Annotated in this window: 56 protein-coding genes and 4 pseudogenes (1 of these 60 only partly in view); 31 read left to right on the top strand and 29 right to left on the bottom strand. The window is 64.6% G+C overall.

Translation table 11 applies throughout. The features are described from left to right. From J7I92_RS17595 to J7I92_RS17585, 3 genes are all read left to right on the top strand, one after another. Positions 1 to 467, top strand: the end of a protein-coding gene (locus J7I92_RS17595) for a SulP family inorganic anion transporter (protein WP_214842615.1). It extends 1036 nt beyond the left edge of the window; only the last 467 of its 1503 coding nucleotides appear in the window; the start codon falls outside the window, past its left edge; it ends in the stop codon at positions 465 to 467. A gap of 123 nt (positions 468 to 590) precedes the next feature. Beyond that, positions 591 to 785, top strand: coding sequence for a YegP family protein (locus tag J7I92_RS17590; protein WP_214842613.1), 195 nt, complete (start codon positions 591 to 593; stop codon positions 783 to 785). Positions 786 to 886: 101 nt separating this feature from the next. Beyond that, on the top strand, positions 887 to 1891 hold the full coding sequence (locus J7I92_RS17585; protein ID WP_214842611.1) for a bile acid:sodium symporter family protein: 1005 nt from the start codon (positions 887 to 889) through the stop codon (positions 1889 to 1891). Between the two features lie 23 nt (positions 1892 to 1914). On the opposite strand, the gene J7I92_RS17580 is transcribed toward J7I92_RS17585, so the two are convergent. Continuing rightward, complete coding sequence (locus J7I92_RS17580) at positions 1915 to 2529, bottom strand: TetR/AcrR family transcriptional regulator (RefSeq protein WP_251040097.1); 615 nt, start codon at positions 2527 to 2529, stop codon at positions 1915 to 1917. Between the two features lie 178 nt (positions 2530 to 2707). Here J7I92_RS17580 and J7I92_RS17575 point away from each other — a divergent pair, with 178 nt between their 5' ends. Next, positions 2708 to 3646: a multidrug effflux MFS transporter gene (locus J7I92_RS17575; RefSeq protein WP_251040095.1), complete on the top strand. Its 939-nt coding sequence runs from the start codon at positions 2708 to 2710 to the stop codon at positions 3644 to 3646. 106 nt (positions 3647 to 3752) lie between these two features. Here the strand turns inward: J7I92_RS17575 and J7I92_RS17570 are convergent, their stop codons facing one another. Both J7I92_RS17570 and J7I92_RS24010 read right to left on the bottom strand, forming a co-directional pair. Beyond that, positions 3753 to 4454 (bottom strand): PAS and ANTAR domain-containing protein, encoded by a 702-nt coding sequence (locus tag J7I92_RS17570; protein ID WP_214842608.1) that lies wholly within the window; start codon positions 4452 to 4454, stop codon positions 3753 to 3755. A 5-nt stretch (positions 4455 to 4459) separates the two neighbouring features. After that, on the bottom strand, positions 4460 to 4816 hold the full coding sequence (locus tag J7I92_RS24010; RefSeq protein WP_251040094.1) for a hypothetical protein: 357 nt from the start codon (positions 4814 to 4816) through the stop codon (positions 4460 to 4462). A gap of 413 nt (positions 4817 to 5229) precedes the next feature. On the opposite strand from J7I92_RS24010, the gene J7I92_RS17560 reads away from it, so the two are divergent. Beyond that, entirely contained in the window at positions 5230 to 5595 is a 366-nt protein-coding gene (locus J7I92_RS17560) for a helix-turn-helix transcriptional regulator (protein WP_214842606.1), read from the top strand. A gap of 4 nt (positions 5596 to 5599) precedes the next feature. Here J7I92_RS17560 and J7I92_RS17555 read toward each other — a convergent pair whose 3' ends face one another. Together J7I92_RS17555 and J7I92_RS17550 are read right to left on the bottom strand one after the other, a co-directional pair. Further along, positions 5600 to 6355, bottom strand: coding sequence for a lytic transglycosylase domain-containing protein (locus J7I92_RS17555; RefSeq protein WP_214842604.1), 756 nt, complete (start codon positions 6353 to 6355; stop codon positions 5600 to 5602). Between the two features lie 50 nt (positions 6356 to 6405). Continuing rightward, positions 6406 to 7512, bottom strand: a complete 1107-nt coding sequence (locus tag J7I92_RS17550) for a TRAP transporter substrate-binding protein (RefSeq protein WP_214842602.1) — start codon at positions 7510 to 7512, stop codon at positions 6406 to 6408. Positions 7513 to 7807: 295 nt separating this feature from the next. Between J7I92_RS17550 and J7I92_RS17545 the strand changes: the two genes are divergently transcribed. The 4 genes from J7I92_RS17545 to J7I92_RS17530 all read left to right on the top strand — a co-directional run bounded on the left by J7I92_RS17545 (position 7808) and on the right by J7I92_RS17530 (position 9963). Next, positions 7808 to 8617, top strand: coding sequence for an SDR family oxidoreductase (locus J7I92_RS17545; protein ID WP_214842600.1), 810 nt, complete (start codon positions 7808 to 7810; stop codon positions 8615 to 8617). A gap of 19 nt (positions 8618 to 8636) precedes the next feature. Further along, the gene (locus J7I92_RS17540) at positions 8637 to 8810 is read left to right on the top strand and encodes a hypothetical protein (protein WP_214842598.1); all 174 of its coding nucleotides are present in this window, start codon (positions 8637 to 8639) and stop codon (positions 8808 to 8810) included. 207 nt (positions 8811 to 9017) lie between these two features. Beyond that, positions 9018 to 9767 (top strand): glycosyltransferase family 2 protein, encoded by a 750-nt coding sequence (locus tag J7I92_RS17535; RefSeq protein ID WP_251040093.1) that lies wholly within the window; start codon positions 9018 to 9020, stop codon positions 9765 to 9767. Between the two features lies 1 nt (position 9768). Next, a complete protein-coding gene (locus J7I92_RS17530; protein WP_214842596.1) occupies positions 9769 to 9963 on the top strand; it encodes a DUF2795 domain-containing protein in 195 nt (64 codons plus the stop codon). Positions 9964 to 10028: 65 nt separating this feature from the next. Here the strand turns inward: J7I92_RS17530 and J7I92_RS17525 are convergent, their stop codons facing one another. From J7I92_RS17525 to J7I92_RS17510, 4 genes are all read right to left on the bottom strand, one after another. Continuing rightward, complete coding sequence (locus J7I92_RS17525) at positions 10029 to 11828, bottom strand: biotin carboxylase N-terminal domain-containing protein (protein WP_214842594.1); 1800 nt, start codon at positions 11826 to 11828, stop codon at positions 10029 to 10031. Beyond that, complete coding sequence (locus J7I92_RS17520) at positions 11828 to 13561, bottom strand: carboxyltransferase domain-containing protein (protein ID WP_214842592.1); 1734 nt, start codon at positions 13559 to 13561, stop codon at positions 11828 to 11830. The genes J7I92_RS17525 and J7I92_RS17520 overlap by 1 nt, the downstream gene beginning before the upstream one ends. A gap of 38 nt (positions 13562 to 13599) precedes the next feature. Further along, positions 13600 to 14931, bottom strand: coding sequence for an MFS transporter (locus J7I92_RS17515; RefSeq protein WP_214842590.1), 1332 nt, complete (start codon positions 14929 to 14931; stop codon positions 13600 to 13602). 65 nt (positions 14932 to 14996) lie between these two features. Next, entirely contained in the window at positions 14997 to 15755 is a 759-nt protein-coding gene (locus J7I92_RS17510) for a LamB/YcsF family protein (protein ID WP_214842588.1), read from the bottom strand. Positions 15756 to 15861: 106 nt separating this feature from the next. On the opposite strand from J7I92_RS17510, the gene J7I92_RS17505 reads away from it, so the two are divergent. Next, a complete protein-coding gene (locus J7I92_RS17505) occupies positions 15862 to 16563 on the top strand; it encodes a GntR family transcriptional regulator (protein ID WP_214842586.1) in 702 nt (233 codons plus the stop codon). A 63-nt stretch (positions 16564 to 16626) separates the two neighbouring features. Here J7I92_RS17505 and J7I92_RS17500 read toward each other — a convergent pair whose 3' ends face one another. From J7I92_RS17500 to J7I92_RS17490, 3 genes are read right to left on the bottom strand one after another with little or no spacing between them, the layout of a single operon-like run. Continuing rightward, the gene (locus tag J7I92_RS17500; RefSeq protein WP_214842584.1) at positions 16627 to 17592 is read right to left on the bottom strand and encodes a ribokinase; all 966 of its coding nucleotides are present in this window, start codon (positions 17590 to 17592) and stop codon (positions 16627 to 16629) included. Beyond that, a complete protein-coding gene (locus tag J7I92_RS17495) occupies positions 17589 to 19016 on the bottom strand; it encodes an MFS transporter (RefSeq protein WP_214842582.1) in 1428 nt (475 codons plus the stop codon). The genes J7I92_RS17500 and J7I92_RS17495 overlap by 4 nt, the downstream gene beginning before the upstream one ends. After that, positions 19017 to 20063 (bottom strand): nucleoside hydrolase, encoded by a 1047-nt coding sequence (locus J7I92_RS17490; RefSeq protein ID WP_214842579.1) that lies wholly within the window; start codon positions 20061 to 20063, stop codon positions 19017 to 19019. It abuts the gene before it with no gap. 247 nt (positions 20064 to 20310) lie between these two features. Between J7I92_RS17490 and J7I92_RS17485 the strand changes: the two genes are divergently transcribed. Next, positions 20311 to 21288 carry a LacI family DNA-binding transcriptional regulator gene (locus tag J7I92_RS17485; RefSeq protein WP_214842728.1) on the top strand — a complete coding sequence of 326 codons (978 nt, stop codon included), beginning with the start codon at positions 20311 to 20313 and terminating at the stop codon, positions 21286 to 21288. Between the two features lie 5 nt (positions 21289 to 21293). Here J7I92_RS17485 and J7I92_RS17480 read toward each other — a convergent pair whose 3' ends face one another. Continuing rightward, the gene (locus J7I92_RS17480) at positions 21294 to 21845 is read right to left on the bottom strand and encodes a hypothetical protein (RefSeq protein WP_214842577.1); all 552 of its coding nucleotides are present in this window, start codon (positions 21843 to 21845) and stop codon (positions 21294 to 21296) included. Positions 21846 to 22518: 673 nt separating this feature from the next. Then, positions 22519 to 22992 (bottom strand): annotated as a pseudogene (locus J7I92_RS24700) (DUF222 domain-containing protein); the annotation flags it as partial. 552 nt (positions 22993 to 23544) lie between these two features. Here J7I92_RS24700 and J7I92_RS17470 point away from each other — a divergent pair. The 4 genes and pseudogenes from J7I92_RS17470 (at position 23545) to J7I92_RS17455 (ending at position 26875) form a co-directional block, all read left to right on the top strand. After that, positions 23545 to 24045, top strand: coding sequence for a metallophosphoesterase (locus tag J7I92_RS17470; protein WP_214842575.1), 501 nt, complete (start codon positions 23545 to 23547; stop codon positions 24043 to 24045). A gap of 325 nt (positions 24046 to 24370) precedes the next feature. Next, complete coding sequence (locus tag J7I92_RS17465; RefSeq protein WP_214842573.1) at positions 24371 to 24796, top strand: YciI family protein; 426 nt, start codon at positions 24371 to 24373, stop codon at positions 24794 to 24796. Positions 24797 to 24867: 71 nt separating this feature from the next. Beyond that, positions 24868 to 25750 (top strand): annotated as a pseudogene (locus J7I92_RS17460) (RNA polymerase sigma factor); the annotation flags it as partial. A gap of 138 nt (positions 25751 to 25888) precedes the next feature. Then, positions 25889 to 26875: an SDR family oxidoreductase gene (locus J7I92_RS17455; protein ID WP_214842571.1), complete on the top strand. Its 987-nt coding sequence runs from the start codon at positions 25889 to 25891 to the stop codon at positions 26873 to 26875. Between the two features lie 11 nt (positions 26876 to 26886). Here the strand turns inward: J7I92_RS17455 and J7I92_RS17450 are convergent, their stop codons facing one another. From J7I92_RS17450 to J7I92_RS17425, 6 genes are read right to left on the bottom strand one after another with little or no spacing between them, the layout of a single operon-like run. Then, positions 26887 to 27930, bottom strand: coding sequence for an NAD(P)-dependent alcohol dehydrogenase (locus tag J7I92_RS17450; RefSeq protein ID WP_214842569.1), 1044 nt, complete (start codon positions 27928 to 27930; stop codon positions 26887 to 26889). Positions 27931 to 27955: 25 nt separating this feature from the next. Beyond that, entirely contained in the window at positions 27956 to 28972 is a 1017-nt protein-coding gene (locus J7I92_RS17445; RefSeq protein WP_214842567.1) for a D-2-hydroxyacid dehydrogenase, read from the bottom strand. Next, complete coding sequence (locus tag J7I92_RS17440) at positions 28969 to 30081, bottom strand: tartrate dehydrogenase (RefSeq protein WP_214842565.1); 1113 nt, start codon at positions 30079 to 30081, stop codon at positions 28969 to 28971. The genes J7I92_RS17445 and J7I92_RS17440 overlap by 4 nt, the downstream gene beginning before the upstream one ends. Continuing rightward, the gene (locus J7I92_RS17435; RefSeq protein WP_214842563.1) at positions 30078 to 31595 is read right to left on the bottom strand and encodes an aldehyde dehydrogenase family protein; all 1518 of its coding nucleotides are present in this window, start codon (positions 31593 to 31595) and stop codon (positions 30078 to 30080) included. Before J7I92_RS17435 ends, J7I92_RS17440 begins: the two co-directional genes overlap by 4 nt. A 12-nt stretch (positions 31596 to 31607) precedes the next feature. Then, positions 31608 to 32885, bottom strand: coding sequence for an FAD-binding oxidoreductase (locus J7I92_RS17430; RefSeq protein ID WP_214842561.1), 1278 nt, complete (start codon positions 32883 to 32885; stop codon positions 31608 to 31610). A gap of 27 nt (positions 32886 to 32912) precedes the next feature. Beyond that, the gene (locus tag J7I92_RS17425; RefSeq protein WP_214842559.1) at positions 32913 to 33587 is read right to left on the bottom strand and encodes a haloacid dehalogenase type II; all 675 of its coding nucleotides are present in this window, start codon (positions 33585 to 33587) and stop codon (positions 32913 to 32915) included. Positions 33588 to 33990: 403 nt separating this feature from the next. Here J7I92_RS17425 and J7I92_RS17420 point away from each other — a divergent pair, with 403 nt between their 5' ends. From J7I92_RS17420 to J7I92_RS17375, 10 genes are all read left to right on the top strand, one after another. Next, positions 33991 to 34923 (top strand): ABC transporter substrate-binding protein, encoded by a 933-nt coding sequence (locus tag J7I92_RS17420; RefSeq protein WP_214842557.1) that lies wholly within the window; start codon positions 33991 to 33993, stop codon positions 34921 to 34923. A gap of 56 nt (positions 34924 to 34979) precedes the next feature. Next, complete coding sequence (locus J7I92_RS17415; RefSeq protein ID WP_251040092.1) at positions 34980 to 35867, top strand: amino acid ABC transporter permease; 888 nt, start codon at positions 34980 to 34982, stop codon at positions 35865 to 35867. Beyond that, the gene (locus J7I92_RS17410) at positions 35864 to 36631 is read left to right on the top strand and encodes an amino acid ABC transporter ATP-binding protein (protein ID WP_214842553.1); all 768 of its coding nucleotides are present in this window, start codon (positions 35864 to 35866) and stop codon (positions 36629 to 36631) included. The genes J7I92_RS17415 and J7I92_RS17410 overlap by 4 nt, the downstream gene beginning before the upstream one ends. 3 nt (positions 36632 to 36634) lie before the next feature. After that, positions 36635 to 37768 carry an N-methyl-L-tryptophan oxidase gene (gene solA / locus J7I92_RS17405; protein ID WP_214842551.1) on the top strand — a complete coding sequence of 378 codons (1134 nt, stop codon included), beginning with the start codon at positions 36635 to 36637 and terminating at the stop codon, positions 37766 to 37768. Positions 37769 to 37847: 79 nt separating this feature from the next. Beyond that, positions 37848 to 39101, top strand: a complete 1254-nt coding sequence (locus J7I92_RS17400; RefSeq protein WP_214842550.1) for an aspartate aminotransferase family protein — start codon at positions 37848 to 37850, stop codon at positions 39099 to 39101. Between the two features lie 32 nt (positions 39102 to 39133). Continuing rightward, positions 39134 to 40588 (top strand): NAD-dependent succinate-semialdehyde dehydrogenase, encoded by a 1455-nt coding sequence (locus J7I92_RS17395; protein ID WP_214842548.1) that lies wholly within the window; start codon positions 39134 to 39136, stop codon positions 40586 to 40588. Between the two features lie 39 nt (positions 40589 to 40627). Continuing rightward, on the top strand, positions 40628 to 41320 hold the full coding sequence (locus J7I92_RS17390) for a GntR family transcriptional regulator (protein WP_214842542.1): 693 nt from the start codon (positions 40628 to 40630) through the stop codon (positions 41318 to 41320). Between the two features lie 254 nt (positions 41321 to 41574). Continuing rightward, positions 41575 to 42501: an ABC transporter substrate-binding protein gene (locus J7I92_RS17385; RefSeq protein WP_214842541.1), complete on the top strand. Its 927-nt coding sequence runs from the start codon at positions 41575 to 41577 to the stop codon at positions 42499 to 42501. A gap of 47 nt (positions 42502 to 42548) precedes the next feature. Continuing rightward, positions 42549 to 43439 (top strand): amino acid ABC transporter permease, encoded by an 891-nt coding sequence (locus J7I92_RS17380; protein WP_214842540.1) that lies wholly within the window; start codon positions 42549 to 42551, stop codon positions 43437 to 43439. A 128-nt stretch (positions 43440 to 43567) separates the two neighbouring features. Next, entirely contained in the window at positions 43568 to 44242 is a 675-nt protein-coding gene (locus J7I92_RS17375) for a GntR family transcriptional regulator (RefSeq protein WP_214842539.1), read from the top strand. A gap of 187 nt (positions 44243 to 44429) precedes the next feature. Here the strand turns inward: J7I92_RS17375 and J7I92_RS17370 are convergent, their stop codons facing one another. Beyond that, on the bottom strand, positions 44430 to 44774 hold the full coding sequence (locus tag J7I92_RS17370) for a cupin domain-containing protein (RefSeq protein ID WP_251040091.1): 345 nt from the start codon (positions 44772 to 44774) through the stop codon (positions 44430 to 44432). Positions 44775 to 45633: 859 nt separating this feature from the next. On the opposite strand from J7I92_RS17370, the pseudogene J7I92_RS24695 reads away from it, so the two are divergent. Both J7I92_RS24695 and J7I92_RS24690 read left to right on the top strand, forming a co-directional pair. Beyond that, positions 45634 to 46177, top strand: a pseudogene (locus J7I92_RS24695) (glycogen debranching N-terminal domain-containing protein); the annotation flags it as partial. A gap of 910 nt (positions 46178 to 47087) precedes the next feature. Then, a complete protein-coding gene (locus tag J7I92_RS24690) occupies positions 47088 to 47825 on the top strand; it encodes an amylo-alpha-1,6-glucosidase (RefSeq protein WP_396020414.1) in 738 nt (245 codons plus the stop codon). Positions 47826 to 47874: 49 nt separating this feature from the next. On the opposite strand, the gene J7I92_RS17360 is transcribed toward J7I92_RS24690, so the two are convergent. The 3 genes and pseudogenes from J7I92_RS17360 to J7I92_RS24680 all read right to left on the bottom strand — a co-directional run. Continuing rightward, positions 47875 to 48993 carry an FAD-dependent oxidoreductase gene (locus tag J7I92_RS17360; RefSeq protein WP_214842724.1) on the bottom strand — a complete coding sequence of 373 codons (1119 nt, stop codon included), beginning with the start codon at positions 48991 to 48993 and terminating at the stop codon, positions 47875 to 47877. A gap of 108 nt (positions 48994 to 49101) precedes the next feature. Further along, positions 49102 to 49311, bottom strand: a complete 210-nt coding sequence (locus J7I92_RS24685; protein ID WP_396020415.1) for a hypothetical protein — start codon at positions 49309 to 49311, stop codon at positions 49102 to 49104. 41 nt (positions 49312 to 49352) lie between these two features. Next, a pseudogene (locus J7I92_RS24680) lies at positions 49353 to 49493 on the bottom strand (hypothetical protein); the annotation flags it as partial. A 188-nt stretch (positions 49494 to 49681) separates the two neighbouring features. Between J7I92_RS24680 and J7I92_RS17350 the strand changes: the two are divergent. Continuing rightward, the gene (locus J7I92_RS17350; RefSeq protein ID WP_214842536.1) at positions 49682 to 50020 is read left to right on the top strand and encodes a DUF1508 domain-containing protein; all 339 of its coding nucleotides are present in this window, start codon (positions 49682 to 49684) and stop codon (positions 50018 to 50020) included. On the opposite strand, the gene J7I92_RS17345 is transcribed toward J7I92_RS17350, so the two are convergent. Continuing rightward, positions 50017 to 50610 (bottom strand): hypothetical protein, encoded by a 594-nt coding sequence (locus J7I92_RS17345; protein WP_214842534.1) that lies wholly within the window; start codon positions 50608 to 50610, stop codon positions 50017 to 50019. The genes J7I92_RS17350 and J7I92_RS17345 overlap by 4 nt on opposite strands. A gap of 150 nt (positions 50611 to 50760) precedes the next feature. On the opposite strand from J7I92_RS17345, the gene J7I92_RS17340 reads away from it, so the two are divergent. Together J7I92_RS17340 and J7I92_RS17335 are read left to right on the top strand one after the other, a co-directional pair. Then, positions 50761 to 51162 carry a YidH family protein gene (locus J7I92_RS17340; protein ID WP_251040090.1) on the top strand — a complete coding sequence of 134 codons (402 nt, stop codon included), beginning with the start codon at positions 50761 to 50763 and terminating at the stop codon, positions 51160 to 51162. Between the two features lie 2 nt (positions 51163 to 51164). After that, complete coding sequence (locus J7I92_RS17335) at positions 51165 to 51512, top strand: DUF202 domain-containing protein (protein WP_214842530.1); 348 nt, start codon at positions 51165 to 51167, stop codon at positions 51510 to 51512. Positions 51513 to 51528: 16 nt separating this feature from the next. Here J7I92_RS17335 and J7I92_RS17330 read toward each other — a convergent pair whose 3' ends face one another. Further along, on the bottom strand, positions 51529 to 51705 hold the full coding sequence (locus tag J7I92_RS17330) for a hypothetical protein (protein ID WP_214842528.1): 177 nt from the start codon (positions 51703 to 51705) through the stop codon (positions 51529 to 51531). Between the two features lie 149 nt (positions 51706 to 51854). Between J7I92_RS17330 and J7I92_RS17325 the strand changes: the two genes are divergently transcribed. Beyond that, on the top strand, positions 51855 to 52286 hold the full coding sequence (locus J7I92_RS17325; RefSeq protein ID WP_214842526.1) for a DapH/DapD/GlmU-related protein: 432 nt from the start codon (positions 51855 to 51857) through the stop codon (positions 52284 to 52286). A 201-nt stretch (positions 52287 to 52487) separates the two neighbouring features. On the opposite strand, the gene purU is transcribed toward J7I92_RS17325, so the two are convergent. From purU to J7I92_RS17310, 3 genes are read right to left on the bottom strand one after another with little or no spacing between them, the layout of a single operon-like run. Continuing rightward, the gene (gene purU, locus J7I92_RS17320; RefSeq protein ID WP_214842525.1) at positions 52488 to 53354 is read right to left on the bottom strand and encodes a formyltetrahydrofolate deformylase; all 867 of its coding nucleotides are present in this window, start codon (positions 53352 to 53354) and stop codon (positions 52488 to 52490) included. After that, positions 53351 to 54820 (bottom strand): D-serine/D-alanine/glycine transporter, encoded by a 1470-nt coding sequence (cycA, locus tag J7I92_RS17315; protein ID WP_214842524.1) that lies wholly within the window; start codon positions 54818 to 54820, stop codon positions 53351 to 53353. Before cycA ends, purU begins: the two co-directional genes overlap by 4 nt. Further along, positions 54810 to 55643: a methylenetetrahydrofolate reductase gene (locus J7I92_RS17310; protein ID WP_214842523.1), complete on the bottom strand. Its 834-nt coding sequence runs from the start codon at positions 55641 to 55643 to the stop codon at positions 54810 to 54812. The genes cycA and J7I92_RS17310 overlap by 11 nt, the downstream gene beginning before the upstream one ends. Positions 55644 to 55695 lie beyond the last annotated feature (52 nt).

The raw sequence follows: 55695 nt of genomic DNA, 5'->3' as shown, positions 1-55695 counted from the left end.
CCAAGACCCTCAAGCGGATGCCCAAGTCCGAGACGGCCGTCATGCTCATCACCGTCGGCACGGTGGTGCTCACGCACAACCTGGCCATCGGAGTCGGCGTCGGCGTCCTGGCGGCCATGGCGATGTTCGCCCGCCGGGTGGCGCATTTCGCCACAGTTGAACGAACTGAAATCGAGCTCAACGGCGAAACCGTGGCAACCTACACCGTGGACGGCGAGCTGTTCTTCGCGTCCTCCAACGACCTTTATACCCAGTTCGAGTATGCCCGCGATTCCGCCCCGGCCGTGGACCGCGTGATCATCGACCTGCATGCCTCGCACCTCTGGGATGCCTCCACCATCGCCGTCCTGGATGCCGTCACCGAGAAGTACCGCAGGCACGGGCGGGAAGTGGAACTCATCGGTTTGAATTCCGCAAGCAGGCAGATGCGTGAGCGGTTGGCCGGGAAGCTCAACGCCGGACACTGAGCATGCCTCGGCTACGGGGACACAAAACGTTGTGAAATTCATGTGACAAGAATTGTCATCTATGATCACTGAAGGAGAAACGCGCAGCCGGACGGCTGCGCACAACCTCGGGGGAGATCCACCATGGCAGGCAAATTTGAACTCGTCGCTGCGGAGCAAGGCGGTGTCCGCATCCGGCTCGTGAACGGCGCGGGCGCCATCCTGGCCGTTTCGGGAATCTACCGGGACAGCGCAGCGGCCGCTTCCGGCGTCACGGAGATCCGTGAGCACGCCGCAACGGCACACATCGCCGATTACAGCAGCGGCCCCCAGCCCTAGCCGCCCCGCTCAGGGGCCCCTCCGACCATGGTCGCGACACAAATGTCAGACGTCTGTTCACGAACTGGCCGAATTAGGCGCCCGAATGTGAGCATTATTGGATGCTTGAGGCAACAAAACCCCACGAAAGCTCCACGGCCAGTACCGAAACCAATGCCGCACCGCTGAACCCGGCGCTAGCGGCAGAGGCCAAGATCGCCCGGATCGCGGTCACGGTCTTCCCGCTCCTGGTAGTGGTCGCAGGCATTGCCGGCTTCCTCCTGCCCGGCGCCTTCAAACCGATGGGCCCCAGCGTCCCCTACCTCCTGGGCGTCATCATGTTCTGCATGGGCCTGACGCTCACCCCTCCGGACTTCGCCTCCGTGGTCAAACGGCCCTGGGCCGTGGTGCTGGGCATCGTGGCACACTACGTGATCATGCCCGGTGCCGGCTGGCTGATTGCCGTTGCGCTCAACCTGCCGCCGGAGCTGGCAGTGGGACTGATCCTCGTGGGCTGCGCACCGTCCGGAACTGCGTCCAACGTGATGGCCTTCCTGGCCAAGGGCGACGTTGCCCTCTCGGTGGCCGTCGCATCCGTCTCCACGCTGATCGCTCCAATCGTCACGCCCCTCCTGGTCCTTTTCCTGGCCGGATCCTTCCTCCACATCGATGCCGGGGCGATGGTCCTGGACATCGTCAAGACCGTCCTGCTGCCGGTGGTCGCGGGCCTGGTGGCGCGCCTGTTCCTCAAGAAGCTCGTTGCGAAGGTTCTGCCGGCGCTCCCCTGGGCTTCCGCCGTCGTTATTTCCCTCATCGTCGCGATCGTGGTGGCGGGCAGTGCCAGCAAGATCGTCGCTGCTGGCGGCATCGTCTTCCTCGCGGTTGTCCTGCACAACGGCTTTGGCCTGGGTCTGGGATATTTGGCCGGGAAGCTCGGCCGCCTGGACGACAAGGCCCGGCGCGCCCTGGCATTCGAGGTGGGAATGCAGAACTCCGGACTGGCAGCCACGCTGGCGACTGCGCACTTCAGCCCGCTGGCTGCGTTGCCCTCCGCTGTGTTCTCGCTCTGGCACAACATCTCAGGTGCGATCGTGGCAGCCTGGCTGGCCCGGCGGCCGCTGCGCTAACCCGTTGAGCTGCGCTGGGCAGTTCAGCTGCGGTGGTGTTCGATGAGCCAGCCGGCCATCTGCTGCGCCCGCTTGGAAGCCAGGAAGTCGCCTTCAGTGGCCGAAATAATCGACCCCTTCATCAGGATGTGCCAGGACCTGGCGAACTCCTCCGTGCGGGTCAGCCCGGCTTCCTCGGCCAAGGCCTCGATGTGGCCGCGGATCCTGCTCAGGTAGCCGATGCTCGCCTTCCCCAGCGTATGTTCGGGCCCCATCTCCAGCAGGACGTTGATGAATGTGCAGGCCTCGAAGTCATCGCGGTGGAACCAGTCCCCAAACACGTCGAAAACGGCCAGCAGGCGCCCTTCGGGAGTGTTTCCGCGCCGGCGCGCTTCGGAGACAATGAGGTCCACGGTCCACACCTGGTCGCGAAGCGCCAGGAAAGCCAGGACAAGGGCATCCTTTGACGGGAAGTGCCGGTAGAACGTTGCCTTGGCAACGCCGGAACGGCTGATGAGCTCGTTGGTGCCCACATCGCGGATCCCGCGGCGCGAGAAGAGCTCATAAGCGGTGGCAAGAATGCGGTCCACAGGGTTGTCGCGGCCCGCCATTGCCTGCGGAGGCAACAACGTGGAAGGTTTGGCGTCTTCGGCTGTCATCGTAGAAGAAACTTTACATGCGGCCGGAGTGACCCTTGATGCTCGTTGATCCCAGATGACGCAGCTGTTAATCGGTCAGGGTGGGGGAGGTACTGCCAGAACCGGGATAGGGAGGGCACTGGCTACGGCTGGCGGGGCCCGGTGTCATTGACTGTGACCCCTTACGAACGGAGCCAGTATGACCGCCGTCGATAATGCGATGCCCACCCGCGAACGTGCCGTGAGCCGGCCGCTGGCCATTGTCCTTAGCCTGCTGACCATCTTCGGCCCGATTTCCATGGACCTCTACCTGCCGGTTCTTCCGGCCCTCACTGCAGAGCTGCAGAGCGTGACGTCGGTTGCCCAGCTGACCATCACCGCGTGCCTGCTCGGCCTGGCGCTCGGCCAGGTCATCGCCGGCCCGGTGTCGGACCGCTTCGGCCGCCGTTTGCCCCTGCTGGTCGGGGTCATCGCGTACACCGTCACTTCGGCGCTGTGCGCGCTCAGCCCAACCATCGAGACTCTCATCGCGGCGCGGTTCGTCCAGGGCCTGGCCGGAGCCGTAGGGATCGTGATCGCCCAGGCCGCAGGCCGGGACGTGTACTCGGGCAGCAAGCTCCTGCGCTACTACGGCCGCCTGACAGTCCTGGGCGGGCTCGCCGCCGTCGTCGGCCCGGTCATCGGGGGACAACTGGCCGCGGTGACGGACTGGCGCGGGGTGTTCCTGTTCCTGGCAGCGGTGGGCGTGGTGATCCTGGCGGCCTCGGTGCTGGTCTTCCGCGAGACCCTGCCCGCCGAACTGCGCACCACCGGCGGCGTGGCCCACACGATCCATGACTTCCGCCGGCTGCTGGCGGACCGCACGTTCGTGGGAGCGGTGCTGATCACCGGCTTCACTTACTCCGCGATCTTCGCCTACCTCAGCGGGGCAACGTTTGTCCTCCAGGACATCTATGGCCTTTCCCCGCAGGAATATTCGTTTGCGTTCGGCCTGAACTCGCTGGGCTTCATGGTGTTCGGCTTCATCGCAGGCCGCACGGCCGAGCGGTGGTCCTGGCCCGGTTCGCCCTCGGCGGCCTGGCCGCACCGCTCGTCGGCATCGGCGGAGCCCACGACCCCGTGCCCTTCGGCATGGTAACCGTCGCATCCGCCGCCGCGGCGGCGCTGTGCATCGGACTCATCAACGGACACCGGCAGGTCCACGGTCGGCCTGCCGCCTGAAGACAGGCTGGGCCGGGGAGCCGTCAGTGTTGGGTTCGTTGCGCCGAGCGGCGTTGCACGCCGATGGTTCTGGACCGATGCCGGGCAGCGCCACCATGGAGCGCCTGAATGAAGCAGTCCAGCGCTGCCGGGTCTTTGGTGTTGTTGGCCAGGTCCACGAGGTCAGCGGCAGTCCTGGCCAGCTTGATGTTCCTGTGCTGGCTGTGGTTGACCAGGAGCTTGAAGGCTTCCTCCGAACCTATATGCAGCGCACCCATCAGGATGCCTTTGGCCTGCTCAATGGTGCTGCGGCTCGCGTAGGCAGCAGTGACCGCCGCACGGGCGAACTGTTCGGACTCCCGCTGCAGGGTCCTGGTGAGGTCGATGACCAAACCGTCAATGTGGCTTAGCCTGCCAGATTCGTCGAGGATGCCCTCCCCTGTTGTCAGTATCCTGTGTACCCGCAGGCGGGCATCAATCAGCCGGTCGTAGCTGAAAAAGCTGCCCCCGGTGGCCAGGATCCGCGTGAAGATCTCCCTGCTCCGGTTGCGGTCGTCCGGATGCTTGTGCGAGAGGAACAGGTCGAGGGTGGGTACGATTTCCCCGCGTCCATACCCGTGGATTCGGTAAAGCTCCTCGGACCAGTCCAGCTTTCCGGTGGCCGCATCAAACCGGAAGGTGCCCGCGATGCAATCCGCGGCCGCAAGGGCAGTGGAGTCCGGCTCCGGGGCTCTCGGTTCGGCCACGGGACTCAACACGCACGGAAATCAGCGACGGCGGGTCCCTGCCTGAGGGATTGCTGCCACCTGACCAGAATCTGCTGCTTCCGACTTGCCGCCCTCCCGCCCAGAGCACGGGCTGCGGACGATACGCGGGAGCGCGGCAGCCTGGCGGGACTGGCGGATCCCGCCGGAAGAAGCTTCCGTTTTTCGGGGCTGTCAGCTCCCGGGACGGGAGCGACATCCAGCGGGCGCGTCTTCGCGCCCGGGATGCCCTCATTCTTTGGCGCCGGGATTTCGGTGACGAAGCCCATTCCTGCATACTCCCGAACCTCGGCGATGCCGGCGACCGCGGCACGCTTGTCAGGGAAGGGCTTGGAGAGTGCCATGACGGTTCCATCCGGAGCGGTCAGGCGAAATCTAAAAGTAGTTGCTGAGTCGGCGAATAGTTCGAACATTCCTGCCAATTGAACCCCCTGGATATTGGGATCACGCCACCCCGACGACGACGTTGTCAGCGGAAGCAGCCTGAATCCATCCATGTGTTGCCGGCCTCTTGTGATCGCCGGGCGCTAATTGATGAATTCATGAAAGTCTGAACTACCCGGGCCGTCCGCGCAAGGGGTGCCCACTTACTAAATGCCGTGAACATCCGAACCCGGCCGGGGCTACGATAGACATGCACATCACGCCGATTCGCGTGGACGCGAGACAGACCTTTCTGTCCGTCATAGGCTGTATTCGTTGAACAGGTGTTGCCAGGATGCTGAGCGCCGAAGTGTGGATTTAGAAGGGAGGCCCGATGAAGGACGATCTGCCTGTAGGTCTGGTCCTGAGTGATGTGAAGGCCGAACTTTTCAAGTCCATGGGCCACCCCGCGCGGATCCAGGTCCTGGAGATGCTTGCCGACGGCCCCGTGGCCGTGAGCAGTTTGCGTGACGGCACCGGCCTGGAGCCCTCGAACCTCTCCCAGCACCTGGGCGTGCTCCGCCGCCAGCGCCTGATCATCCCGTCGCGCCAGGACGGCAGGCTGTTCTACGAACTGTCCTGCCCCGAAGTCAGCAGCCTCCTCCTGTCGGCCCGCTCGCTCCTCGGCACCGTGCTGCAGTCCACACGCCTGACGCTCACGTCGTTGGAGGAGCCCACGACTGAGCCCGCACTCCGCTAGGACATCAGCTTGCAGCCCCGGCCCGCGCGGCATACGCAGTTGCCGCGTCCCGCACCTGGTTCACGTAAGCATCGGACTGGTTGTAGGAGTAGACGGCGTCAGCCCACCCCGTATCCGTAACAAGGTCCCGTCCTCCCGCGCAGAGGTAGAAGGCGGCGCTGACAGCAGCGTCGTCGATGTTGGCGGGATCGGCGGTTCCGTCGCCGTTCCCGTCCCGCCCTGCGATCTGCCAGGTGGAGGGGATGAACTGCATCGGCCCCACCGCGTGGTCCCAGAGGGCATCACCGTCAAGGGCACCGCCGTCCGTATCGGCGATGGCGGCAAATCCGGTGCCGTTGAGGCTTGGCCCCACAATTTGGCGGCTCGCCTGCCCGGAGGCCGAGAGGCTTCCGTCGCCGTACGTCCCGTGACCCGATTCGGCGAAACCGATGCCCGCAAGTGTGTTCCATCCGATCCCGCACCCGGCTTCACCGTGGTTGGCCGCGGCCGCGGCGCCCGCGTAGGCCTGCAGGGCGCGGGCAGGTATTCCGGTCCGGGCGGCGGTCCGAGCCAGCCATTCCGCATCTACGATTCCCTTGGTAACGTTCAGCGCATGGGTGCTGTTCGTTGAGAGCTGCCCGAGTTGGGCCACGGCCTGTGGCGGCGCCAGCAGGATCCCGGCCGCCTGCTGGCCGCCCATGCGGAGTGCCCAGAACAGAAAGCCCGTTACAACGCAAAATAGGAAGAGGCTAAGGACTGCCAGGCGCTTCAGACGGAGCATGGCTCATTCCTATCAAACTTCCACGTCTCGTGATTACCGTTGACGTCTGCCTAACCGCCGGGGCCGCAGGGAGGGATGGCGGCGGGGGCAGGTTCACCGGCGGCCAGGTCCCTGATCCTGGCGATGCGATTCTTGGTTTCGGGATCCGCCTCAAGCTTCGCGTAAACAGCTTCACCCGCGGATTTGAACGCGGCAATCTCTGCATCCGTGGCGGTGACAACCGTTCCGCCGCTACGGCAGAAGGCGGCGGCGTCGTCAGCCACAGCCGTCATGGCGCCCGCGGCCCAGGTGCGCGTGGCGGCCGCGGCGTCCTTAAGGTTCTGCAGCTGGGTCTCACTGAGGGCATTAAAGGCCTTGATGTTGACGACGAGGGAGTTCACTTTGGGATAGAGCGTCAGGTTGCCTGTAGCCGTGGTCGGTTCCGGCAAAGTATCGGCGAAGGCGAACGAGGATTCCGCAGCCGCTACCTTGCCGGCGGCGATGCCGTCCGGAAACGCCTCACCCACCAGGTCATCGGGAGTGGCACCGAGTGCTTTCAGGAGTTCGTAGGTGGTGTCGGAGCGTGGCGCCCGCACAGCCTTGCCGGCAAGGTCGGCCGGCTTGAGCAGCGGCCCCGTGAAGGAAAAAAGCATCCGCGTGCCTTCCGGGAACAGCGCAAGCCCGGACACACCGGCCCTGTCCAGGCCGGCGAGCATTTCGTCGGCGACGGCGGGCTCTGTCACCTTTGCCAGCATCGGGTTGGACGTCACCAGGAACGGGGCGTGCAGCGCCGCGAAGGCATCCACGCCTTCGGTGTCCCACGCCCGCGCGGGAACGAGTGCCATCTCGAAGTCCCCGGCCATCACCGCCCGCGCCACCGCCTGGTCCCAGTCGTCTTTGTCATGGCCCACGGCCTTCCACACCGGTTCGATGTGGAGCTTTCCGCCGGAAAGTTCCTTGACCCGGCGGGCGAACTCCTCAATCTGGGCAGCGCCCGGACGGCCCGGGTCATCGTCGGTGGCGATCCGCAGGGTTTTGGATTGTTCAGTAGCCGGCGGTTCCGTTGCCGGTGGATTTGTGTCCGAAGGATTTATGGCGGGCGCGGTGCACCCGGCCCCGGCCAAAAGCGCAACAAAAGCCAGGGTCATCATTTTGCTGACTTTGGACCGATCTCCCATGACAACGCGCCTTCCGGAGTACAAACCACTGATCGACATATCGGCAAGGCAGGTGAAGCAGCGGTAGAAGTAGCGCGCGTATCCGAAAGCTACTCCTTCGCGCCCGGCCAGACAATGGCGGGGCGGTCCAAACGGATCGGAAATGGCGGGACGGAATCTGCCAGACCCCATCCACAGAATTGCAAAGCAGGCTTACTATATAAGGACCCTGACAGGGAAATCGGCGCTTCCGGAAGAACAAACCCGCTGACTGCGTCCCGCAACTCCTGAAAATCACCTCAAGAAGGGCGGCACCATGGAAGACACCACCGGTTTTTCGCCGGCAACCGCAATCGTCACCGGTTCCGATTCAGGGATCGGTCGCGCCACCGCGGTCGCGCTGGCCCGTTCAGGCCTGGACATCGGAATAACGTGGCACTCCGACCGGCAGGGCGCACAGGAAACGGCGGACGAAATCGGCTCCCTCGGGCGTCGTACTGCGATCCGCCAGTTGGACACGACGGACGTCGCAGGCTCTGCTGCCGTCATTGAAGCCCTCGCGGAGGAGCTGGGCGGAGTGGATGTCTTCGTCAACAATGCCGGTAAAGGGGACGGCGTGAAGTTTCTGGACCTTGATGTTCAGACGTGGATGAGGACGTTGGACACCAACCTCAACGGAGCTTTCGTATGCATGCAGGCCGCAGCACGCCACATGGTGAAAGCCGGCAGGGGCGGACGCATCATCGCCGTGACCAGCGTTCACGAAGCACAACCAAGGGTGGGGGCCGCCGCATACGACGCCTCAAAGCACGGACTGGGCGGCCTGGTGAAAACAATGGCGTTGGAACTGGCGAAGTTCGGCATCACGGCCAACAGCGTGGCTCCGGGCGAGATCGCCACGCCCATGACCGGCCAAACCGACCAGGATCCAACAAAAACCGAGCGGCCAGGCATTCCGTTGGGACGGCCCGGCGATGCCCGGGAAGTGGCCGCCGTGATCGCATTCCTGGCCTCGCCGGCCTCGAGTTACGTTACGGGAGCTTCCTGGGCCGTGGACGGAGGCGTGCTCCAGATGGGCCCGCAGGCCGGCTCGCACATTGACGGCCATGACTGGCGGGAAAACTAACGCAGAGAAAGGCATCCACGTGAACAAGAATCCTTCGAACGATCCTTCAGTTTCCGGCGAGGAAGAACCCCTGGACGAGATTCCCCCGGATGCGTTCGCCCCGGTCATGGACCCGGATCTTGTGCCGGGCGCTAAAGCGGGCACGCCGGAAGAGGAAACTGCCCGGGAACACCCCGAGGAAACCGGCAGCTGACAGCTTGCCCACGCTGTGCTGCCTCGCACACCGCTCTGCATCCTGAAGGAGGCGCGTCTTGAACCGCCATTCGTCGGCCCAATGGGCTTCAGCGAAACCGGACCGCCAGCCTTTGGTGGACATCCTGATTCCCACCCGGAACCGGTGGTCGAACTGGCCATTACCTTATCGGGATTGGCCGCGCAGGAGCGTCCTGTCTTTCGGCTCGTGATCAGTGACCAGTCGGACGGACCTCCCCCTTGGGAGAATGGCCCGGTTGCCGCCATCATCCGCGTGCTGAGGGCCCAGGGAACAGCGGTTGAGCTGCTCCCACATCTTCCTCCCCGGGGCATGGCCGAACACCGGGCGTTCCTCCTGGAGCAGGCATCCGCGGAGAAGGTCCTCTTTCTGGACGACGATGTCTGGTTGGAGCCGGGCGCCCTCGCACGGATGAATGAGGCGCTCGACGCACTCAACTGCGGCTTTGTGGGGATGGCGCCCCAAGGCTTGTCCTACTTGGAGGACCGAAGGCCCGAGCAGACCGCCACGTTCACTCCATGGGAGGGCCCTGTAACGCCGGAGCGGATCAGGCCCGGCGAGCCTGCCTTTCAGCGCTGGCCACTGCACAGCGCTGCCAATCTGACCCACCTCAGCTCGCAGCTCGGCCTCGAATCCGGGCAATGGATACCGTACAAAGTTGCCTGGCTTGGCGGATGCACCTTGTACCGCCGCCAGGCCCTGGAAGACGCCGGGGGATTTGATTTCTGGACACAACTCCCTCCGGACCACTGCGGCGAGGACGTGGTGGCGCAATGGCGCGTGATGGAAAAGCACGGCGGCGCGGGGATCCTGCCCGCCGGAGCGGTGCACCTGGAATCCCCCACCACGGTGACCGACCGGCGAGTGGAGGCCTTCGACGTCGTGCTGGCGGCGACGGCGGACGAAAGAACCCAGCAACTGACGACAGAAAGGCAGTGACATGGCAGACGCACCAAACCCCATCCAGGTCCAAAAATTCCTAGGCGGAATGGATTATCCGGCGAGCCGCGACGCACTCGTTTCGCACGCCGAAGATTCCGGGGCGGACGGCAACGTCCTGGACGCATTGCGGAATATTCCAGATAAGGAATATGACAGCCCGACGGCCGTCAGTTCGGCTGTCTCGGGCGGATAAGCCGCGCGTCCAGTCCTGATCGGCCAAGGTATGGGCCGCGTGTGCAAACGCGGCCCATCACGCCGCTACCCGATCAGCGCCAGCACTGATCCTGCTGCGACCATTCCCCCGGCTTTAGTGCAGATACCCGTCAGCGTTCCATGGCGGTGCGCAGTTACCTGCGTTTCCATCTTCATCGCTTCCAGGACGACGACGGCGTCTCCCGCCGCCACTGCGGCGCCCGGCTCCACGAGCCACTTCACCACGGTTCCGGCCATGTCAGCACGCAACTCCTCGGGGGCGGGCGCCCCGGCACCAGCACTACCAGCACCAGCACTACCGGCGCCAACAGTACCCGCACCGGCAGCACCGGCACCGGCAACACCAGCGCCGAATGCGGCAGTGCCGGCGGACAATGCCCAAGCGTTCAGCAGGTCGGCCGGCAGGCCCACGGCCAGGCGGCGCCCGTCGACGTCGACAGTGATGGTGCGGCGTTCGCCGTCGGGAGCATCGGTGCCGTAGGCGGGGTCCGCCGGGATCCGGTCCGCAAAGTCGGTTTCGATCCAGCGGGTGTGGATGCCCAGGCCGGTCTCGGAGATGAAGTCCGGCGATTCAAGCACGGCTCGATGGAACGGCAGCACGGTGGCCACCCCGGTGATTTCAATTTCGGCGAGGGCGCGACGGGCACGGCGCAGCGCCTGCTGGCGGTCCGCTCCGGTGACGATCAGCTTGGCGAGGAGCGAGTCGAACTGCGGCGCCACAAAGGAGCCGGACCGGACGCCGGTGTCCAGGCGGATGCCCGGCCCCGTGGGGCCGGCGAACGCGGCGATGGTTCCAGGCGAAGGCAGGAACCCGCGCCCCACGTCTTCGGCGTTGAGCCGGAACTCGAAGGAGTGCCCGCGGGACTCGGGGTCCGCCATGAGCCGGAGGTGCTCCCCGGCGGCGATGCGGAACTGTTCCTGGACGAGGTCGATCCCCGTGGTTTCCTCGGTAATAGGATGCTCCACCTGCAGCCGCGTGTTCACTTCCAGGAACGCGACGGTGCCGTCCGCGGCAACCAGGAACTCCACCGTCCCGGCGCCGGAGTAGCCGGCTTCCCGGCAGACTGCCTTGGCGGCATCGTAAATCTGGCGCCGCTGGTCATCACTGAGGAAAGGTGCCGGGGCCTCTTCCACAAGCTTCTGGTGCCGGCGTTGGAGGGAGCAGTCGCGGGTTCCGACAACCACCACATTGCCGTGCGTGTCGGCCAGGACCTGCGCTTCGACATGGCGCGGACGGTCCAGGTAGCGTTCCACAAAGCATTCGCCGCGCCCGAACGCTGCCACGGCTTCACGGACGGCGGAGTCGAAGGCCTCCTCGATCTGGTCCATGGTGCGGACGACCTTCAAACCCCGGCCGCCTCCGCCGAACGCAGCCTTGATGGCGATCGGCAGGCCGTGCTGTTCGGCGAAGGCACGCGCCTCGGCTGCCGAACCCACCGGACCGTCGCTGCCTGCCACGAGCGGAGCACCGGCGCGGACGGCAATCCCGCGCGCCGTAATCTTGTTGCCCAGCTGCCGGATCGCCTCCGGCGCCGGACCGATCCAGGCAAGGCCGGCATCCAGAACAGCCTGGGCGAAATCGGCGTTCTCGGACAGGAAACCATAGCCCGGGTGGACGGCGTCCGCTCCGGCCCGGGCAGCCACGTCGAGCAGCTTGGGGATATTCAGATACGTGTCCGCCGGCGAATTCCCGTCGAGGCTGAAGGCTTCGTCGGCCGCCGCGACGTGCATGGCGTCCGCGTCGATGTCCGCATAGACCGCAACCGACTTCAGCTGCGCATCGTCGCAGGCACGGGCAATCCGGACGGCAATTTCACCACGGTTGGCGATCAGGACCTTGCGCATCAGTTACTCACTTTTTCTTGGGAATCGGTTCGGGAAGTTTGCTGGGCAGAACCCTGCTGTGGAGAGGCCTCTTCGGAAAAACAGCGGAAGCGGATGGTGCCGCCGATGGGCACCTGGGCGGCCAGGTCCAGCTGGTGGTCCACCACGACGCCGATCACGGGGTAGCCGCCGGTGATCGGGTGGTCGGCCAGGAAGAGGACGGGCAGGCCCTCGGGCGGAACCTGGATGGCTCCGGCCACGGTCCCTTCGCTGGGCAGTTCGCCGTGCCGGCTCCGTTGCAGGGGCGTGCCGTCCAGCCGCATGCCCACGCGGTTGGACTGCGGCTTCACTACCCAGTCCTGCCCGCAGAGGGAGTCCATGGCGCCTTTGTCGAACCAGTCCGCGCGCGGGCCCGGGACGATGTCCAGCACGGTGACGCCGTCCCGCGGAAAGTCCGGCTGGAGTTCGGGGTTGCCCACCACGCCGGACTCGGTGTCGTCGCCGGCCGCCAGCTGTTGGCCTGCTGCAAGCGGCGCCGGACCGATGCCGGACATGGTGTCTGTGGAACGGCTGCCCAGCACCGGAGCCGCGTCCACTCCGCCGCGGACGGCAAGGTAGCTGCGGAACCCTGACTGGGGTGCTCCCAGGGTCAGGATTTCGCCGTCAAGCAACGCGAACGGGGTGGCCATGGGAACGCTGCGCCGGCGCGCCGGCTTTTCGGCCTCCGTGCCTGATACAGCGGTGGAGTCAACGCCAGGCTCATCGTCCGACGGCGTGTGGACCGTCAGTGCCGACGGCGCCCCTGTCACGGCCAGGACTTGGTCCCCCACAGCCTGGACCCGCAGCCCGCCGGCCACGCTTTCGATAGCGGCGGCGGAGGGGCTGTTGCCCACCAGCCGGTTGGCCCGGCGCAGTGACGCGCGGTCCAGTGCACCGGCGGCGGAGACTCCCAGGGTGGAGTGGCCGTGCCGGCCGAGGTCCTGGATGAGACTCTGAAGTCCGGGCGAGATGATCCTGAGGCCGGAGCGAGTTTCCTCCCGGGCGGGCGAGGCCCCGGGAGCCGCAGCGTCCGAAACCTCCGGTTCCGGGGCCATGGTCACCACATCCCTGACGGCGCGGAACCGGACGCGGTGACCCGGGCTGGCGAGCGCCGGCTCGGCCCGGTCCAGGTCCCACATGCGTGCCCCGGTACGGCCAATCAGTTGCCAGCCCCCCGGGGAGCTGCGCGGGTACACCGCAGAATAGTTGCCGGCCAGGGCTACGGACCCGGCGGGCACGGCGGTGCGGGGTGAGCTCCGGCGCGGCACTTCCAGGGCCTTGTTCTCCCCCACCATGTAGCCGAACCCGGGTGCGAACCCGGCGAACGCCACCGTCCAGACCTGGCCGGTATGGGCCGCAATAACGCCGTCGGGTCCCAGGCCGGTAAGCCGGCCCACTTCGGCGAGGTCCTCGCCGTCGTACACGGTATCGATGTAAACCAGGCCGCCGTCCTGTCTGGCGGGAGCGGTGAGGTCCAATTCCAGCAGGCGAGCGGCCAGGCGGCGGGCAGCCGCCGGCGATTCGGCGCGGACCATAACGGTCTGCGCCGCCGCGAGCACGTCAACCTGCCCGGGAAGGGGTGATTCCAGGAGCAGGGCCTGCAGGGCCAGGACGTCCTGCAGGCCGGACAGCTCCGCGAGCACCGCGTGCGTTCCCACCGGCCGCACCGAGAGGACCTTGTTCACGGTCAGGGTTTCCATTGCTGCTGCTTTCATCGTTGTTGGCGCCTGATACGGGGCGGGCGGACCGCGCGCTAGGCGCTTGAGTCCTGCAGGAGGCGCTCTTCTTCGGCGGTCTGCGGATTCCGGCCGATGGCCAGGCCCACCACGGTGACTGCGGAGGCAACCAGCAGGTAGGCCGCGATCAGGAACCAGTCACCCGAGGCCGCGTAGAGCGCGGTGAAGATCAGCGGTGCCACCGCGCCGCCGATCACGCCGGCCAGCGTGTAGGCCAGTGAGCTGCCGGCGTAGCGCAGGCGGGCCGGGAACTGCTCGGTGATGTAGGCGGCCTGCGGGCCGTACATAAAGGCGTGGAAGGCCAGGCCGATCACGACGCCGATGGTCAGCATCAGCACGGACTTGCCCTCGATCATGAGGAAGAACAGCGGGACGTAGAGTGCAGTGCCCACGGCGGCGATGCCGTAGACGAGGCGGCGGTTGAAGCGGTCCGTGACGGCGCCAGCAAGCGGGATCAGGAACAGCTGGAACGCCGAGCCGATCAGGATGGCAGTGAGGACGTTGCCCGTGGTCATGCCGAGTTCCTTGGTGGCATAGACGGCCACGAAGACAGTGAACAGGGCGTAGAGGATGTCCGGGCAGACCCGGGACAGGGCGGCGGAAACGAGGGCGCGGGGTTCCTTGGTGAACACCTCGGTGATGGGAGCCTTGGGCTGTTCACCGTGGGCCTGGATGGCTTTGAACACCGGGGTTTCTTCCAGCTTGAGCCGGATAATCAGGCCAAAGACCACCAGCAGCGCCGAGGCGAGGAAGGCCACGCGCCAGCCCCAGGAGAGGAAGGCTTCGGTGCTGAGCGTCGCCGCGAGCATGGCCAGGACGCCGTTGGCCATCAGGTTGCCGGCGGGCGGGCCGATCTGTGCCGCCGAGGACCAGAAACCGCGCTTGTGGGCGTCACCGAATTCGCTGGAGAGCAGGACGGCGCCGCCCCATTCGCCGCCTACGCCGATGCCCTGGGCCAGACGAAGGAGCACCAGGAGCGTAGGTGCAGCCACGCCGATCACCGTGTAGTCGGGAAGCAGGCCGATGAGCACCGTGGCGGCACCGATCAGCATGAGGGTCACCACCAGGACGTGCTTGCGGCCGATCTTGTCCCCCAGACGGCCGAAGACCACACCGCCGATTGGACGGGCGAGGTAGCCCACGGCGAAGGCGGAGAAGGAGAGCAGGAGGCCCACGAACTCGTCATTGCCGGGGAAGAAGATCTTGGGGAAGACCAGGGCCGAAGCCACCGAGTAGATGGCAAAGTCGTAGTACTCCAGCGAGGTTCCGGTGAGGCTGGCAATGTACGCCTTGAGGGCTCCGGGCGGGATCTTTCGGCCGGTGCGCGCGGCCGTTGGGTGTGTGGTCATGGTTTTCCTTCAGGTGTGCGGTGGTGCTGCCTGGTGGGTCATTGGTGGGATTAGGCGAAGGCGGATTAGGCGAAGGCCCTTATGCTGATGCCGGCGCCGGTTAAGGCAGCCTTTACTGCGCCTGCCATGGCAACGGCTCCGGGGGAATCGCCGTGGACGCAGATGCTGTCTGCGTCGATTTTCAGGATGGAGCCGTCCGTGGTGCGGATGGCGGAGTCGGCGGCCATGCGCAGGACATGTTCAGCCACTTCGTCCGGGTCATGCAGCACGGCTCCCGGAAGCGACCGGGAGACGAGCGTGCCGTCGGCGTTGTAGGCGCGGTCGGCGAACGCTTCGGAAACGGCGCGGAGTCCGGCGGCCTCTGCGAGCCGCAGCACTTCCGAACCGGGCAGGCCGAGGATGGGCAGTGCCGGATCGACCGACTTGACGGCGTCGACGACGGCGCGTGCCTGTGCGGTGTGGGAAACGATCGCGTTGTACAGGCCGCCGTGCGGCTTGACGTAGCGGACGCGTCCGCCTTCCGTGGCGGCCAGCGCCTGCAGCGCCCCGATCTGGTAGACGACGTCGTCAGCCAGTTCGTTTGGATCCACGTCCATGAAACGGCGGCCGAAACCTGCGAGGTCACGGTAGCCAACATGGGCCCCGATGGTCACACCTGCCGCCACAGCTTCCCGGCAGGTGCGACGGATGACCGTGGGATCACCTGCATGGAATCCGCAGGCCACGTTCGCGCTGGACACGGACCGGAACATCGCCGTGTCATCGCCCAGAGTCCAGCGGCCGAAGGATTCGCCGACGTCGCTGTTCAGGTCCATGTAAGCCATTGTGATCCTCGTCTCATTGATGTTGCTCTACTAGGATGCACCAATTTTCCGGATTGTTCAACAATCCTTTGATTCAACGATGTGGCGATCGTGTAAATTCTGGAGTATGGCCACTTCAGAAACAGCACTCCAAGGCACCTCCCGCGGTGCTTCCAGTGCCGCTGCCCGCCTGCGCGTAGCCGTCCCTTCAGTGGCGGACAGGGTGGCGGATGAACTGCGCCTGCAACTGGCGGAAGGAATCCTGCTTCCGGGCACGCGGCTGACCGAATCCACCATCGCGGAGGACCTTGGCGTCTCCCGAAACACGGTCCGCGAGGCCTTCGCAGAGCTGGCCAGCGAACGGCTGGTGGTCCGGCACCCGAACCGCGGGGTTTTCGTGGCGAGCCTGGAGCCCGGCGACATCCACGATGTTTACACCGTCCGCCGGGCCATTGAGGTCAGCGCCATCCGCGGCGGCGGCAGCCCGGAAGCTGTGGCGGACGTCCGGGCGGCGGTTGAGGAGGGCAAACGCGCGGCCGCCGCGAACGACGATGAGGGGCTGGGCACCGCCAACCAGCATTTCCACGGCGCAATTGTGGCCCTGGCGGGAAGCCGCCGGCTGAACAGCATCATGGCGCAGGTCCTTGCCGAGATGCGGCTGTTCTTCCACAAGGCCACCCTGGACGGGCACTTCTACAGCCGTTACCTCAAGGACAACGAGGAGATCTGTAATGCCCTGGAGGCCGGAGAGCTGGACCGGGCCGCGGAGCTGATGCTGGCCTATCTGAACCGCTCAGAAGAAAAGCAGGCGGAAGTCCACGGCGAGTAGGAACTGCCGGCAGGGCGGGCCGGCCCGGGCGCGCCTAACCGGCACGCCCGGAACAAGACAGCGCTATGGCCGCATGCGCTCCACGTCGGCCACTTCGGCGTAGGCAGCCTGGGTGCCCTTCCGTGTGGCGGCGAGCGCCGCGGCGGTCGAGGCAAAGGCTGCGGCTTCGGCCAGGGGTTCCCCGGCGGCCAGCCGCGCGGCCACGGCTCCGGTGAACGCGTCGCCGGCTCCCGTGGTGTCCACGGCTTTGACCTTGACCGGGGAGATGCGGGTAACGCGTTCCGTTCCGGTGGCCTTCGAGTCCAGCACCACCGAACCGCTGGCCCCGAGAGTGACCAGCGCCCGCTGCAGCCCGCGTTCGGCGAAGCGCTCCCGGACCCGGTACCAGTCGGCGTCGTCCGCTTCGGCGCCGGGCATATCGCCCGACCCGAGGAAAAGCGAGGCCTCGTGCGCGTTGACCAGCAGGACATCGGTCAGCTCCGCCAGTTCCTGTGGGATCTCGCCGTACGGCGAGAGGTTCAGCAGGACTGTCGCGCCGGCGTCGTGCCCCCTCCGGGCGGCCGCCACGACGGTTTCGAGACTGACCTCCAGGCAGAGGCAGACCACGGCGGCGCCGTCGAACGCGTCCGCGGACGCCGCGACGTCGGCGGGAGCAAGGGTGCCGTTGGCGCCGGCGGAAATGATGATGTTGTTCTCGCCGTGCGAGTCCACCGAGATGGCGGCGACTCCCGTAGCGGCGGCATGGGACGTGCGCACGTGCGAGATATCCACACCCGCCCCGGCAGTGGAGGACAGGAGCATCTCGCCGTTGGCGTCGTCCCCCACTGCACCGATGAGGCTAACCGCGCCGCCCAACAGGCTGGCCGCCACGGCCTGGTTTGCGCTCTTGCCGCCGGGGTTGACCGCGAAACCGGCGCCGTGGACCGTCTCGCCCGGCAGCGGGAGCCGTTCGCAGTAGATGGTCAGGTCGGCATTGAGGGACCCGACGACGACGATCCGGCCGTGCGCTCCGGCTGTTCCGGCGCTCATTCGGCCACCTCTGCCTCAACCGGCTTGGGGATCAGCAGCGAGGCGCCGAAGGCCGCAACAGTGATGACGAGGCCGACCACGACGACGGTCAGGTACGACGCCTTGGCATCCCCGAGGGCGGAGGTTGCCACCAGCACGGCGGGCAGCACCAGGAAGCTCAGCCCGGCGCCGAGGTTGAAGGCGCCCGCGTTCATACCGGGCAGGAAACCGGGGTTACCGGCGGGCGAGAGCACAACTCCGAGTCCGTTCAGCATGATGTTGACCGTACCGGCGTACATGATGCCCAGCAAGACCGTGCCGGCGATCATCATCGGCAGGCTGTCCAGGCCGAAGAAGGCGATGACGGCAAGAGCGGCGATGCTGCCCAGCAGGCCGACCCGCAGCACCTTGGTGTAGCCCAGCACCGGCGCCAGCCTGCCGCTGAGCGGGCCGACCACCCAGCCGAGCAGCGCGTAGGGGGTCAGGATGATCAGCGACATCTCGGTGGGACCAACACCAAAGCCCGGAGCGGCTGCCTGCACATAGGCGGGGACGATGCCGTTGATGATGGCGAAAATGCCCGTCATCGTCAGCGTGGTGGTCAGCAGCGGAGCCCAGGTGGAGCGCTGGCGGAGATGGACGGTTTCCACCATGGGCTGCGTGGACCGCTTTTCCGTCCGCCAAAAGGCAAGGAACGCGACGGCGGCCACCGCCACCAGCCCGAGCGCCAGCACCAGGGTGCCGGCCGAGAAACCTCCGACCAGCTTGGAACCTTCGTTGAGGGCGGTGAGCAGGGCGCCGACGGCGACCACGATGAAGAACACGCCGAGCCAGTCCATGGTGGTGCCGGCCGCCGGCTTGCTCTCGCCGGCAAGGAACGCGATCAGGGCCGTGGCCACCAGCGCCAGGACCACCATAAGCCAGAAGATGCTGCGGAAGCCGAAGTGTTCCGCGAAGTAGCCGCCCACGAAGGAGTCGACGCCGGCCACGCCGCCGTTGACGGCGGTGATGAGGCCCATGAGCGTGCCGTATTTGCGCGGGCTGCTGACGGCGGAGCGCAGCATGATGAGGCACAGCGGTACGGTGGGGCCGCTGACGCCCTGGATGATGCGTCCGACGAAGAGCCACGTGACGTCCGGGGCGAGTGCGGCAATGACCGAGCCGATGGCCATCAGCAGCATCATGCCGATCAGGATCTTCTTGCGGCCGATGATGTCGCTGAGGCGCGGTAGGAAGAGGGAGAACAACGCGGCGGCGGTGAAGAACCAGGTCTGGGACAGGCCGATGACGGCCTGGTCGGTGTTCAGTTCGTTCCCCATGGTCACGAGGGCCGGACTGAGCATGGACGCGTTGAGCTGGAAAGCCACGCAGGCTGCCAGCAGGGCGACCATCAGGGCGGTGACGTTGCCGCGGGTTGTTTTGGTTTCAGTGACAATGGCAGTCATTTACTTGACCCCTCCGGCTGCCGCGCCGGCATGCGCGGGTGCGGCGGCGTGTTCGGGCTGCCGGGGTTCCCCGGGCTCCCCGATCCGGACGAGCGCGTCGACGACGAGGTCCCAGAACCGTCCATGGTCCAGGTCGACGGCCACGGAGGTGTTGCAGTCGGCGGGCGCCGGGGCACGGAAATCTGCCACCGTCATGCCGAGGGTCAGTTTGCCCTGCAGTTCGATGCCCACCGGGACCTTGCGGGTGCTGACGATGCTCGGGTCGATCACGTAGGCGACGGCGCAGGGATCGTGAACGGGCGGGTAGTCGAAGCCCTGGGCGTCCTTGTAGGTCTTGGTGAAGAACTCCATCAGTTCCATCACGAACCTGGCGGGCCCGGTGCCCACGGCTGCGATCTTTTCGACGACCTCGGGGGTGGCCAGCGCCTGGTGGGTGAGGTCCAGGCCGACCATCACCACGGGCCACTTCTCGTTGAACACAATGTGCGCGGCCTCGGGATCGATGATGATGTTGAACTCGGCAACGGCGCTCCAGTTGCCCACGTGGTAACCGCCGCCCATGAGGACCACTTCCTTGACGCGCTCAACAATGCGCGGCTCCTTGCGGGCTGCCATCGCGATGTTGGTGAGGCCGGCGGTGGGGACCAGGGTCACGGTGCCGGGTTCGTGCGCCATGACCGTGTCAATGATGAGGTCTACGGCGTGGCGCGGGTCCAGCTCGATGGCGGACTCGGGCTGGGCGGGGCCGTCCATGCCAGTTTCGCCGTGGATGTCCGGCGCGGTCTCGATGGTGCGCACCAGGGGCCGGCCGCAGCCTGCGGCAAAGGGGACGCCGGTGATGCCGGCGATGGTGCCTACCGAGAGGGCGTTCCGGGTGACTTTATCGAGGGTCTGGTTGCCCACAACCGTGGTCACGGCCAGCAGCTCGATGTCAGGGTTGCCGTGCGCAAGCAGAAGCGCCACGGCGTCGTCATGCCCGGGGTCGCAATCGAGGATGATCTTCTTGCGGGCAGGGGTCACGGGGTTGGGGTCCACGTCTATCTCCACGTCATTGGGGCTTTCCCGGAGGGAAGGGCGCTAGCAGGGTGCTAAAGCAATCAGGGTGATCATGGCACTTCATGCGCATCCACGTCAAGCGCTTAACGCGAATTACGTTAAGCGCTTGATGCCATCGACCGGGCCGAAGGCGGGAACGACGCCTCTCGCCCGCTACGATCGAAGTATGGAATCCGTGCAGCACCTCCAGGACCCAGGCGGAGGTCCGAGGAACTCAGCTCCCCGGGTTACCGCAGCCATGGTGGCGGCCCGCGCCGGCGTCTCGACGGCCACCGTTTCCCTGGTGGCCAACGGCAAGACCCGCGGGCGTGTGTCCGAGGACAACATTTCGCGGGTGCGTAACGCCATCGCCGAGCTGGGCTACGTGGTGGACGGCATTGGCAGCTCCCTGGCCAAGGGAGTGAGCTCAATTGTCATCCTGGTGGCGCCGGACATTTCCAACCCGTTTTTTGCCAAGGTGATTGCCGGGGTGCGGGAATCCCTCGGTTCCGAATATCAGCTGCTGCTGTCCGTGACCGATGCGGGCGAGTTCCCCCGGGCCGACGACGTGCGGAAGCTGATGGCGCTCCGGCCCGCGGGCCTGCTGGTGGATGCCCCGGACGCCGGCTTCCTGGAAGAGCTGTCCGTTGCCGGCCCCCTGGTGCTGCTCGATGCCCCGGGCCTGGAGGCCTACGCCCCTTCGGTCAACCTTGACGTCGCGCACGGCGCACGTGAACTGGCGGCGCACCTGGCGGCTTCGGGTCACGGGCGCGTGGCATATGTGGACAGCGTGACCGGCACCGCCACCTTCGACGTGCGGCGCAACGCCTTCCTGCAGGAGGCCGCGGCGCGCGGAATTTCAGTGCCGCCAGAATGCATCATCAGCACCACCATCGACGTCGGGGCTGCCGCCGCGGCGTTCGCCGGAGCGTGGCCGCAGTGGCAGCGGAACGGCGTCACCGCCGTCGTCTGCGGTACCGACACGCATGCCTACGGCGTGCTGCAGGAAGCCCGCGTGGCAGGAGCGCGGATCCCCGAAGAACTGGCGGTGGCCGGTTTCGATGACCTGCCGTATTCCGCTACGAGCAACCCCAGCCTGACCAGCGTGCACCTCCCCGCGACGCCGCTAGGACTCAAGGCCGGGGCGCAGTTGCGGTCCCTCATGGAAGGCCGTGTCCTGGAGCAGCCCCAGGTGACGCTGGAGAGTTCGCTGGTTGTCCGCGGCTCCACGGCGTGACCGGGTCAGCGGGCTCCGGGACGGAACCTCATGAGACCGAAGGCTGCGGACAGCAGGAGCATCCCTCCGCCGATGGCAATGAGGTATCCGGCCACCGGAACCGTCCCGGCCGCACCGCCGAGCTCAGGCGATGCCACTGCCAGTATCCTGCCTGAGCGTGATGACGGCTGTGATGCCTTTCCCCGTGGAGTGGCGGCAAAGCTCGCGTGCGACGGCGGTGCGCCCGCCGGGATGGAAACCGGCGTTGTTCCGGCCCCTGCCACTCCTTCCCGGGGTGGAATGCTCTCCACGGTCGGGCCCGTAACAACGGGCTGCGTTTCGGCGGGAGCTGCGTCGCCCGGCCCGGGGTCGGGTCTGGCGGGCGCTGCCGGGGAAGGGTCCGGCGGCGACGGCTCGGAGGACGGCGGGCCGCCGGGAACGCAGAAGCCGCCGGCAGCAGCCGGTACCTGTTTCTCCGGGCAGGGTTCGGCCATGGCACGCGCAGGGAAAGACAGCACGCCCGCGGCAACGGCGAACAGAGCCGCAAGAACGCATAGAACCAGTCGACCGTTGCACATGCCATCCAACGCTACCCGTTTGCCCGGAGGTTTGCAGGACTGTTTCGAGGCCTCGGCTATGCGCCGCATAACGAACACGATTACCCGGAAGCGGGGACCTGGGACGACGTTTTCGCCTAACTCGATCAACCACAGTTGGCGGTGCTGTCCAACTTTTATGACTTTGCCCTCGAGATGAACCTGGGGCCGCTGGTGGAGGTACCGCGGCAACGAGGATCGAACACCCGAGTGAACGCCCACCACAGTCCGATGGACGCGTTCCGTCCTGCCCGGCGAGGGTGTTACCGGCAGCGTGTTCCACGGCCGGTGTGGCGGGGAATCCCGGATGATGCTGGCACACGATCGTGGTGGCGAGCTCCGGGTGATGCTCTGTGGTGACCCTGTCGGCCAGGAATCGGGGGCAATTGACGTATGGTCCCGCCCGGCACATGTTTGCCAGGGCGCAAACCGCTCTGGGATCGAACTGGACGCTTCACGATCTGCGCCATACTCCAGCCAAGCGGATGATCTCTGATCCGGCATTCACACACTGGTTGGACGTCCAGACGGTGCTGCGGTACGCCCACGTGACCACCACGACGGTTTACACGCAGCCGCGGATGGAGGATGTGCTGCACAAGGTGTTGGAGCACTATGCGAGGCCGAAGCCTCCGGTCCCGGCTATTGAACCGGGTCACGATGGCGCTGCCCTTCGGGAGCTTTTAGGCTGGGCGAATAAGCGGCACGGACACGGCCGAGGATCTTCGGTCGCCGCTGAGCAGACGCGCCGCCGGAGCAGTGAGCTCCGGCTTGCGGCAGTCACGACGACCTCGGCGTGGAATGCTCCGGCTTCCGATTCATCAGCGCTGCCCAAAAGACGGTGGGCCAGTGCATCTGCGCGAAGCTCCGACAACGTGCGGGGATCGGGAGCGGTGCGGGGTCCCGGAACGGCCCTGAGCCCTCCAGCCCGTGCGCTGGCTTGCCGTGCACCGCGGTCGAGGCCATTGTAGATAGCCATCCCGACTTCCGCCGCAAGGAGTGCGGTGAGCGTGCACATGCCGTCCCGCTCCGGCGAGAACCACACACCGCGCTCACGGTGGGCGGACGCCTTCCTGGCCGTGAGGCTCTCCGGATGGAGGCACTCGCGGAGCCTCCGCAGGCATGCGCGAAGCTCGGACGGGCCTGGTCGAGAATGATCGCAGCGTGTGCACTGGAGATCTCACCCTCCTCAACCGCCTCAAGGACCGCCCACTGGGACGTAGTGAAATCCGCGGCATCATTCAAAGAGCGCGCGGCCGTGCCTTCAGAGATGGCACAGGTGGCGGCACCCTCGGTGACCACAAGCGCATGGGTCTCGTCCCCGCCAAACCGCACTGGCTGGTTCTCTTGCCGCCGGGGAGGTTCTTCGCTAATCGCTTCTTCTACCCGGGCCAGGGCGCGCACTTTCATGGCTGTTGCCCACGCGATGAGCCGATCGGCCGACTCCACCAGGCTGAGTGCCCCGTCTGCTGTGAGGAAGGAGGCGAGGGGAAAGCTAACAGTGCCGAGCAGCAGTGAGTCCTCCTGGTCTGTGAAGTCAACAGCCGGAATCCAAGTATCGTCCTCCGTTACGAACGTCTGGGCCTCCATGCCACTCCCCCTTCCACGCCTCTCCCCTTCGGATACTTTCAGCCTAGGGGGAGGGCCAGACATTAAAGGGGCCGCATGGCACCATGCAGGTATGACGCTTCGCCTGCTGCTGATGGCCGACACCCATGTTCCTGCCCGGGCCAAGGATCTTCCGGGGCAACTGTGGGCTGCAGCCGGGCAGGCCGACGTCGTTTTCCACGCCGGCGACTGGACCGCTCTTGCACTGCTGGACGAACTTGTTGCCCGCTCCAAAAGGCTTGTAGCCGTGTACGGCAACAACGACGGCGACGCACTGCGCGAGCGCCTGCCGGAGTTAGCCCACGTCACGCTGGAAGGCGTGAGGTTTAGCATGATCCACGAGACAGGACCCGCCAAAGGCCGTGAAGCGCGGTGCCAAAATGCATTCCCCGACTCACATGTCCTGGTTTTCGGACACAGCCACATCCCCTGGGACAGCACTGGGCCGGGAGGGCTGAGATTGCTCAACCCCGGATCACCCACAGACCGCCGTCGTCAGCCAGCCTGCACGTACATGACGGCGACGCTCGCGGCAGGCCGGCTCACCGACGTCGAACTTGTGACGGTCGCGTAGACCTCCAGACGCCGCCCTCACATCAGCTAGGCAACAGGGAAGCGTTGTCAGCTCCGGGACGGTGGATGCCGTTACGGAGAACGGCGGAATCCTCTGGATCACTTCGCCTGCTGAGGGCAGGAGACCCTCTGAGAGGGTAGCCGTAGCCCGGTTTGGGCCGTTCAGCCTGTAGGGCCGGGTCCTTTTCCGAGTAGCTGTACACTGCTGGTCATCACATCGACGAAAATTTCCGGAACTTTTTGGGCGCCGTGTCGATCCGAGGCTTTCCCGTTCGACGCGTTAGTAGAAGGACGCATCCGCGCCCTCACAACTAAGGAGAACCACCATGAAATTCATGCTGATCATGCGGGCAACGGAGGAAGCCAAGAAGGCCTACGAGGCGGCGGACTTCGAGCAGATCATTAATGCGATGGGCGCCTACAACGAGTCGCTGATGAAGGCGGGCGTGCTTCTCGCGGGCGAGGGTCTTGCCGACGATTTGAGCGAAGCGTTCGTCGTGGACTTCTCCGAAGATTCGCCGATCGTCACCGACGGCCCCTACGGCGAAACCCATGAACTGTTCAACGGCTTCTGGATCATTCAGACCGCCAGCAAGGAGGAAGCGGTCGAGTGGGCGCGCCGCTGCCCGCTGGGTCCCGGCAGCAAGCTCGAGGTGCGCCGGGTGACCGAGATGAGCGACTTCGAGGACTTCGCCGATAACGAGTACCTGCGCAAGGAGGCGGGCTGGCGCGAGGAGCTTGGCCAGCCGTAAGTCATGACGGGTGAACACGCGAAGGCCTCCCTGCCCGACGTCCAGCGCACTGTGGAGGCAGTGTGGCGCATTGGCCGGAGTCAGGCGTCCCGAACAACACGGGCGCCTGGCTCACGGCCGTGGCCAAGCGCAAGGCCATCGACAGCTGGCGCCGCCGCGAACGCCTCGATGAGCGGTACCGCGACATGGCGCAGCATCTCCAGGAAGCGTCCGACGACGAGTGGCAGCCAATCGACGACGACGTCCTCCGGCTCGTCTTCACGGCCTGCCATCCCGTGCTTTCGCGTGAAGCGCAGGTTGCGCTGACGCTGCGGACCGTGGGCGGCCTCGCGACAGAGGAGATCGCCCGGATGCTGCTCGTGCCGGTCGCCACGGTCCAGCGGATCGTGCGGGCAAAGAAAACCCTTGCTGCCGCGGCTGTGCCGTTTGAAGCTCCGGACCCCACTGAGTGGAATGCCCGGCTGGCCGCTGTGCTCGGAGTGATCTACCTGATCTTCACCGAGGGATATGCCGCCACCTCCGGGGACGGGTGGATCCGCACCGATATAGCGAACGAAGCACTGCGGCTGGGGCGCGTGCTCGCAGGCCTGTTGCCGCGCGAGCCGGAGGTGCACGGTCTGGTTGCGCTCATGGAATTCCAGGCGTCCCGGTTCGCCGCCCGCGTCCAACGCGACGGCACCCCCATTCTTCTCGCCGACCAGGACCGGTCGCGCTGGGACCGGGCACAGATCGGCCGGGGCCGGGCCTCGCTGAAGCGCGCCGACGCGGTGCGCCGGGGCCGGGGCAACTACAGCCTGCAGGCCGCCATCGCCCGAGTGCCACGCGACCGCACGGAGCGTTGAGGAGACGGACTGGCACCGGATCGTCCTGCTCTATGAGGCGCTCGGCCGGCTCGCGCCCAGTCCCGTCGTCGAGCTGAATCGCGCGGTGGCGGTGTCCATGGCAACAGGGCCGGGCTGACGCCCGTCCATAAGCGTGCTGATACCGGGCAAACGGCCGTTGTCGCGCGGCTCGTCGATGAGTACCATAAACAACTAAGCCTGCTTATTGCTTTCAGTGCTAATCACCCACATGGAGACGGAGGGGTTGCGTATGCGCCTCAGGGACTGCGTCGTAGTTATTACCGGTGCATCAAGCGGAATCGGCCGGGCTACGGCCATCCGTTTGGCGCGCAAAGGTGCGCGGCTGATCTTGGCGGCGCGCGGAACGGAAGCCCTCCAAACGCTGGCCAAGGAGTGCCGGAAACGTGGCGGGAAAGCCATCGCCGTCACGACCGACACGACTGACGCCGAGGCCATGGAGGCCCTGGCCGCACGAGCCGTCGAAGAGTTCGGACGGCTGGATGCCTGGGTCAACAACGCTGCAGTTTCAGTTTTCGGGCGGATGACGGAGATCCCGCTTCAGGACTTCCAGCGCGTGCTTGATGTCAACATCACCGGCTACGTTCACGGCGCCAGGGCAGCCCTGCCGCGCCTGCGCGCCCAAGGCTCCGGGGTGCTCATCAACGTGGCATCCATTGTGGGAGAAGTTTCCCAGCCCTACACTGCGCCCTACTCAATGTCGAAGGCGGCGGTCCGGGCGTTGGGAGTCAGTCTTCGGTCCGAACTTCGGCTGGACGGGGTAACCGGCGTAAAGGTTTGCACCATCCTGCCTGCAGCCATCGACACTCCTTTCTTCCAGCACGCGGCCAACTACACCGGCCGGAAGGTGGTGGCCATGCCCCCGGTCTACACGCCGGCCCGGGTGGCCAAATCAATACTCAAAGCCCTGAAGAGGCCACGCCGGGAACTAGTGGTGGGGCCGGCCGGCCGATACATGGTCCTGAACCACCGCTTCCTTCCCCGCAGGGTTGAGGACGCCATGGCCATCCAGGTTGACAAGACACACCTGTCCAGGAAACACCCAGCAGAGAACTCGACGGGTAACCTGTACCAACCCTCGAACCGGGTGCGCGCTGCCTCCGTTCGCGGAGGATGGCACGGGCGGCGTCGCACTGCACAGCGTCGGGTGTTTACGGCACTAGCCGTTGGGGCCGGCGCCGCAGTCCTTCGAAGGTTCACACTGAAGCTGCCTCAATGAAGTGCGCTGTCCTAGAACGTGGAGGCGTCGATCACGAAGCGGTACCGCACATCGCTTGCCAGCACCCGTTCGTAGGCCTCGTTGATCTGGCTGGCCGGAATGACCTCCACTTCTGCTCCCAACCCCCGGGCCGCGCAGAAGTCCAACATTTCCTGGGTTTGACGGATACCGCCCATCTTCGAGCCGGCCAGGTTGCGCCGGAATCCGGCCAGCATCCAGGTACGCAACGTTAAGGGCTTCGAAGGGAGCCCGACCATCACCATGGTGCCACCCACGGCGAGCAGGGAGAGGTGCGCGTCGACGTCGATATCCGCGGAGACAGTATTGATGATCAGATCAAAATGACCTGCCAGGATTTCGAAGGTCGCGGGGTCTGATGTTGCGTGGTAGGCCGCCGCCCCCAAGCGGAGCGCGTCCTCTTGCTTCTTCAGTGACTGGCTGAGCACCGTAACCTCGGCGCCCAGGGCTGCTGCGATCTTAACACCCGTGTGGCCGAGCCCGCCCATGCCGATGATGGCAACGCGCTTCCCCGGCCCGGCGTCCCAGTTGCGCAGCGGCGAGTACATCGTGATGCCCGCGCAGAGCAGCGGGGCGGCAGCAGCGAGCGATATACCATCAGGAATGCCAAGAACATAGTTCTCATCCACGACGATGCTGGTGCTGTAACCACCGGCAGTCGGCAGCCCGTCGCGGCCTACAGAGTTGTAGGTTCTGATCGATTCGGCCAGACAGTGCTGCTCCTCACCGTCACGGCAGTTGGCGCATTCCCGGCAGGAGTCTATGAAGCAGCCCACGCCCACGCGGTCGCCGACTGAATGTCGCGTCACCATGGGGCCAACGGCCTCAACGATCCCTGCAATCTCGTGCCCTACAACGATGGGGTAGCTGACCCCGGCCCAGTCACCGCGTGCGGTGTGGATGTCGGAGTGGCAGATGCCAGCGAACCTGATGGCAATTTGTACCTCGAAGTCACCGGGCTCGCGCCGTTCGACTGTGCCCGGCCGAAGGGGCGAGCCGGCTGAATCTGCCACGTAGGCCCTGGCGGTGGTAGGCATTCCTGCTCCTTGGCTTGCTGCGGTCTTAGCTAGAGTGTCGGGGGGACGGAAGTGATGGCTCAGGTCGGGCTGCGAACCCAAGTGACTTGTCCACAACGTTTTCCAGGGGTTCGGCGTTGCAATACCGCCGCAGGTTGTCCACGAACAGCTTCCCGAGATCATCGAGGTAGTCCTCGGTGTCGCCGCTCATGTGGGGCGTAATGATGACGTTCTCCATACCCCACAGTGCGTGCCCTTCGGGCAAGGGCTCGGGATGCACCACGTCCAAGGCAGCGCCGGCTATGGAGCCCGACGTCAATGCTTCGGTCAGTGCGCCGGTGTAGACAAGTTCGCCGCGTCCCACATTGATCAGGTGCGCGGTGGGTTTCATCGCGGCGAGGACTTCGGCGTCGACCAGGCCCCTGGTGTCATCGGTCAGGGGCGCGGCGAGGACCAGGTAGTCATAGGCATGGACGATCCCGGCCAGGTCGCGGGATGAGTGGATCCTGCCAAAATCGGATTCCCCCGGCCTGCTGGTCCGCCCGGCGCCGTCGACTTCCATCCCGACGGCGTGGAAGAGGCGGGCGGTTTCGCGGCCGATGGATCCGGTGCCGACCACCAGGACGGTCTGGCCCTGGATTTTGCGGGTGACCCGGTGCTGCCAGCGTTGCTGCTGCTGGAACCGGAACGAGCCTCGGGTGTCCTTGGCCAAATCCAGCACGAAGCCGAGTGCGAACTCGGCGATGGCGCGGCTGAGGATACCGCGGGAGTTCGTGTAGGTGATGTCGCTCTGGACCAGTTCATCGAAGAGCACCTGGCTCACACCGGCGGCTGAGACGTGGACCCATTTCAGGGAGGAGGCCGCCTCCCAGTTCTCCTTGAGCGCAGGGGAGAAAGAGTGCCACTGGTAGAGGACGTCCGCCCCGTCCAGCGCTTTCGCCATACCGTCCGCCTTGGTCAGCCGGACCTCGGCGAGCTCCTCGATTTCGGCCAGGCGGGGCGGGAGTGCTTCCCGGTAAAGGGCCGCGACGACGGGCCGCCTCCTGTTGGCTGCGGCCGTCACGGCGTTGAAGCGCCGACGGCGGCGGACCCTGCTTCGGCACCCGCGTGTTCTACGGCGTGCGCGTCAATGGCGGTCAGGACTGCGGCAGTGAATTCCGACGTCGAGTTGGTTCCGCCGACGTCGCGGGTCCCGTGCCCGTCGCGCAGGGCGGATTCGAATGCTGCCCGGAGATGCGCGGCCGCACCGGGGTGGCCGAGGTGCTCAAGCATCATCGCCCCGGACCAGATCTGACCCACCGGATTGGCCAGGCCCTTCCCGGCGATGTCCGGAGCGGAACCGTGGACGGGTTCGAAGAGGGACGGGTAGGCACCCTCCGGGTTCAGGTTCGCGCTCGGCGCCAGGCCGATGGAGCCGGTCACGGAGCTGCCCAGGTCCGAGAGGATGTCACCGAAAAGGTTGGAGGCGACGATGACGTCCAGGGTCCAGGGTTTCAGGACCAGGTGCGCTGCCAGGGCGTCCACGAGTTCGTGGGTGACGCTCACGCCCGGGTAGTCCCGGACGGTTTCGTCAACAACTTCATCCCAGAAGGGCATGGTGTGAATGATGCCGTTGCTCTTCGTCGCGGACGTCAGCCTCCCCGTGCGGGACGCCGCGAGACCGGCCGCATACCGGGCCGCCCGGGAAATTCCCAGGCGGGTGAAGATGGTTTCCTGCACGGCGCTTTCCTGCGGCAGCCCGCGGTACATCCGCCCGCCGACCTCCGAATACTCCCCTTCGTTGTTTTCGCGCACGATGAGGATGTCGATCGGTTCCTTGCATGCAAGAGGCGAGGCGACGCCGTCGAGCGTTTTGACCGGGCGGAGGTTGATGTACTGCTGGAATTCCCGCCGGATCGGGATCAGCAGACCCCACAGCGATTCCGTGTCCGGGACCTCCGGGGAGCCCACCGCACCAAGGAAGATTGCGTCGTGGTTGGCGAGCTGTTCGATCCCGTCAACGGGCATCATCCGCCCGTGCCGAAGGTAATAGTCCGAGCCCCAGTCAAAGTGCGTGAACTCCAGGTTCAGGGAATGGATCTGAGCGATCCGTTCCAGGCAGGTGATGGCCGCCGGAACCACTTCGGTGCCGATGCCGTCACCTGCGATGACCGCGATGCTGTGCCTACTCATGATGTTTTCCACTCCGAAGTGCCCGAAATCTTTTCTGCCAGGTTGATGATGGTGCTCTTCGGTTCGGTCATTTCGTGCACGGCGTACCGGACGCCTTCACGGCCCACGCCGGATTTCTTGAACCCGCCGAAAGGCATGGAGTCGATGCGCACGTCGCTGGTCTCGTTGATCACGACGGCGCCCACGTGCAGCTTGTCGGCAATGGCCAGCGCAAGATCAATGCACCGAGTGAAGACGCCTGCTTGGAGGCCGTACTCGGTGTCGTTGGCGGCGTAGATCGCGTCCGAAACCTCGATGAACGGCAGGATGCTGACCACGGGCCCGAAAACTTCTTCCTTGATCACCCGGCATTCTGACGCCACGTCGGCGAGGACGGTTGGCAGGTAGTACGCGCCCTGCCGCTGTCCCCCGGTGTGGACGGTGGCGCCCGCCGCTTTGGCTTCTCCTACCCCCTCGACACGGCGGGCCTCTGCCTCGGAAATCAGCGGTCCAACATCAGTGCTCCGGTCCAGCTTCGGCCCGGTCGTGAGCGCCCCTGTGCCGCGAACGACGAGTTCCAGGATTTCGTTGAACAGCGAGGTGTGGACATAGACCCGCTGCACAGACAGGCAGTTCTGCCCCGCGATCCCGAAAGCACCGGCAACGATCGCCCGCGCCGCGGCTTCCGCGTCGGCATCGGCGCAGACAATCGTGGCGTTGTTTCCGCCGAGTTCGGAAAGGATCTTTTTGGACCCGGCAGCGACGGCGATGCGTTCGGCTGTTACGGGGCCGCCGGTGAAGGAGATGAGGTCCACCTGGGGGTCCGTCACGAGCGCCTCGGAAACACCGGGGCCGGTCACGATCGCCGCGATGCGTCCCGGCGGGACGCCCGCTTCCAGCAGCAGCTGGACAAAGGCAAGCCCCGTCAGCGGAGTCCGGGTGGACGGTTTAAGAACGACGCCGTTTCCTCCGATAAGTGCGGGGCCCAGCTTATGCGCCACCAGGTTCAGCGGATCGTTAAAGGGGGTGATCGCGGCAATGATGCCCACAGGCTTCCGGGCGTACCAGCCGATCTTGTTCGCCCCGGCCATGCTGTCCTCAAAACCCAGGGTCTCGCCCGCCAGCTCGGCCGAGGCGGCGGCGGAGAGCCGCAGGGTTTCGGTGCAGCGCCGCACCTCGCGCTCGGCTTCCGTGATGGTCTTACTACTTTCGGCAGCGATGATGCTGGCAAAGCGGGCAGACTGCTCACTAAGCAGCAGTGCCGCCTTTTCCAGTGCCTCCCGGCGGGCACGCAACGGCCACTCCTGGACCTGGAGGTGCCGGTGAACATGGGCAATGGCCCGGCGCACGTCCTGCGGAGTTGAGCTGCAGACCCGCCCCACCAGGAGACCGTCCTGGGGATCCCGGACTTCCACGGTCATATCAGCGGTCTGCCACTGCCCTTCTATGAATGCTCCCCCGGGAAGGTTGGCCAGTTTTGCCCGGTCGTACCCCGTATCGGGGCGCGTGTCAGCGAGGATTGTCGATGGCGACATGTGGTCCCTTGTCTACTTGACTCGGTCGATGATCTTGGCGGCAGCGCCAATAAAGGGCAGGAACCAGGGCGGGCCGAAGTGTCCCGGCACGGGCGGGTTTTTCAGGTCTTCCCACACGTTGGCGCTCTTGTCGCCGGCCATGTAGTGGGCCATCCTCTTGCCCATGTGGGCGGCCATTTGCACCCCGTGTCCGCTGTAGCAGAGGGAGTAGAAGAGGCCGTCGTGGACGCCGGCGTGGACCATCTGGTCCATCGACAGGTCCACCAAACCTCCCCAGATGTAGTCCACCTTGGCGTTGGACAGGTAGGGAAACAGCTCGAGCATTGCCTTGCGCAGGATTTCGGCGCTCTTGACGTCCGAGTCCGGGCTGGACAGCGCAAAGCGCGCCCGGCCGCCGAAGAGGAGCCTGTTGTCCGGGGTGATCCGGAAATAGTAGGTCAGCATCTTGCTGTCGGAGGCCTGCCGCCGGTTCGGCAGGATCCGGTTGACTACGTCTTCGGGCAATGGCTCAGTGCAGATGATAAAGCTGCCCACCGGGATTACCCGGCGCTGCAGCCAGGGGGTGACACCGCCGGTATAGCCGCTCGTGGCGACCAGGACCTGCTTGGCCCTGGAGATGCCACGGGTGGTGTGCACGTCGTGGACGGTGCCCGAGACCTTTTTCAGCTCGGTGACACCGGCGTTCTCACAGATGTCCGCGCCCACGGCAGCAGCCGCACCGGCCAGCCCATGCACGAACTTGCCCACATGCAGGCCTGCTCCCAGCGGATCAAGCATGGCTCCCTGGTAGAAGTCCGTGCCGATTTCGCTGTGGATCTCAGACTTGGGGATGACCTTGACGTGGTGGTCTGCCAAGCTAGCCAGCAGTTCCTGCGACTTCAGGAACCCCTCGTAGTGGGATTCGTGGAAGGCCAGCGAGAGCTTCCCAAAACGCTTGTAGTCACAGTCGATGCCGTTGTCATGCACCAGCTTCTCGATGCTGTCGATGGCGTCGTTGTACTCGCGGAACATCTCCACCGCGCGGGGTCCCCCGTAGCGCTTGACCGCGGTGCTGAAGCCAATGGCCAACCCGGTCGTAGCCATTCCCCCGTTGCGGCCCGACGCGCCCCAGCCCACAGTGTGGCGCTCGAAAACGGCAACGCTCGCACCTTGCTTGGCAAATTCCAGGGCCGCGGACAGCCCCGTAAATCCGGCGCCGATGATTGCCACATCGACATTCGCGGGTACCGGAGTCTGCCGGTAGTCTCCGGAAGGCTCCGCAGTGTCCAGCCAGTAAGGAATGAGTTTCATGGGTTGACCTTTCGCCTCGTCGTGGGTCTACAGACCGAGGTGCTTGTTGAGCTCGTCCAGGGACTTCACGGTGGTGTAGTCGTAGCCCGCGGTAATGGGGTCATAGCCACGGTCCAGCATCAAGAGGTTTCGGAAGCCCATGTCGTGCATAGGCATCATGTCGTACCGGGTGTGCGAGGACACGTGCAGGAAGTCCTCCGGCTTAGCGTTCAGGGTGTCCAGCATGTACTCGAACGCCTGGTACCGGGGCTTGTAGGCCTGGGCCTGCTCAGCGGTGTACACGGCGTGGAAGTCCGCGCCGAGCTTCGGAACGCTGATGTCCAGGAAGCTGTCGTCAGCGTTGGACAGGATCACCAGCTGGTAGTTATCGCCCATCAGCTTCAAAGGCGCCGGCACGTCCTCGTGGGCAACCCAGCCACGCACAGCCTCAGCGAACTCTGCGCCGGCGCCCTCGGTCGGTCCAATGCCCCACCGCTTGCACACCCGGTCAAAGGAATCCTGAAGGATCTGCTCGTAGGGCTTGTAGTCGCCGCAGACCTCGTCGAACCGGTACCCGCGGAACACCTTCTTGAACGCAGGCCACTGCTCTTCGGGCAACCGGCCCGCGAGCATCCGGCGGGTGGTGGGATCGATGTCGAAGTTGATCAGCGTGCCGTAGCAATCGAAGGAAATGTACTTCGGCCGGAAGTTGGTCTCTGCCATGGTCTGTCCGTTCTGTTTCAAGTGAAGGAAATGGGCCATATGCCCGGTTGGGAAGCTGTGGAGGAGCGCATACCGCTCAGGAATTCTCACCCTGCAGGCCGGGGACTCCTGCCCGATAACTCGACTCTAGGCCGACGGATTGTAAATTGTCAACAGTTTGGAACCGCGCTTCTTCGGAATGGTTCTCAATGGCATTCGGCAAAAAATTGCCTGTCAATTGTTGACAATCTACCGAAGAGGGGGTTGCATTGCATCAGGTGAAGGAGAGATCCGGATCACACAACCCTCGGAAACAGGCACCCCCGGGGGCCCGGCAAACGATCAGCCCAGCAGCATGCTGAGTGATCTTTGTCCCTCGTTACAGCGACTTCCACAAAGCTGAAAGCAATCGAAGGGAAACACCATGAAGACCATCAACAAAGTTCAGACCGCGGCAGCAGGGCTCGCTGTCGTATTGGCACTGAGCGCCTGTGGCGGCGCGGTCAGCGGCACTCCGGCGTCTGAGGATGCAAAGTCAAAGACATCGAACACCGCCGACATCTCCGAAGGCGTCCAGCCCGACCAGGCGGCAGTGGCGCTGTTGCCACAGTCCTACAAGGACAAGGGCGAACTGACCGTGGCCATGGACCTGCATTATCCGCCCACTACCTTCCTTGCCGATGACAACACAACGCCGATTGGCCTGAACCCGGATGTGGCCCGGCTGGTGGCGAAGAAGCTCGGCCTGAAGCTGAAGTTCGAAAACACCGCTTTCGACACGATCATTCCCGGCATCGACGGCGGCCGCTACGACTTCACTGCCACCACCATGTCACCAACCGCCGAACGCCTGAAGGTCCTGGACATGGTCGACTATCTCAATACCGGCGTCCCGGTGGCCGTGGCTCACGGCAATCCGCTGAACATCAGCAATGACGACATGTGCGGTAAGAACATCGCGGTCACCAAGGGCTCCAACGCCCAGCTGAAGCACCTGCCGAACGTCTCGAAATGGACCTGCGAAGAAAAGGGCAAACCGGCCATCAACGGTGTGACATTGCCCAACGTCCAGGAAGCCCTCACGCAACTGGCCTCCAAGCGCATCGATGGCGTCTTCTACGACACCCCCGCGCTGGTCTGGGCAGACCAGCAGCAGCCGAACACCTTCACGGTCCTGACGCCGCAGGTTGATACCCGCTCGGACCACACCGTTGCCATTGGCCTGAAGAAGGGATCACCGCTGTCTCCGGCCCTGCAGGCAGCGACTCAGTCCGTCCTTGAAAGCCCCGAATACAAGAAGTCCCTCGACAACTGGGGCCTCGACGGTCTAGCCATTACCGACGCCAAGCTCAACTAGCGGGGACTTCCATGCAGCCAGTGATTATCGAAAGAAGCGAAACCACAATGAGTGGGATGGATCCAGCCCTCAAACCAAGGCTACGGCGTCGAAGCACCTTTGAATCCGTCGCCTGGGTGGTGTGCAGCCTCGTAGGCCTGGGCATACTCATCTCCGTATCAACCAACCCCAACTTCAAGTGGGGCGTGGTGGCCCAGTACTTCACCCATGAAACGATCCTGCGTGGCCTGATGCTCACGATCTTCCTGACCTTTGCCAGCATGGCCCTGGGAACACTCCTGGGGCTGGGGCTGGCGATCATGCGGGCATCCAGCATCAAACCGGTCGCAGCCACCGCCGGTGTCTACATCACCTTGTTCCGCGGCACCCCGGTCCTGGTCCAGCTCATCTTCTGGTTCAACATCGCCGCCCTGTACCCGAACCTGACCATCGGCATTCCGTTCACGGACATCGGCACCGCGATCGATGTGAACGCCCTGATGGCCCCCATCACCGCAGCCCTGGTCGGCCTGACCCTCAATCAGGCCGCCTACATGGCAGAAATCATCCGCGGAGGCTTCTCCGCCGTGGGCAAGGGCCAGATCGAGGCCGCGGATTCGCTGGGAATGAGCGGGGCGATGAAGATGCGCAAGGTCATCATCCCCCAGGCCATGCCCTCGATCATCCCGGCGACCGGAAACCAGTTCATCGGCATGTTCAAGGAAACCTCCCTCGTCAGCGTCCTGGGCGTCGCGGAACTGCTTCAAAGCGCCCAGCTCATCTACGCCCGCACCTATGAGACCATCCCGCTACTGATCGTTGCCAGCCTCTGGTACCTCGTCATGACCCTCCTGCTCAGCTACCCGCAAGCAAAGCTCGAGCAAAAATACTCCCGTACAACCTCCAGGCTTCCCCGGAAGGCAAAAAAGGTTGTACTGACAGCACCGGAAGGTATCGCCCGATGAGCACCGACGGCACCATTCACGCCCGCGGAATCCGCAAGTCCTTCGGACCCAAGACGGTCCTGCAGAACATCGACCTGGACATCGCCAGCGGCGAAATCTGCTGCATCATCGGACCCAGCGGCTCCGGCAAATCCACCCTCCTGCGCTGCATCAACGGCCTTGAAACCGTCGACCAGGGGATCCTCAAGGTCAATGGGGAGAACTTCGGATACTACGAAACCGACTCCGCCTACCACGCCCTGCCCCCGAAGAAACTCGCCGAGCAGCGCACCAGGGTTGGCATGGTCTTCCAGCAGTTCAACCTCTTCCCCAATATGACAGCCCGGGAGAACGTCATGGCCGGACCCGTCCTGGTCAAAGGCACCGACAAGAAGCAGGCAGCCAAACGGGCGCACGAGCTGTTGGCCAGTGTTGGCCTGGCCAGCTTCGGCGACCACTACCCCGCGCAGCTCTCCGGCGGACAGCAGCAACGCGTAGCGATCGCCCGATCCCTGGCCATGGACCCGGAAATCATGCTCTTCGACGAGCCCACATCCGCCCTGGACCCCGAAAAAGTCGGCGAAGTCCTCAGCGTTATGCAGGACCTGGCCAAAAAAGGCATGACCATGGTGGTTGTCACCCACGAAATGGGCTTCGCCCGCGAAGTCTCGGACTCCCTGATCTTCATGGACGACGGCTTCATCGTCGAACGCGGCGACGCCCGGAAGGTCCTCCGCGACCCCAAGGAACCCCGCACCCGGGCCTTCCTCGAAAAGGTGCTCTAAACCATGGACGGAAAACTCGCCGTCATCGGCCTGGGCAGCATCGGAAGCATGGCGCTCTGGCAGGCCTCCCGCCTGTCCGACTCCGTCACCGGATTCGAAGCCGCCTCCCCCGCCCACGGCCGCAGCGCCGTCGGCGGGGACACCCGGCTGTTCCGCATGCTCTACCGCGGCAACCCCGACTACTACCCCATCCTTGAACGCTCCCGCAGCCTCTGGGCCGAACTCGAGGCCGAAACCGGCCAGAACATCCTCACCCGCTGCGGGGGCCTCTCCATCGGAACCGCCAACGGACCCTACATTCCGCACCTGCTCGAAACCACCAGGACCAACGGCGCGGAGCACGAAATCCTCAGCCGCGAAGAGATGGCCGAACGCTACCCGCAACACCACCTCCGCGCGGACGACATCGCCGTCTACGACCCGCACGCCGGCGCCCTGCGCACCGACCGGGCCGTCACCGCCGCCATCACCGCCGCCCAGGCCAACGGGGCCACCGTCCACACCAACACCCCCATCGACAAAATCACTGAAACACCCGACGGCGTCACCATCACCTCCGGGGACAAGTCATGGACCTTCGAAAACGTGATCATCGCCTCCGGCGGCTGGTCCCAACGGCTCATGCCCGACTACCTGAAGGCAGCAACCCAAACCAAACGGATCTTCCTCACCTGGTTCGTCGCCCGCCACGCAGCCGAATTCACACCCGGAAAATTCCCCACCTTCATCCGCATCTCCGGGAACCGCTCCATGTACGGTGCACCCGCCGTCGACGGCGTCACCGTCAAAGCCACCCTCGACGGCCGCGGCACACCAACACCCAAAGCGGACGCCGTGCCCAGGGAACTCACCACCGCCGAAATCACCGAAACCACCGAAACCGTCACCGAATTCCTTCCCGGCCTCTACCCCAACATCGTCCGCTCAGACGCCTTCCCCGACCTCTACACCAAGGACAACAACCCGCTCCTGGGCCGGCCCGACGAAGCAAGCAGAATTTACTACGCCACCGGCTTCTCCGGTGCCGGCTTCAAAAACGCCACCGGCTACGGCGAAATCGCCGTACACGAAGCCCTCGGCAAACGAACCTTCACCGGGCTGGACTTCGTCCGCCCACCACGCTTCAAAACCAGCTGATTCCACCCTCAACAAAAGCGATCCATCCGGTTGATCGTTTATTGTTGACAATCTACAGTCGATAAGAAAGTATGAAGCCATGGCAACTCTCAGTCCCATCCTCAAGCAGGCGACTCCCGTGGTCGTGGACCACGCCCTCGGCAGCTGGATCCACGCTACCGATGGTAAGAAGTATCTCGATTTCACCACCGGAATCGGCGTCACCAGCACCGGCCACTGCCACCCGGACGTCGTCGCTGCAGCCCGTGAGCAGGTGGGCAAGATTGTCCACGCCCAATACACCACCGTGATGCATAAACCGTTGCTTGAGCTGACTGAAAGACTGGGAGAGTTCCTGCCCTCGGGGCTGGACAGTGTCTTTTACGCCACGTCCGGTTCCGAGGCTGTGGAGGCCTCCGTCCGCCTGGCCCGGATGGCGACAGGACGGCCGAACATCATCTCGTTCCAGGGCGGCTTCCACGGCCGCACCGTGGGTGCGGCATCACTCACGACGGCCGGCACGAAGTTCCGTTCCGGTTTCTCCCCGCTGATGGGCGGAGTGCACATCGCCCCGTTCCCGCACGCCTACCGGTACGGCTGGGATGAAGAAACCGCCGTTGCCTTCGCCTTGAAGGAACTGGACCACCTCCTGGTCAGCATCAGCAGCCCGGCAGACACGGCGGGTTTCATCATTGAACCCGTCCTCGGCGACGGCGGTTACATTCCCACCCCCGTCGCTTTCCTGCAGGGTCTGCGGGAACGGGCTGACCGGCATGGCATCGTGCTCATTATCGATGAGGTCCAGGCCGGCGTCGGACGCACCGGTAAGTTCTGGGGACACGACTGGGCCGGCATCCGGCCGGACGTGGTCATCACCGCCAAAGGCCTGGCCAGCGGGTTCCCCATCTCTGCGATCGCGGCCTCAGCCGAGCTGATGGGCAAGGCCTGGCCCGGCTCCCAGGGCGGCACCTACGGCGGCAACGCCGTCGCCGCTGCCGCCGGCGTCGCAACCCTCGGCGTCATCGAACGCGAGAACCTGGTGGAGAATGCCCTGATCCGGGGCGACGAACTGCGCACTGGCCTCGAAGCCCTCAGGGGCGACTTCACCTCCATCGGAGATGTCCGGGGCCGCGGCCTGATGCAGTCCATTGAATTCAGCAACGCGGACAGGACCCCCGACGCCGCTACCGCCCTCGCCGTCCAGCAGGCAGCGATCACGGAAGAACTTCTCCTCCTAACCTGCGGGCCGCACGGAAACGTCATCCGCATCATCCCGGCGCTCAACGTCACCAGCGACGAGATCCAGGCCGGGCTAACCCGGTTCACCCAGGCGCTGAAGACCGCCACGTCCTGACTTCCTCCCTTCGATTATTGAAAGCGTGAGACATGAGTTCCTCTTTTGACCCCACCATCCTCCACACGGACCTGTTCATCGACGGTGTCTGGCAGAAAGCGTCCAATGGCGCCACGTTCCCGGTCGAGAATCCGGCCACGAATGAGGTCATCGCCCATGTGGCCAACGGCGGAGCCGACGACGCGGCCCGGGCCATCGAGGCCGCAGGCCGCGCGCAGGCCGCCTGGGGCAAGTCCACCGCCCGCGAACGGGCCGACATCCTCCGCCGCGCCTTTGAACTGGTCATCGCCAACACCGACCGGCTCGCCGCGATCATGACCGCCGAAATGGGCAAGCCCCTGGCCGAAGCAAGAGGCGAAGTGGCCTACGGCGCCGAAATGCTCCGCTGGTTCTCCGAAGAGGCCGTCCGCATCGGCGGGGACAGCACCACCTCCACTGACGGGAACACCCGGATCATGATCACCCAGGAGCCCGTCGGCCCCTGCGTGCTGGTCACCCCCTGGAACTTCCCGCTGGCCATGGGCGCCCGCAAGATAGCCCCCGCCGTCGCAGCGGGCTGCACCATGGTCTTTAAACCCGCCGAACTGACGCCGCTGACATCCTTGGCCCTCGTGGACATCTTCCGCCAGGCGGGCCTTCCCGACGGTGTCCTGAACGTCGTCACCACCTCCACAGCCGCCACCGTGGTCGGTCACTGGATGAGCAGCGGCACCGCACGCAAGGTCAGCTTCACCGGTTCCACCGAGGTCGGCAAGCTTCTGCTGCGCCAGGCAGCCGATAACGTGATGCGCTCCTCGATGGAGCTCGGCGGAAACGCACCCTTCATCGTCCTGGCCGACGCCGACATCGAGAAAGCCGTCGACGGGGCCATGAAGGCCAAGATGCGCAACATGGGCGAAGCCTGCACCGCAGCGAACCGCTTCTTTGTGCACCGGTCCGTCGTCGAGGAATTCAGCGAGAAGTTCGCCAAGAAAATCTCCGAACTCCAGGTAGGCAACGGCGCCCAGGCCGGAACCGACGTCGGTCCGCTCATCGAACAAAAAGGCCTCGACAAAGTCCAGGCCCTCGTCACCGACGCCCTCAGCAAGGGCGCACGTCTCCTGACCGGCGGAACACGTCCGGAAGGCCCCGGCTACTTCTTCACCCCCACCGTCCTGACCGACGTGACCACGGACGCGGAACTGATGAGCACCGAGATCTTCGGACCCGTTGCTGCCATCACCGCCTTCGACAGCGAGGATGAAGTCCTGCACCTGGCCAACGACACCGAATGGGGCCTGGTCGGCTATGTCTTTACCGAGAGCATGGACAAGGCCCTGCGCTTTTCCAGGGAGCTGGAAGTAGGCATGGTCGGGTTGAACACCGGACTTGTCTCCAACCCGGCGGCACCTTTTGGCGGCGTCAAGCAATCCGGGCTGGGACGCGAAGGCGGCAAGGTCGGCATTGAAGAATTCCTCGAAACCAAATACACCGCCATAGCAGTCTAGAAAACACGCACCACGCCGAAAAGAGATGAGGGGATATCAATGGCGGCACCGGAAGAGCTGTTCGTACTGGAAGGAAGGCCCACCGCGCAGCTGATCGCCGATCAACTGCGCGAACAAATCATCCAAGGCACCTTCCGCCCCGGAGAACAGATTAACGAATCCGTCCTGGCAACCCAACTGCGGACCTCCAGGGGCCCGGTCCGTGAAGCCCTGCAGCGGCTGTGCCAGGAGGGCATCCTCATCAGCCGCCGAAACCGGGGCGTCTTCGTCCTCGAGCTCGCCACCGCGGACATCAAGGAGATCTACGCCGTGCGTGAAACCGTGGAGTTAGCCGCCGCCGACGCACTGCTGAACGAAGGCAGGGCGCGTGTTCGAGCCACCTGTGAGGCCCTGAAGGCAGTGCTCCGGGACATGGCCAAGCAGGTTGCTGTATCCGACTGGCAGGCCCTCGCCCGGTTGGATATGGACTTCCACAGCACCTTGGTTGCCGGTGCAGGTAACACGCGCCTGATCCGGATCTACAACACCCTGGCCGCCGAATCCCGGATGTGTATCCTCAGCCTTGAAGTGTCCTACCCCCGCATCGATGTCTTGGTACAGGAACACCAGAACATTCTCGACTTGTTGGAGGAAGGCGACAGGGAAGGACTCCACAAGGCCATCAAACGGCATATGGAAAAGGGCGTTGAGGATCTCATCGCCACGAGGCAGGAGGCGGGAAACAAACCCTAAGAGGGCGTTCCGCCGTTGTTTTGAACTCACAGAAGGCCAGGTCCAGTGGACCTGGCCTTCTGTATTAACGGGAAGGCGCGTCCCGACGTTCGCCTCCCGGAACTTCTGCAGCAACAGCAGCGCAGATCAAATTCTTTGTAAATTGTCGACGAAAGGTGATCCTGGTGGTTGCATTAAGGTACGGCTGATATGGGGTCGGCCGACTCATGTCCATACGAGCACCAATGTGGCTCCCGTTTCACAGGAAAGCGCCCATGAAGACCAGGAAGAGGATCCAGGCTGCCGTTGCCGCGTTGGCTCTTCTGGTGGCACTGACCGGGTGCGGCGCCAGCCCCAGCAGCCAGTCCGCGGATGAAGGTTCCAAGACATCCAATACTGCTGATATCTCCGAGGGTGTCCAGCCGGATGAGGCCGCCCTCAAGCTGTTGCCGCAGTCCTACAAGGATAAGGGCGAAATCAGTGTGGCCATGGACCTCCATTACCCGCCGACCGCATTCCTTGCCGAGGATAACGCCACTCCGATCGGCCTCAACGCGGACATTGCCCGCCTGGTGGCCAAGAAGCTTGGGCTGAAGCTGAAGTTTGCAAACACGGCCTTCGACACGATCATTCCCGGTCTCGACGGCGGCCGCTACGACTTCACCGTCACCACCATGGCCCCCACGCCTGAACGCCTCAAGGTCCTGGACATGATCAACTACCTCAACGGAGGAATCTCCGTGGCAGTATCCGCCGGCAACCCGCTCAATCTGACCAATGACACGTTGTGCGGCAGGAACATCGCCGTTACCAAGGGCTCCACCGGACAGCTGAAGCACCTGCCGAACGTCTCTGAGTGGACCTGCACCTCGCAGGGCAAGCCCGCCATCAATGCCGTGACGCTCCCCAGCGTCCAGGAGGCCCTGACGCAGCTCGCCTCCAAACGAATTGACGGGGTCCTCGCCGACACCTCCCAACTGGTGTGGGCTGAAGATCAGCAGCCAAACACTTTCACGGTTCTGAAACCGAGGGTGGATACCCGCTCGAACCACATCGTGGCCATTGCCCTGAAGAAGGCTTCGCCGCTGACCCCGGCGCTGCAGACGGCCATCCAGTCAGTCCTGGACAGCCCGGAATACACGAAGTCGCTCGCGTACTGGGGCCTTGAAGACTCAGCCATCACCGACGCAAAGCTCAACTAAGGGACACTGTGCGGAAACTCATTCGACAGCGAAGTGAACCGGGAACGATGGTGGACCCGATCCTCAAGCCAAGGCTTCGGCGGCGAAGCGTCTTTGAGTATGTCGCCTGGGTTGTGTGCAGCCTGATCGGCATCGGCATCCTGATCTCGGTTTCGACCAATCCGAACTTCAAATGGAACGTAGTCGCCAAGTACTTCACCCACGAAACCATCCTCCGCGGCCTGATGCTCACGATCTTTCTGACCTTTGCCAGCATGGCCCTGGGAACACTCCTGGGGCTGGGGCTGGCGATCATGCGGGCCTCCAGCATCAAACCGGTTGCAGCCACCGCCGGTGTCTACATCACCTTGTTCCGCGGCACCCCGGTCCTGGTTCAGCTCATCTTCTGGTTCAACATCGCCGCGCTCTACCCGGACCTGACCATCGGAATACCGTTCACCAACATCAGCACCGCGATCGACATGAACGCCCTGATGGCCCCCATCACCGCAGCCCTGGTCGGCCTGACCCTCAATGAAGCCGCCTATATGGCCGAAATCATCCGCGGCGGGTTCTCCTCCGTCGGCAAGAGCCAGCTCGAAGCCGCCGACTCCCTCGGCATGTCCGGGGCCATGAAAATGCGCAAGATCATCATCCCCCAGGCCATGCCCTCCATCATCCCGGCGACCGGAAACCAGTTCATCGGCATGTTCAAGGAAACCTCCTTGGTCAGCGTCCTGGGCGTCGCGGAACTGCTTCAAAGCGCCCAGCTCATCTACGCCCGCACCTATGAGACCATCCCGCTGCTCATCGTCGCCAGCCTCTGGTACCTCGTCATGACCCTCCTGCTCAGCTACCCGCAAGCAAAGCTCGAACAAAAATACTCCCGCACAACCTCCAGGCTTCCCCGGAAAGCCAAAACAGTTGTACTCACCGAACCGGAAGGTATCGCCCGATGAGCACCGACGGCACCATTCACGCCCGCCGCACCCAGGCCTTCGTGGAACAGGTACTGTAATGGACGGAAAACTGGCCGTTATAGGTCGTATCCCTACCTCCCAAGTCGGAAAGAGATGAGTTGATATCGATGGCGGCACCGGAAGGACTCTTTGTACTGGAAGGAAGGCCCACAGCGCAGCTGATTGCCGATCAGCTGCGGGAACAGATCATCCAAGGGACCTTTCGCCCCGGCGAGCAGGTCAACGAATCTGTCCTGGCAAGCCAACTGCGCACGTCCAGGGGCCCTGTCCGTGAGGCTCTGCAGCGGCTCTCCCAGGAGGGACTGCTGGTCAGCCATCGCAACCGTGGCGTGTTTGTCCTGGAGCTTTCGGCCGATGACGTCAAGGAGATTTACGCCGTCCGCGAGGCGGTGGAATCAGCCGCTGCAAATGCGCTGCTGGATTCCGGGCCTGAGCAGATTGACAGTACTTGTGAGGTCCTGAGGCCAATCATCAAGGACATGGGGAAGCAGGTGGCCGTCTCCGACTGGCAGGCCATTGCCCGGCTGGATATGCAATTCCACATCTCATTCGTTGCCGGCGCAGGCAACTCCCGGCTCATTCGGATCTACGAGACCCTGGCCGCGGAATCGAGGATGTGCATTCTCAATCTGCAGGTTTCCTACCCTCGGGTGGACGCTCTGGTACAAGAGCACCAGAACCTTCTGGACCTGTTGCAAGCGGGCGACAGGGAAGGACTTCTCGAGGGCATCAAACGACACATGCAAAAGGCCGTTGAGGACCTCACCGCCACGGGCCCCTGACAAGGGAATCAACGCCTGAGGTCTGCCCGCATCCAAATCCCGGCAACATCAGCAACCTCGGATCACAGGCAAGAGCCCCGGGCAGCTGCTGCCCGGGGCTCCTCAGGTAGGCTCGGGTACTAGCCGCGAACGTTGCGGGAAGCGCTGAAATTCGCCAAGCCGGCCCGCGCTTTTGCGTGTTACCGGACTAGTCGCTCGTAGCCGCGAGGTCTGCAACAACCCACATTTTGCGGAGCGTTTCGTGGATCGTGCAGTTGCCCTCCCAGCCGGCAGGCGTCACGAACAAAGAACCCGGACCGATATCGAAGCTGGTCCCATCCGGTTCAGTGATGGTGCCCGTCCCGCTCAAAATCTGGCAGATCTCGTCATAGCCAGGCCGCGTGCTCTTGAACGTTCCGGGAGTTACTTCCCAGATGCCCGTCTTCAGGCCCTCCCTGGCCCAAAGACGCAGGGACACTTCGGTCTGTCCCGGCGTAACCGACGTTTCCTTGACCTGGTGTTCTCCCGGATTTGCCGTTGTTGCATTACTCATGACGGTCGCCTTGACCATAGCTTCTCCTTCTCGGGCGCTGCCCTTAGAACTGCCGTGCCCGACCTTCATTGGACGAGCACACTATCCACCCTAGCAATTGTCAACAATTGACGATAGACTCTGGAGTGAAATTTTCGCATTTGTGTATCTCGGGGAACTGATCAGCAGGGGGCACATTTGCTCATGACTAGGACCAGGAAGGCAACCAAGATGCGACAAAGCCGTCGTGTATCCATGTGGACATCCCTCGAGCGCGGAGACGTCGTCACCCTCAGTTTGCGGGGCGTCGAGTGCCACAAGGGCTCTATTGATGATCGGACTGATGATGGTCGAACGATCTGGGTTACAGACAGGATTGGTGACCGGCGGCTCTTCCATATAGAGGACGACTACGAGTTGCTGCTTTCCGGCGATGACTCGCCTGACTAATTCGGCCATAGGGGTGCAGGGATACACGGGCTTCTCCTGGACGTCGGACGGGGAGGAGCCATGGTCAGCCTGATCGTGCTTATTACAGCAGCGCTCGTGACCAGCTCCACCGCAGTCGCGCTCGTGCCCTGGTCAGCTACGGGAGCAGTCCGTAAGAAAAGGTTCAAGGATTTGTCGCTGTTGCACATTGGGGCCGGAAGTCTTGCCCTGGGTTCGGTCCTCCTCGCTGTGCATATTCAACAGGGGGCATTCCAGTGATTTCCCCCTCACCGAAGGGGCCGGAGTTGGTGTTCCATGACCCTCTCTCCAATTTCGTAAGCGAGCAGCAGGCAGGCTCCCCCGGCGTCCCCATGATGTCTCTTCGTGGTTCACGCGGACCAGACCGCACCGAACCGAACCGGTCAAGGTTTGGTTCTTCGAGGGGGCCGGGATGGCTGGATGGAATGCCGACATAGCGGCTGGCCCGCTCGGTCCCGGAACGGTCACTTTGGTCGAAGGCTCGTCCTTCTGTATCTCCCTGCCCAACGGGGACATGCACCCTGAGTATCCCCACGGAGTCTTCTTCCAGGACACGCGTATCCTGTCCGGTTGGAGCCTGACCGTTAACGGCCAACCGCTGGAGCCGCTGGCGGCGGAGACCCAGGAACCGTACAGGGCGCTTTTCGCAGGGCGTGTCACCCGCTCGGACGGCTATGCAGACAGCCCCTTGATTGTGGAAAGGCTGCGCGAAGTAGGGGCTGGCATCCAGGAGCAGATCACCGTTCGCAATTTCTCCCTCGTGCCGGCTGAATGCATGATCTCGGTGAAGCCTGAGGCGGATTTCGCGGATCTCTTCGAGGTCAAAGAGGCCCGCATCCAACGGCGCTGGGAGCAAACGCGGCAGGTGGACGGCGATTCGCTGACCATCCGGGGCGTCTGGCACGACGTCCGGAAGGGCATCCTTGTCCAGGCCCCCGGAGCCGACGTCACCCAGGACACCCTTTCCTATCGCGTGTCAGTCGGCGCGCGCAGCCAGTGGACCACCATCATCACCGCTGTGCCGAGCAACGATGCGGCCAGTCCTCCCCCGCCGTCGTTCGTCCACACCGAAGGGGAGGAAATATCCCCCCGGGACCGACGCCGTCAGGAGTGGGTGGCGAAGATTCCCAAGCTGCACATGGGCAACCATTCCATCGAACGGACTCTGCGGCGCAGTTACGACGACCTGGGCGCTCTTCGAATTGAGGATCCGAATTATCCGGAGCGCGTCGTAGTGGCCGCCGGAGCCCCTTGGTTTATGACCCTGTTCGGCCGTGACTCATTGTGGGCCTCGGAAATGGCCGTCGCCGTCGACCCGTCCCTGGCCCTCGGCACATTACAGACGCTGGCAGACCGGCAGGGCAGCGTGGTTGACCCGGTGAGCGAGGAGGAGCCGGGAAAGATCCTGCACGAGGTCAGGCTTGATGTCTCCAGCGGGCTGTCGCTGGGCGGAAAGCACATCTACTACGGCAGCGTCGACGCCACCCCGCTCTTCGTGACGATACTTGGGACGGTGAGCCGCTGGGGCTTCGCGAAGGACACCATCGCCGCCCTGCTGCCCCACGCGGACCGGGCACTTGACTGGATCCGGAACTATGGCGACAAGGACGGCGACGGATTCGTCGAGCATCAGCGGCTCAACCCCCGGGGACTCATTAACCAGGGCTGGAAGGACTCCTGGGACGGCATCAACTTCGCCGACGGCACCATGGCCGGGGCACCCATCGCACTGTGCGAAGTGCAAGCCTACGTTTATGACGCCTACATGGCGAGGGCATGGATTGCCTACGACGCCGGCGACCAATCTCTTGCGTCCCAGCTCGCCAATGAGGCCGCACAGCTGAAGAAACGGTTCAACGAACAGTTCTGGATCCCCGAGCGCGGCTACTACGCCATAGCCCTGGATGGCAGGAAGCGGCAAGTCGAGCCTGCGCATCCAACATGGGACACTGCCTCTGGGTCGGCCTCGTGGATGAAGACAAGGCGCCCCTGGTGGCCGAACGGCTCATGTCGCCCGAGATGTTCAGCGGCTGGGGCATTCGGACGCTAGCGAGCGACATGGGCGCCTACAACCCTGCCAGCTACCACAACGGATCCGTCTGGCCGCATGACAATGCGGTCATAGTTGCCGGTCTGCTGCGCTACGGTTTCGTGGAGCAGGCACAGCGGATCGCCACCGCCCTGCTCGAGGCAGCCGACTACTCGGGCGGCCGTCTTCCGGAGCTGTTCTGCGGCTTCAGCCGCGAGCAGTTCGCCGAGCCCGTGCCCTACCCGACGGCCTGCTCGCCCCAGGCGTGGGCCGCAACCACACCGCTGCAGCTGGTGACAAGCCTGATGCGCTACGACACACATGTTTCCCGCGGCGGCTTCTGGATGGATCCGGTACTCCCGGAATCCTACGGCGACCTTCATATCAGCAACGCACCTATGGCTGGCGGGCGGATAACCATTGATATCGCCAATTCCGTACCGTCAGTCCAGGGGCTGCCGGACGGGATGGTGTTCCACCAAGGACAGCGGCCATGGCTGGCTGAACTCGTGGAACAGGCCGGGCTGGGTTCCCAGGCTCAATTCGACATCAGCAACACGCCGGGCAAGGCATGAGGGACTTGGACGGCCGGCCGTAAGCGAATCCTTTGCGCCCGAGCTTCGACTATGGCTGAACCTGCCCGCGGCGGGCCGAGAAGCGCGCTGGTGAATCCCCGCCGTCGGTCAGGTCCGCAAGAACCCGCCCGATTGCCGGCGTGAACTTGAAGCCGTGCCCGGAAAAGCCTGCACCGACAACCACAGGCCCGAAGCGGTCCAGCACGAAGTCCTCGTCGGGGGTGCTCGTGTAGGTGCAGCTGATCGGAACCGCCGTCGCGGGATCCACTCCGGGCAGCCACTCACGGACGTAGCGCGTCAACGCCTCAAGCTGCACGGGTTCCGGGGTGAAGCTGCGGGAATCCGGATCGGTCACCGGTCCCACCCCGTGCCACCCCGCCTTGATCCCCTCACCCGGTGTGAGCATGCCGTACACCGGGCTGTACCAGTACGCATCGCGGGGATCGTCCGGGTCGGGATTGTGGTTGAAGCTCGGCCAGGCAAGCGAGTCGTCCAGCGGAGTGAAGTGCGCTGGCTGCTCCTGTGTCACCACGAGCTGCGGGAGCCGGACCAGGTTTCCGAGGAGCTTGCTGGTCCACGCGCCGGCTGTGACCACCACGCGGCGTGCCTGGATTTCCTCGGCATCCGTCACCACCACCACACGGTCCTCGCCGGAAACGCGGATGTCCCGCACCGGCGTCGAATACTCAAACCGCGCGCCGTGCGCTTCCGCAGCCCCGTGAAGCGCCAGCAAAGCGTCGGCGGCGCGGACGCGTCCGGAGCCGGGCACCACCAGCACGTCGCCGCGGAAGTTCATGCCCTGCCAGCGGTCCGCCGCTTCGGCGGCCGGGATGAAGTGGCTTTCGATGCCCCGGGCGGCGTGCGCGGCCCGGATGCGCTGCAGCCGGGGGACGTCGCCGTGATTGACCAGGCCCGCCAGGTCGAGGAGCTGCCTGCCGCTTTCGTCGGCGAGCTCGTCCCAGAGTCCTCTGGCCTCGATCACCAAATCGAGGTAGTCAGGTTCCGGGTAGGCCATGTTGAAGTTGCGCGTCGCACCGTGCGAAGCGCCGATGTGGTGCCCCTGCTCGAACTGCTCCAGCAGAACAACCGACCGGCCGCGGCGGGCAAGCTGCCATGCGGCCGCATATCCCATCGCCCCTCCGCCGACAACGACGACGTCAATGTCCACCACAGCTCCACCCAACCCAGTCCCGGTGCCTCCATCCGAGGCCTTTTCCGGTTCCTATTCTGCCAATCCAAGCGGGGCTCCGCGTTCGCCGCGTTCCGGCGGGCCGGCTTAGCCCGCGAAAGTCACATCCCTCGAGGGCTCAACCGCAGCTGTTCGGCCGGGAGCCGTGTGGTATCTCCAGTAGAGATTCGTGTGGGCAATGACCTTGTCCGGCGTCGGAGCACCCCACTCGCTCTGGTCCTCGGTGGTGTGCGCGTCACCGACCAGGGTGACGTCGTAACCGCGGACAAAGGCCCCTGGATCGTGGACCGGATGCATTCGTCTGTCTGGGCACCCGTCACAACCAGCCGGCCAACACCCGCCCTGGCCAGTACCTCCTCCAGATCGGTGTCCTCGAAGGAGTCCGCGAACGACTTGTGCACCAGCGGCTCCGGTTCCCGGCGCGACAGCTCCGGAGTTCCTTTGCGCAGGGCCGGGCCCTTCCGAGCGAGCCGTTGCATGCAATTTACGTGAGCTTAACTTGCCCGGTCTTGTGGGCCCGGAGGGGTCAGGACAGACTTAAACCACTCGATGAACGGATCAATTCTGACCGTTCGACCAGCCCAGCGGAAGATGTACGCAGAGATGCGTTTGGCCTGTTTATGGCGAAGCTGCCGGCGGACGGGCGCCGCAGACCGGAAGGATCGTTATGGCCGGCAAGTTTGAATTGTTCGTTGACGCAGAGGCGCAATACCGGTTCCGGCTTACCACTTCGGACGGAACAGAACTGGCCATCTCATCTGCCTTCCGCGACAAATCGGCAGCTGTGGCCGGCATCGAGGCGGTCCGCGAATGCGCCGGCATGGGGCTGATCACCGACCTGGCGCTTGCAAGCACTCCGGTTCCGGTTTCGGCGCCCGCTGCGGTGCCGGCGGTGCCTGTAGCGGTGCCGCCGGTCTGCGAATCACGGCCGACAACGGCGGATACCCTCCGTACGCACGCAGCGGCACGCCGGGCCACCGTCCTGCACTGGTCGGGAGCAGTTTAGGTACGGCGCCTCATGGCCTCTAATCCCGAGAAGGTCAGCAGCATTACGCCTCCGAACGCCAGCAGATAACCGGCCACCATCGTCGCAGGGCCGGGCCGTGTTCCGGGCCGCCGCGCGGCGAGCCCCATTCCCGCGTCCGCGGACAAAGCCCCGGAGGACGCGGCGTCGGCTGATGAGGCGTCGGCCGGTGAAGCGGCAACGGGCAATTGCGGCCCCGAAGGCCAAGCCTGCGCATGGGCCGAAGCGCTGGCCGACCCAGGCTCGGCACTCCCGCTTGCCGGCGTTTCGAATGCCGTCCCCGGCAGCATGACCGCCGGCGTCGTGGCATCTGCTCCGACCTGGCCCTGATCGGACCCGCCGGGAGCGGGGGCCGGCGTCGACGCGGAAGGCGACGGGACCGGCGTCGTTGTTGCCGGCGTCTCGGGGGCGGGGGCCAAAGGGCCCAGCGGAACGCAGATCCCGTCTTTGGTGACCGGAACCTGGCCGGCCGGGCACGGCTCCGCCGCCGCCGTCGCCGCGATCGCCAGCACACTGAGAACGACGACGGACCACAGTGCCAGCGTGCCCACAGCTTTCCGTCCGATGCCCACGCCGTACAACGCTACCCAAAGGTCGCAGGAAACCGGCGGACCTCGGGTCCGACGCGAGGCGCGCTGGCGCCCACCTGACCGCCAGCCGGAAACATGGTAAGGAGTAGGGAAAGCACATCGGCACACCTGCCGGTGCACGAAGGGACCACGTTGCCAGAAGATTCGAACACCGGAGGGCCGGACGCGAGGGGCCGGTTCACGTCCCGGATCCTCCGCGGCGGCACCGAGCCCGACCCCAGGTTCACCCTGGCAAACGAGCGCACATTCCTCGCATGGATCAGGACGGCGCTGGCGCTTCTGGCCGGGGGCGTCGCCGTCGAGGCTTTTATGGCCGATCTCCTCGGTCCCGGGCTGCGCAAGACCATTGCGGTGCTGCTGCTGGTCCTGGCACTGGTGATTGGCGGCGGCTCGTTCTTCCGGTGGCTGAACGTGGAACGTGCCATGCGGTCGAAGACCCCGCTGCCGCTGCCCCTCATCGCCCCCGTGCTGGCCATCGGCGGAGCCCTCGTTGCGGCCATTATGGTGGTGTTCGTCATCGCGCGGCCGGCCTGAGCATGGCGTCCGCCCCTGCCGCCGCACAACACGGCGATTCCGGTCTTCAGCCGGAACGCACGGACCTTGCCTGGAGCCGCACCACCCTGGCAATGGTGGCCGCCGCGGCCGTCTTTCTGCGGTGGCTCCCCCACCACGGGTGGTTCGTCGGAACCCTCGTCGGGGGCGCCATAGTCACTGCCCTGGCCATCAACTTCACGCAAAAGCGCCGGTTCCGCCGGGCCGTCCGGGGAATCAACCAGGAGTCCATGCCGCCCAATATCGGCTCGACGGCGGCCGTGGCGGCCAGTGTGGTTATCCTCGCCGCCTTGGGGATTTACACGGTGCTGTTCCTGCCGCTGCAGCCCTAAGGGCGGGGGTGGGCCGTCAGAAAAGCGTCAGCTGCCCGCCTACTGATCCGTCGGCGTCGGGCTGTCCCCACTCCGAAGGGATCGGTTCCAACAGATCCTTGATCTCCGGAAGCAGCTCGCCGATGCAGGTCTGGCCTTCCAAGAGCGGGATCACCGCGGTGTTTGCACTGCCGTCGGTGCTTGAATCTGCCACGGGCCGAGTTTACGTCAGGGCACCGACGCTGCGGGTTAGACACTCTGCATCGCAGCGAGTCCCGCTGGCTGCCGGAATGGAATGCACACCGCCGCTCAGACGTTAATTCGAATGTCGGTGATGTGGTTGCTCGGACTGACAGGAAGGTAATGAGCAGGAAAATCGAAACAGTCGAAGACGACGCCGGAAAGGTCGTCACCTACCACCGGCACCCGAACGGCGGCGGCCTGATCGGACGCGGTGCGGATGTGGACGAGACTGCGTTCATCAGCCCATCCGCGTACGTCGAGGCCGGCGCCAGGGTGGGGCCGGGTTCCCGCGTGGGCGGCGGCAGCTGGATTGACCGGCGGGCCCGCATCGGCCACAGGGTAGTAATCGGCGATGCCGTGCACGTCGGGCAGGGAGCTGTGATCGGCAACCGCGTGCATGTCGGCAGCCATTCCAAGATCGGAGCAGGTGCCGTCATCACCCATGGCGTCCGTCTACACGGCGACAGCACAGTCGCGCAGGGAAGCTACGTGGGCGCCAGAACAAAGCGGTCCCTTCCGCACGACAACCGCAAGGCCCGAAGAGCTGCCTGACACCAACCGCCGTCGGGCTCCCGAGCGCCGAGCCTCCTCCCGAGGAGAGCCGCCACCCCCTCCCGACGAAAGCCGCCACCGACCCTCCCGAGTTTTTGTCCAGATAACGCGACTTCCGGAGCGTTTAACCCCCAATATCTGGACAAAAACTCCGGGGTGCTACCGCAGAACCACCGTGCGGTTGCCTAGCAGCAGGATTCTTCACTCGCAGTGCCAGCGGACGGCGTTGCGCAGGGCAGCACATTCGGCGTCGCGGCCCACGGCCACCAGGTCGTCCGCGGTGTACGTGTGGTCCACCTCGATAACCTGCTGCGAAATGATCGGACCCTCGTCGAGTTCCACGTTGACATAGTGCGCTGTGGCACCCACCGTTTTCACGCCGCGGTCGTAGGCCTGGTGGTACGGCTTGGCGCCCTTGAAGCTCGGCAGGAACGAGTGGTGGATGTTGATGGTCCGTCCCGCCAGCTTTGCCGAGAGCCTGTCGCTCAGCACCTGCATGTAGCGGGCCAGGACCACGAGTTCAACATCGAGCCCGTCGACCAGCTCCATGAGGGCGGCTTCGGCCTCCGGCTTGGTGTCCTTGGTGACAGGCAGGTGGTGGAACGGGATGCCGTGCCATTGGACCAGGGCCTCCTGGTCGCGGTGGTTGGACACCACGGCCACGATCTCCACCGGGATGTCCCCGCTCCGTGCCCGGAAGAGCAGATCATTCAGACAATGGCCCATTTTGGACACCATGATCAGCACGCGGCGCTTGCGGCCCTGGGGCTCCAGCTGCCAGTTCATCCGCCATTTGTCCGCCAACGGCGTGAAGTCGGCCCGCAGTTCCTCCGTGCTGAAGGATTCCCGGACCGAAGAGAAGTGGACCCGCATGAAGAAGTGTCCCTGCTGGCGGTCCCCGTACTGCTTGTTGTCGATGATGTCGCAGCCGTGGTCCAGCAGGAATCCTGAGATCGCATGGACGATCCCGGGAGACTCGGCACAGTCGAGGGTCAGCACATGCTCGGACAGGACCGCGGGTTCCACCGGTGGCGGGGCCACTCTGGTTAGAGTCTGCGCCGTGTTCATCGCTTCACCGTTCCAAGGTCCGCGGCTGATTCTTCCCGCTCCAACTCCTCATTGAGGTCGGCCTGGAAGGCCGCGTAGCGGGCCAGGTGGGACGGGCGCCGTCGCAGCACGAGCCAGGCGGCGCCCAGCATGATGAACCAGACCGGCGTCACCAGGAGCGCGAGCAGCGTGTCCGGTTGCGTGGTCAGTGCCCACAGGACGAAGGCAAAGAACGCGAAGACCGCCCAGACCATGGGGATGCCGCCCGGCATCCGGTACTTGGACGCCTCGTGCAGATGCGGACGGCGCCGGCGGAACGCCAGGTAGCTGACCAGGATGATGGACCACACGAAGACGAAGCAGACGGCCGACACAGTCGTCACCATGTCGAAGGCCTTGCCGATGTCCTGTCCGGCATACATCAGCACCACACCGGAGAGCAGCAGGACGCAGGAGAGGAACAGGGCATTCTGCGGGACCTTGCGGCGTGACAGGGCGCCGAAAACGGACGGCGCATCGCCTTCCCGGGCAAGGCCGTAAACCATGCGCGAAGTGGAATAGATGCCCGAGTTGGCGGAGGACATGGCCGAGCTGAGGACCACCAGGTTCACCACGGTGGCGGCAGCACCCAGGCCCGCCAGGGAGAACATGGCGATGAACGGGCTGTGACCGGCCTGGAACTGGGTCCAGGGAGTGACGGACATCAGGATGATCAGTGCGCCCACGTAAAAGAGCAGCACGCGGATGGGGATGGAGTTGATGGCCTTGGGCAGGTTCTTCTCCGGGTCCTTGGCCTCGGCAGCCGTGGTGCCCACCAGTTCAATGCCTACAAACGCAAACACCGCGATCTGGAAGCCGGCCACAAAACCCATGAACTCATTGGGGAAGAATCCGCCGTGGTTCCACAGGTTCGTGAAGGTGGCCGGGCCGGCGTCGGACTGGAACCCGGTGAAAATCATGAACATGCCGACCACGATCAGCGCCGCAATGGCGATGATCTTGATCAGCGCAAACCAGAACTCGGTCTCGCCGAAAGCCTTCACGGTGGTGAGATTCAGAAGCAGGAGGATGGCCACGGTGGCCAGGCCCAGGATCCACAGCGGCAGCCCCGGCCAGAGCTCCTTGGAGTAGCCGGCGATCGCGATGACGTCCGCGATTCCGGTGATCACCCAGCAGAACCAGTAGGTCCAGCCGGTGAAGAACCCGGCCCACGGGCCCAGGAGGTCCGCCGCGAAATCGCTGAAGGATTTGTAGTTCAGGTTGGACAGCAGGAGTTCGCCCATGGCCCGCATCACGAAGAACAGCATGAAGCCGATGATCATGTACACGAAGATGACGGACGGGCCGGCTGCGGAAATGGTTTTGCCGGAGCCCATGAAGAGGCCGGTGCCGATGGCGCCGCCAATGGCGATCAGCTGGATGTGCCGGTTGCTGAGCTGCCGCTCAAGATGCGGCTCCTGGTTGGAAGTCAGGGTCTTAGTTGTCACGTGCTGCTCCTCGGATCAATGCTGTCTGGAGTGCTGCTGGGGTTAACACCTGGTCCGGCCCGCCGGGAACCGGAGCAAGGTTGTTGAAGCTGTAGAGATGGATGCCTGCGATGTTTTCGGGGTGGCTTTCGAGCCCGGAAATCAGGCTTTGCGGGGAATAGCGGTCACCGCTGAGGAGCTTGCGCGCCAGCGGGCCTTTGCGGCTGAGAAACTTCAGGGAAGTTCCGACGCCGATTTGTGCGGCCAGGGAGACCAGCTTGGTCCGCGGAACGGAGCCCGCCACACCCGCCCAGATGGGCAGCTGCATCCCCTCCCGGCGCAGGAGCGCCGCGTAATCAAGGACGGCGGGGGCGGAGAAGCACATCTGCGTGACAACGCTCGATGCCAGGTGCTGCTTGGCCAGCAGCGCATCCAGCAGGTCCACGGGGCCAATGGAAGGATGCCCTTCCGGGTAGCCGGCCACGCCCGCCCGCATCACGCCGCCGGTGTACTGCGCGATGTCGTCCAGCACCGCGAGGGCGGAATCGTACGGGCCCGCCGGCTGCTTCCGGTCGCCGCCAATCACGAAGACTTCGCGGATGCCGGCAACGTCGCACTCGCGCAGGATTCCGGTGAGCTCGGAACGGCCGGGCAGGCTCCGCGCCGCGAGGTGCGGGATGACAGGGTAGCCGAGCACGCTCAGCTGCACGGCGGTGCGCATGGTCCGCTCGATGCCGTGGTGGGGCAGGCACGTGACGGTAAGCGTCGTGCCCAAGGGCACCTTGGCCGTGACCTGCCCGATGATTCCCTCTGAAGGGACGATCTCGATTCTCGTGGGGAACATCTTTGGTCCTCTCTGAATGGTCAGGTGGAGCTAGGAGTGCGCTGCGATCAGG

The sequence above is a fragment of the Arthrobacter sp. ISL-72 genome, from assembly GCF_018613755.1.
In the GTDB taxonomy this organism is placed as follows: Bacteria; Actinomycetota; Actinomycetes; order Actinomycetales; family Micrococcaceae; genus Arthrobacter.
The sequence above is the reverse complement of the archived record's forward strand: the minus strand, read 5'-3'. Positions and strand labels throughout refer to the sequence as shown.

Bases quoted from the DNA above. Each gene is read 5' to 3' on its own strand.
- J7I92_RS17395 (WP_214842548.1), top strand. From the start codon at position 39,134: ATGAGTTCCTCTTTTGACCCCACCATCCTCCACACGGACCTGTTCATC.
- J7I92_RS17430 (WP_214842561.1), bottom strand. From the start codon at position 32,885: ATGAAACTCATTCCTTACTGGCTGGACACTGCGGAGCCTTCCGGAGAC.
- J7I92_RS17335 (WP_214842530.1), top strand. From the start codon at position 51,165: ATGGCGTCCGCCCCTGCCGCCGCACAACACGGCGATTCCGGTCTTCAG.
- J7I92_RS17350 (WP_214842536.1), top strand. From the start codon at position 49,682: ATGGCCGGCAAGTTTGAATTGTTCGTTGACGCAGAGGCGCAATACCGG.
- J7I92_RS17555 (WP_214842604.1), bottom strand. From the start codon at position 6,355: ATGCTCCGTCTGAAGCGCCTGGCAGTCCTTAGCCTCTTCCTATTTTGC.
- J7I92_RS17530 (WP_214842596.1), top strand. From the start codon at position 9,769: ATGGCAGACGCACCAAACCCCATCCAGGTCCAAAAATTCCTAGGCGGA.
- J7I92_RS17510 (WP_214842588.1), bottom strand. From the start codon at position 15,755: ATGGCTTACATGGACCTGAACAGCGACGTCGGCGAATCCTTCGGCCGC.
- J7I92_RS17415 (WP_251040092.1), top strand. From the start codon at position 34,980: ATGGATCCAGCCCTCAAACCAAGGCTACGGCGTCGAAGCACCTTTGAA.
- J7I92_RS17440 (WP_214842565.1), bottom strand. From the start codon at position 30,081: ATGAGTAGGCACAGCATCGCGGTCATCGCAGGTGACGGCATCGGCACC.
- J7I92_RS17525 (WP_214842594.1), bottom strand. From the start codon at position 11,828: ATGCGCAAGGTCCTGATCGCCAACCGTGGTGAAATTGCCGTCCGGATT.
- J7I92_RS17585 (WP_214842611.1), top strand. From the start codon at position 887: ATGCTTGAGGCAACAAAACCCCACGAAAGCTCCACGGCCAGTACCGAA.
- J7I92_RS17495 (WP_214842582.1), bottom strand. From the start codon at position 19,016: ATGACTGCCATTGTCACTGAAACCAAAACAACCCGCGGCAACGTCACC.
- J7I92_RS17410 (WP_214842553.1), top strand. From the start codon at position 35,864: ATGAGCACCGACGGCACCATTCACGCCCGCGGAATCCGCAAGTCCTTC.
- J7I92_RS17560 (WP_214842606.1), top strand. From the start codon at position 5,230: ATGAAGGACGATCTGCCTGTAGGTCTGGTCCTGAGTGATGTGAAGGCC.
- J7I92_RS17465 (WP_214842573.1), top strand. From the start codon at position 24,371: ATGAAATTCATGCTGATCATGCGGGCAACGGAGGAAGCCAAGAAGGCC.
- J7I92_RS24685 (WP_396020415.1), bottom strand. From the start codon at position 49,311: ATGCATCCGGTCCACGATCCAGGGGCCTTTGTCCGCGGTTACGACGTC.
- purU (WP_214842525.1), bottom strand. From the start codon at position 53,354: ATGAACACGGCGCAGACTCTAACCAGAGTGGCCCCGCCACCGGTGGAA.
- J7I92_RS17505 (WP_214842586.1), top strand. From the start codon at position 15,862: ATGGCCACTTCAGAAACAGCACTCCAAGGCACCTCCCGCGGTGCTTCC.
- J7I92_RS17470 (WP_214842575.1), top strand. From the start codon at position 23,545: ATGACGCTTCGCCTGCTGCTGATGGCCGACACCCATGTTCCTGCCCGG.
- J7I92_RS17390 (WP_214842542.1), top strand. From the start codon at position 40,628: ATGGCGGCACCGGAAGAGCTGTTCGTACTGGAAGGAAGGCCCACCGCG.
- J7I92_RS17375 (WP_214842539.1), top strand. From the start codon at position 43,568: ATGGCGGCACCGGAAGGACTCTTTGTACTGGAAGGAAGGCCCACAGCG.
- J7I92_RS17400 (WP_214842550.1), top strand. From the start codon at position 37,848: ATGGCAACTCTCAGTCCCATCCTCAAGCAGGCGACTCCCGTGGTCGTG.
- J7I92_RS17455 (WP_214842571.1), top strand. From the start codon at position 25,889: ATGCGCCTCAGGGACTGCGTCGTAGTTATTACCGGTGCATCAAGCGGA.
- J7I92_RS17515 (WP_214842590.1), bottom strand. From the start codon at position 14,931: ATGACCACACACCCAACGGCCGCGCGCACCGGCCGAAAGATCCCGCCC.
- J7I92_RS17590 (WP_214842613.1), top strand. From the start codon at position 591: ATGGCAGGCAAATTTGAACTCGTCGCTGCGGAGCAAGGCGGTGTCCGC.
- J7I92_RS17485 (WP_214842728.1), top strand. From the start codon at position 20,311: ATGGTGGCGGCCCGCGCCGGCGTCTCGACGGCCACCGTTTCCCTGGTG.
- J7I92_RS17575 (WP_251040095.1), top strand. From the start codon at position 2,708: ATGACCGCCGTCGATAATGCGATGCCCACCCGCGAACGTGCCGTGAGC.
- J7I92_RS17370 (WP_251040091.1), bottom strand. From the start codon at position 44,774: ATGAGTAATGCAACAACGGCAAATCCGGGAGAACACCAGGTCAAGGAA.
- J7I92_RS17435 (WP_214842563.1), bottom strand. From the start codon at position 31,595: ATGTCGCCATCGACAATCCTCGCTGACACGCGCCCCGATACGGGGTAC.
- J7I92_RS17480 (WP_214842577.1), bottom strand. From the start codon at position 21,845: ATGTGCAACGGTCGACTGGTTCTATGCGTTCTTGCGGCTCTGTTCGCC.
- J7I92_RS17380 (WP_214842540.1), top strand. From the start codon at position 42,549: ATGGTGGACCCGATCCTCAAGCCAAGGCTTCGGCGGCGAAGCGTCTTT.
- J7I92_RS17500 (WP_214842584.1), bottom strand. From the start codon at position 17,592: ATGAGCGCCGGAACAGCCGGAGCGCACGGCCGGATCGTCGTCGTCGGG.
- J7I92_RS17545 (WP_214842600.1), top strand. From the start codon at position 7,808: ATGGAAGACACCACCGGTTTTTCGCCGGCAACCGCAATCGTCACCGGT.
- J7I92_RS17550 (WP_214842602.1), bottom strand. From the start codon at position 7,512: ATGGGAGATCGGTCCAAAGTCAGCAAAATGATGACCCTGGCTTTTGTT.
- J7I92_RS17425 (WP_214842559.1), bottom strand. From the start codon at position 33,587: ATGGCAGAGACCAACTTCCGGCCGAAGTACATTTCCTTCGATTGCTAC.
- J7I92_RS17310 (WP_214842523.1), bottom strand. From the start codon at position 55,643: ATGTTCCCCACGAGAATCGAGATCGTCCCTTCAGAGGGAATCATCGGG.
- J7I92_RS17385 (WP_214842541.1), top strand. From the start codon at position 41,575: ATGAAGACCAGGAAGAGGATCCAGGCTGCCGTTGCCGCGTTGGCTCTT.
- J7I92_RS17580 (WP_251040097.1), bottom strand. From the start codon at position 2,529: ATGACAGCCGAAGACGCCAAACCTTCCACGTTGTTGCCTCCGCAGGCA.
- J7I92_RS24010 (WP_251040094.1), bottom strand. From the start codon at position 4,816: ATGGCACTCTCCAAGCCCTTCCCTGACAAGCGTGCCGCGGTCGCCGGC.
- J7I92_RS17420 (WP_214842557.1), top strand. From the start codon at position 33,991: ATGAAGACCATCAACAAAGTTCAGACCGCGGCAGCAGGGCTCGCTGTC.
- solA (WP_214842551.1), top strand. From the start codon at position 36,635: ATGGACGGAAAACTCGCCGTCATCGGCCTGGGCAGCATCGGAAGCATG.
- J7I92_RS17520 (WP_214842592.1), bottom strand. From the start codon at position 13,561: ATGAAAGCAGCAGCAATGGAAACCCTGACCGTGAACAAGGTCCTCTCG.
- J7I92_RS17450 (WP_214842569.1), bottom strand. From the start codon at position 27,930: ATGCCTACCACCGCCAGGGCCTACGTGGCAGATTCAGCCGGCTCGCCC.
- J7I92_RS17325 (WP_214842526.1), top strand. From the start codon at position 51,855: ATGAGCAGGAAAATCGAAACAGTCGAAGACGACGCCGGAAAGGTCGTC.